This window comes from Streptomyces sp. NPDC048370 (assembly GCF_043200825.1).
GTDB lineage: Bacteria > Actinomycetota > Actinomycetes > Streptomycetales > Streptomycetaceae > Streptomyces.
The window spans coordinates 33,265-90,131 of the sequence record NZ_JBICYI010000004.1 but is presented as its reverse complement, the minus strand read 5'-3'; the positions used below and the strand labels follow the sequence as shown (position 1 = coordinate 90,131).

Below are 56,867 nucleotides of genomic sequence, written 5' to 3'. Positions count from 1 at the left end.
ACCATCTCGGGGAACGCGACCAGATGCGCGCCCTGCTCGGCGCAGTGCCGGGTCCAGTGGACGACCGCCTCGGCATTGCCGGAGAGATCGCCGACGGTCGAGTCGATCTGATTCAGAGCGAGGCGTAGTTGAGGCACCCGCCCAGTGTAATCGTCAGACCGACGCTATGTCCTGCGTACGGACGTTCAGGCGAGGGAGGCGCCGTCCTACTTCGTCGGGCCGATCCAGATCGCGTTCTCGTGGTCGAGGATCGTCGGGCTCAGCTCGACCTGCATCTCGCCGGCCGCGGCGGCGGGGAGCGAGAAGGCGAAGTCGCCCTTGGCCTGCTTGCCGGGGAGCACGTTGCCCCGGAACATCGTCGTCGCGTTGCTGCCGTCGAAGATCGCGTCGGCCTGCGCGCCCTGCGCGTCGCTGGCGTCCACCAGGGCGCCGGTGACGTCGAGGGTCTCCTTGCTGCCGTTGACGATCGTGACCGTCACCTGGAAGGCGCTGTTGCCCTTGGTGTGGCCGGCGGCGAACTGGTCGGGCTTGTAGGCGCGCGGCTGGGAGACGGTCACCTTGATCCCGTCCTCGTACGTGAAGGTCTGACCGAACTTCAGCGCCGCCGGGGTCGTCTCGGTGGGCTCGGGCTTCGCGTCGGGCTCGGTGGTGGCGCCGGGCGTGGCGGGGGCCGAGGAGGCCTTCTCCTGCTTGGCGATCTCCTTGTCGAGCTCGTTCTTGAACTCGTCCACGGCGACGACCAGGACGATGATCCAGGCGATGGAGGCGACGAGCGCGACCGCGCCGAGGATGAGGCCGGAGAGGGCCACGCCCTTGTTCGTCGCCTGCCCCTGGCGGGCGCGGCCGTGGCCGATGATGCCGAAGATCAGGGCGAGGATGCCCAGGATCGCGCCGAGCCAGAAGGTGAACGGGAAGACCCCGAAGAGCAGGCCCAGGATGCCTAGGACCAGGGCGGTCACCCCGAGCCCGTTGCGGGGCTGCTGGAACAGCGGCTGTGGCGGCATCCCGGGTATGCCGGGCATCCCGGTCGGAGGCATCCCCGGCATGCCGGGCGGAGTCGGGGCGGCCGTCGGTGCGCCGTCCGGCGTCGAGGACGGAGGACCCCAGGGGTTCTGGTCGGGGCTGTTCGTGGGCGTGGTCATGCGGGTGTCCTCCGGGTGGCGGTGCTCAGGGGCCTGACGTTAGGCCAGCTGATTATGGAGGAGCCACGGATTTTGTGATCAACCGGTGTCCGATGCGGCCGCCGGCGGGCTCGTCGGCAGCCCGCCGGAGGCCCGCCGACGGCCACCGACGACCCGGCCGAGTCGGCACGGACACACCCCGACCACCGGTACGACGCCGTGCCCGAATAGCATCAACTACCACTATGTCCCTTTCCCGGTCCGACGGTGCCGCCGGTGCCGCGCGAGCCATCGCCGCCCTGCTCGTCCTCGGCGCGCTCGCGTACAGCGCGTGGGTCCTCGAAGCCGTCCTCGGGACCGGGCTCGACCCGTTCAGGACGTACGTCTCCGAACTGGCCGCCGTCGACCAGCCCTTCGGCGGCTTCTTCCGCGCGAGCGACCTCACGGCCGGACTCCTGGTCCTCGCGGCGGCGGTCACCGCGCTGTGGGGGACCCGCCGGGCCACCGAGGGGCCCCGGCGTCTCGTGCTCGCCGGCTGGGGCGCCCTCGCGCTCTTCGGGGCCGCCACCGCCGTCGACTCGCGGCTTCCGCTCAGCTGCGCGCCCACCGACGACCCGGCGTGCGCCGCCCGCGAGGCCGCCGGACTGGTCCCGGCCACCCATACGGCCCACGCCGCCAGCTCCACCCTCGCCGTGGCGGCGGCCCTGGCCGCCATGCTCCTGCTGACCCTCGCCGCCCGCCGCCACCGCGCGTGGACCCCGATCGCCAGGACCGGACCCGCCCTCGTCGCCCTCGAACTGGCCGCCACCGTCTGGACCCTCGCCGCCGTCGCCGCGTTCGAGGCGGGCCGGGGCACCTGGGCCCTGGGGGCCGGGCAACGGCTCCAGGTCCTGCTCGTGGCAGTCTGGCTCGCAGTACTCGCCGTCTCCGTGGTCAGGGAGCGACCTTGAGCGTGTTCGTACGGGTCGGGGGCGTGGCCCACCACGTCGTCGTCGAGGGCGCCGGACCCGCCTGCGTGCTCAGCGTCGGCCTCGGGATGAGCTGGTTCGACTGGGACCCGGTCGTCCCGCTGCTCGCCCCCCACCGCACGGTCGTCCGCTTCGACCGCCCCGGCCACGGCCTCTCCGCCCCGGCCGCCGTCGCGCCCTCCGCCACGGGCGAGGCCCACCGCATCGCAGGCCTCCTCGACGCGCTGTCCCTGCCCGGCCCCGCCACCGTCGTCGGGCACTCCATCGCCGGGTTCCACGCGGAGGCCTTCGCCCGGCTGCACCCGGCCCGTACCGCCGGGCTCGTCCTCGTCGACGCGTCCGTCGAGGAGCACGCGCGTACACCCGCGGCCCCCGCCCTCCGCACCGCCGCCGCCCGCGGCCTCGGCGGCGTGCTGTCGGCCGCCGGAGCCCCGGCCGCCCTCGGACCGGCCGTCCGCCGCGCCACCGTACGGCTCTCCCGCTCCGGGGGCGGGGACCCGGCCCCCGGCGACCTCGTACGCCGCTGCTACCGCACCTCACGCGTGCTGCGGGGCGCGCTCCTGGAGAACACCCACTACCGCGCGGTCGCCGCCGAACTCCTCGCCCTGCGCGAGCGCGCGCCCCTGCCGGCCGGCGTCCCCGTCACCGTCCTCGCCGCCCCGGACGGCTCCACCCGCTGGGCGCGCCGGCAGCGGGAACTGGCCCGGCGGCTCGGCGCCCGCTACGAGGCGGTCGAGCCGTCGGGCCATCTTGTGATGCTGGACCGCCCGGACGCGGTGGCCCGGGCGGTACTGGCACCCCGATGAACCGCCTCAGGGTGCGGCGTAGACGCTCTCGCAGAACGACTTGATCTGCTCGTCCGACAGGTGCTGGGCGAGATCGGCCTCGCTGATCATGCCGACGAGCCGCTTGTTCTCGATGACGGGGAGGCGGCGGATCTGGTGGCTCTGCATCTCCTCCAGCACCGCGCCCACGTCCGAACCCGCGTCGATCCAGCGAGGGGTGCCCTGCGCCATCTCGCCGCAGGTGATCTTCGCCGGGTCGTGGCCCATGGCCACACAGCCGACCACGATGTCGCGGTCCGTGATGATCCCGCAGAGACGTTCGTTCTCGTCCGCGATCGGCAGCGCGCCGACGTTCAGGTTGCGCATCATCTGGGCCGCGCGGTCGAGCGTCTCGTGAACCGGGATCCACTGGGCCCCGGGGTGCATGATGTCCTTCGCCGTGGTCATGGGGTGCGTACCTCCGTAGCACGTCGTCGTACGTCCCCGAGCGTCAACCATTGTCCGCGTACGCGGCGGCCCCCGCGACCGCTGGGGTCACGGGGGCCGCGGCGAGGCCGTCGGCGCCGTCCGGCGGCTCAGGTGCGAGGCTTCGCGCCCCGCTCCTTCAGCAGCTGGGTCATCAGCCCGATCTCGGACTCCTGAGCCTCGACCATGCCCTGAGCGAGGTTCTTCTCGACCTCCACGGAGCACTTGTCCACACAACCCTGGGCCATGTGCACACCGCCCTTGTGGTGGTCGATCATCAGCTGGAGGTAGAGGACCTCCGCCTCCTTGCCGCTCGCCTTTCGCAGGCGGTCGAGCTCGGCGTCGGTCGCCATGCCGGGCATCAGCGCCCCGTCGGCCGGACCGGTGTCACCGTGCCCGCCCATGCCCATCCAGGCCATCGGCTCGGTGCCCGACTCGATCTTCGGCAGCCCCCACATGTCCAGCCAGCCCAGCATCATGCCGCGCTGGTTGGCCTGTGTGTTGGCGATGTCGTACGCGAGCCGGCGCACGTTCGCGTCCTCGGTGCGGTCCCGGACGATGAACGACATCTCGACGGCCTGCTGGTGATGGACCGACATGTCACGGGCGAAGCCCGCGTCCGCCGACACCGACGCGGGCGACCCCGACACCTCCTCCTTGTCGGCGGACGCGACCGTGACCGCACCCCCGGCGAAGAGCAGCGCGAGGACGACGGCGGCGATCGAGGCCCCGTGCGTACGGGTCAGCTTCACTGGGTGGCTCCGACGCCACCGGAGCAGGCCGCGCCCGGCTCGGGGGTCTGCGGACCCTGCACGTACTTGGTGAAGAAGGCGTCGATCCGCGGGTCGCTCGCGTTGTCCACGGTCACCTGCTTGCCCCAGGCGCTCAGCATGATCGCGCCGGCCTGGTCGTCGACCGGGCTCATCAGGGTGTACGGGGTCTTGCCGACCTTCTCGGCCAGCTTCTTCACATCGGCCTCGGGGGCCTTCTTGTTGTACGTGACCCAGACCGCGCCGTGCTCCAGCGAGTGCACGGCGTTCATCTCGGCGATCTTCGCCGTGTAGACGTCGCCGTCGCAGTTCTGCCAGACCTGGTCGTGGTCACCGCCGACCGGCGGCTTCATCTCGTACGCGACCGGGGTGGTCACGTGGCTGCGGCCGAGCTTCTTGGCGTCCCAGGACTTCTCGTCCTTGATGGGGGCCTTGGCGGCCGCCTCCTTCTCTTCCTTCTTCTCGGACTGCTGGTTGAGCACGTAGCCGCCGAAGCCTACGAGGCTCAGGACGACCACGGCGGAGACGCCGATGGTGATGAAGCGGTTGCGGCGCTCGCGGGCCTGCTCGGCGCGGCGCATCTCCTCTATTCGGGCGCGGCGGTCGGCGTTGGCGGAGCGGTTGGCGGCCATGGTGGTGTCGTCCTTCTCGGATGTGGGGTGGCGTCAGGCGTCGGGCGTGAGCCGGGGGCGGGGCGGGTGGATGCTGCCCGCCGGCTATGTCCGCAGGACTTGAAGGACGTGCAGGTCCGGCGCGCGCGGCTGCGCGGCGGAGCGGGGTGCCCGACCGGAGTCGTACGCCGGTACGGGACCCATGAGCCGGCCCTCCGCTTGCGGCGGGGGGTCGAGCGGCGGCGCGGTGAGCACCGCCGGGCTGAGCGAGGGGAAGAGGGAGCAGTCGCCGCGGTCGTACGGGCAGACGTACTCGTTCACGACGGCGGTGCCCGGGGCGGTGGGGCCGGCGGATGCGGCGGTGCGCCCGTGGTGCGCGGAACCGGACTCCCCATGGGCCACGGCGGCCGGCTCGCCGCCCCCCAGACAGACGAAGAGCGCGGCGAGGAGCGTCGCCACGGCACTCGCCAGTGCCATGGGACGCGCGCGCCGGGACCGGCGTACGAAAGGAGGGCCCCCCATGGGCGGAGATCGTAGTGGCCGGAGGGCCGCGTGGGGACACTCGGGGGCAACCGCAGAGCGAACAGACGCCCGGAACCGGCCCGTCCCCCGTTACCTGAGTCACACGCGAGCGGGCACTATGGGTGTGCAACGTGCGCGAAACCATGTGGTGGGATGCTCAGGTGCCCTCCGATGTGCCCGAGGCGGTGGGAACAGGCGGCCTGACCAGCAAAGATGGGTGTGGAAATGGACAAGCAGCAGGAATTCGTGCTCCGGACGCTCGAAGAGCGTGACATCCGGTTCGTGCGGCTGTGGTTCACCGACGTACTCGGCTTCCTGAAGTCGGTGGCCGTGGCGCCCGCCGAGCTTGAGCAGGCGTTCGACGAGGGCATCGGCTTCGACGGCTCCGCCATCGAGGGCTTCGCCCGCGTATACGAGTCGGACATGATCGCCAAGCCGGACCCGGGCACCTTCCAGATCCTGCCCTGGCGCGCGGAGGCCCCGGGCACGGCCCGGATGTTCTGCGACATCCTGATGCCGGACGGCTCCCCGTCCTTCGCGGACCCGCGCTACGTCCTCAAGCGCATCCTGGCCAAGACCTCGGACCTGGGCTTCACCTTCTACACCCACCCCGAGATCGAGTTCTTCCTCCTGAAGGACAAGCCGCTGGACGGCACCAAGCCGACCCCGGCCGACAACTCGGGCTACTTCGACCACACCCCGCAGAACGTGGGCATGGACTTCCGCCGCCAGGCGATCACCATGCTGGAGTCGATGGGCATCTCGGTCGAGTTCAGCCACCACGAGGGCGCCCCGGGCCAGCAGGAGATCGACCTCCGCTACGCGGACGCGCTGTCCACGGCCGACAACATCATGACCTTCCGCCTGGTCATGAAGCAGGTCGCCCTCGAACAGGGCGTGCAGGCCACCTTCATGCCCAAGCCGTTCTCGGAGTACCCGGGCTCGGGCATGCACACCCACCTCTCCCTCTTCGAGGGCGACCGGAACGCGTTCTACGAGTCGGGCGCGGAGTACCAGCTCTCCAAGGTGGGCCGCTCCTTCATCGCCGGCCTCCTGAAGCACGCCGCCGAGATCTCGGCCGTCACCAACCAGTGGGTCAACTCCTACAAGCGCATCTGGGGCGGCTCCTCCCGCGCGGCGGGCGCGGGCGGCGAGGCCCCCTCGTACATCTGCTGGGGCCACAACAACCGCTCGGCCCTGATCCGCGTCCCGATGTACAAGCCGGGCAAGACGGGCTCGTCCCGCGTCGAGGTCCGCTCGATCGACTCGGGCGCGAACCCCTACCTGACCTACGCGGTCCTCCTCGCGGCGGGCCTCAAGGGCATCGAGGAGGGCTACGAACTCCCGGCCGGCGCCGACGACGACGTCTGGGCCCTCTCGGACGCGGAACGCCGCGCGATGGGCATCGAGCCCCTGCCCCAGAACCTGGGCGAGGCGATCGCCCTGATGGAGAAGAGCGAACTGGTCGCGGAGACCCTGGGCGAGCACGTCTTCGACTTCTTCCTGCGCAACAAGAAGCAGGAGTGGGAGGAGTACCGCTCCGAGGTCACGGCCTTCGAACTCCGCAAGAACCTGCCGGTGTTGTAGCTGTCGGAAAATCGGCTGCAGGGTGGGTGCGGCGGGTGGTAGCCAGGTCTGATGGATGCGTTGTTGACCGAGCGGCTGGAGTTGCACCGGCTCACCCCCGGTGAGGCCGAGCGGATCGTCGGGAAGATGCCAGGGGCGGCGGACCGGTGGGCCGAGGGGTATCCCGGGGACGGGGACGTCGCCGGGGCGCGGGGGTTCCTCAGCGGGTGCGCCGCGCACGGGGACCCCGGGGTGTTCGGGGCGTACGAGATACGGCGGCGGGCCGACCGGGTCGCCGTCGGCGGGATCGGGTTCCACGGGCCGCCCGACGAGGGGCGGTTCGTGACCGTGGGGTACGGGCTCGTGCCCGGCGTACGGGGGCAGGGGTACGCCACCGAGGCCCTGCGCGCCCTGCTCCAACTGGCCCGCGCGCAGGGGATCGCCGGAGCCAAGGGCGACGCCGACCTCGGGAACGTCGCCTCGCAGCGCGTCATGGAGGCGGCCGGGATGCGGTACGCCGGGGAGGACGAGCACGTGCGGTACTACCAGCTGGAGTTCGCGGCGGGGAAGTGACGGGGGAGGGAGGGGCGACTGGGGCCGCGTGAGGGGGCGTGCGGGTTCTGTCCGTGCCCGTGGCTGTGGCCCGGTGCCCCGCCCGTGGCCGTGGCCCGTGCGCGGGCCCCTGCCCCGCCTCCCCCTCAGCGCTCCGACAGTTCCGACGGGGCCTCCTGGACCACCCAGCCGTTGCCGTCCGGGTCGGTGAAGGTGAGGAACGAGTTCCAGGTCTCGCCCTTGCCGTCCTCCCAGCCCGACGCGCCCACGCGGCGGACCGGGGAGACGTCCACGCCCCGTGCGAGCAGCTCCTCGCGTGCCGCCTCGATGTCGGTGACGCAGAGCTGGAGGCCCTGCAGGCTGCCCGGGGCCATCGGCTTCGTGCCGGGCATCGGGGGCATACCGCTCTCCATCGAGATCGAGCAGCGCGAGCCCGGCGGCGTCACCTGGATGATCCGGATGCCCGGCGCCACCTCGGTGTCGAGGTCGATCGTGAAGCCGCACCTCTCGCCGTAGAACTCCTTCGCCCGGTCCAGGTCGGTCACGGGGACGAGGACGACTTCGAGCGTCCAGTTCATGGAAGGTCTCCTCAGAAACGCCAGCGGGTCTGACCGAACGGCTCGCCCTTGGCGAAGCCGAAGACCGTGCGCGGCGCGACGGCGAACACCAGGGCGGTTCCACCGTCGCCCACGAACGCGCCGTCGCGCACGTCGAATCGCCAGTCCGAGCCGTACTTCTCGACGTACGCGTCGGCCAGCGCCCGCAGCCGCGCCTCATCCGTCACCCGGACGGCCTCGCCCTCCACCACCACGTCGAAGCCCTCGCCGAGGGCCGGCGTCCCCGTGGTGAGGACGACCTCCGCGTTCTCCGCCAGATTGCGCGCCTTGCGCTCGTCGGGGCCGGTGCAGAAGTGCAGCGCGCCCGCCGACCAGACCGCGATCAGCGGTGTGACGTGCGGGCGCCCGTCCGGGCGGACGGTGGTCAGCCAGAAGACCTCGGCCTCGGCCAGCCGGGCGGCCGCCGCCGACCACTCGGCGGGCCCGGCCTTCGGGTCACTGAAACGGGGATCCAGGGTCGCGTCCGGGACGGTCGTCATCGTCGTCGCCTCTCAAGGAAGAGTGCCTACGTACGTATGACCCTGGACCCCGCCCGAACTCATCGCACCGCGGGCGTCCAGTGCAGCCTGCCGTCCAGACCCATCACCGCAACCCCGTCCACGACCCCGCCCGGGGCGCCCGAGAAGAGGAAGTCCTGCAGGGTCCAGATCGGCTGCGTTCCCGTGCCCCCGTTGCCGGAGGTGGCGGGCGCCGTCGCCAGGAATCCCGTACGGGACCGGACCGCGAGCATGCCGGTCCCGGTGCCGCCGCCGATCGGGCCGGGGCCCAGGACCGAGCCCGCCAGCTCGACGGCCGGTCCGACGAAGCGGCCGCCCGAGCCCGGGAAGTCGGCCGTGCGGACGTCGCCCGAGTACGGCTTGCGGAACCAGAGCCGTACGCCGTCGCCCGTCGGCGAGGGGCTCGCGTTCAGGGCCAGCGTCGTCGCCGGCAGACCGGTCGTCCGGGGCCCGCTCAGCGGGGCGCCGGGGCGCGGCTGCGACCAGGTGAGGACGGTCTTCGCCGTGCCGGCGAAGACATGGATCCGGCCCGCCGCGTCCGTCGTCGCCACCGGGTCGCTGTACAGGGGGGAGGTGACCCCGTTGCCGGTCATGCTGGCGGCGCCGCCCACGCTGCCGGAGGCCGCGCGGCCATAGGTCACGGGTCCCGCGGCCGCGGCGTTCGCCGCGCTCGCGCCTGTCCCGGCCGGGGTGTTCGCCGTGCCCGCGACCGTCTCGCCCGCCGCCGGGCTGGGAGTGGCCGCCGCGCCCGCCGCCGTGCCGGCGGGAGCGGTCGTCTTGGCGGTCGTCGTTCCGGCGGGCGCGGGCGCCTTGCCCGCTGCCGTCGGCAGGTGCGGCGTCAGGTTCCGCCACGGGCCCCAGGCGCCGGTCGACTGCTGCTCGCGGGCCGTCAGCCGGTGGGCGCTGTCGCGTACGACCACCGTGATCCGGCCCGTACCGTCGACCGCAGCCGCCGGGCCACTGATGTTCGACATGCCCAGGGCGTCGTTCTGCTCGGGCGTGCCGAGCGAACGCCACGGCCCGAACGCGCCGCCCGGCGTCGACTGCTCGGCGGACACCACCTCACGGCGGTAGTTCCCCGCCGCCGAGCCGATCGTCGTCCGGGTGCCGAAGACGGCGATCCGCCCGTCCGGGAGCCGTACCGACGTCACCCCGCTGTCCAGGCCCGTGCCCGCGAGGAGCGTCGGCCCCTGCCACCCGGCGTGCGCGCCCGAGGACTTCGTCCACACCGCGAGGCGTCCGTCGAGCACCGAGAACGCGTACAGACCGCCGTCCGGGCCGCGCTGCACCCAGGAGGTGGAGTTGCCCCGGGCGTACCGGACGGTCTTCGTCCAGCCGGATCCGGCCGGCCGCGCGGCCACGTTGCGGTCACCACAGCCGACGGGGTCGCCGCAGTCGTTGACCCCGTCCGACCAGGCGTACGTCTTCATCGTGCTCAGCTTGCCCCCGGCCGTCTCCGGGTCGAGGGTGGACGGCAGTCCGCTCGTGGGGTAGCCGAGGTAGTTCTGCACACCGAAGTGTGGGCGGCCCGACTCGGTGGCACGGGCGGCGTACCGCTCCAGGGCGGCCTGTGCGAACCGGGCGCCGTAGAGGTGGTCCTGGTGGTCGGTGAGCGCCCCGGTCTTCAGGTTCCGGCCCGGCGTCGGGTCCTGGATCCGGACGAACGTCGGCCGCAGGCGCTCCAGGATCCCGGTGACGGCGTCGATCACCTGGTCCTTGCTGTACGTGAAGTCCGTGGTGACCGGGGTGCCGGTGGCGCGCTGGGAGGCGAGGGTCTGGACCCGGCCGTTCCAGAGGCCGTTCAGGCTGTTCGGCCGGTCGGCGTTGATCGCGCCCGCCTCGCGTATCTGCATCCAGATCAGGCTGACGTGGGGTGCGGCGCGCAGGACGTCCAGCTGGGCGGCCCCGCCGCCGACGGTGGGTATGGAGACGCGGTCCCAGGGGCTCGTACGGCTGCCGGTGGCCATCTCGGCGTACGCGGCACGTATGCCGTTCTGCCGGGCGGCCGCGTAGCCGGCCTTGTCGGGGACGCCACCGGCGCCGTTGACGCCGTTCGCCTCGCCTGCCGTCAGGTACACCGTGGTCAGCGACTTGCCGGAGCGTATGGACTGGACCAGGTCCGGGTTCATGAAGTACAGGTCGTCGTCCGGGTGGGCGACGATCTGGGCCACGGCGATGTCGGCGGTACGGACCGGCTCCACGGCCGTCCGCGTCGCGGCCGACGCTTCGGCCCTCGTGGCCCCTTCGACGGCCCCGGCGGCGGACGAGGCGTCCGTGCTGCCGGCGGGCTGCCCGCTCCGGCCGTCGGCCTTGGCGGCCTTGTCGGCGGTGGCGGCCCCGGCGCCCTTCGTGGCCTTGTCGGCCCTGCCGGCGGTCGCGCCGGCCGCGGGCACGTCCGCCGCGGCCAGGCTGCTGTCGGGCGCCTCGGTTCCGACCACGGTGCCGGAGGTCAGCTGGAGGATTCCCACGAAGGTACCGGCGGCCGCGACGGCGGTCGTACTCAGCACGGAGACAGAACGGAGGCGGTGGCGGCCAGGCATCGAGTGTGGGTGCGCTTTCGGACGTGGGTGACCAGGGCGAGGGCGAGCAGTGGTGTGGCGATCGGCGGGGAAACGATGGTGGTGCGGTGAACAGTGTGGTGATAGTCGAGGCTGTGATCAAGCTTTTGTGAGGAAGACGGACTTACAAGCAATACGGTTCATCGGCAGCGAATAGTGACGAATGTGCGAGGCATCACGTGTGATCTGTTACGAAACAAAGGTCCGGTCTGAGGTGGTTGGGTAGCCGACGCGCCCCGGGGCGACCCCACCCCGCCCTGCGGATAGGCTCGATCGCGGAGCTCGGAGGAGCCCCGACGGTGGTGGAGGGAGCGGCGGAATGACGGCGGTGCCGGGGCGCAGGAGCAGTACCTTCAGCCGCCTGCTGCGGCACGGCTTCACCGATCCGTCCGGCGCCGAGCGACTGCTCGACCTCCCCGAGCTCACCGCCCTGCGCGACGACTCCGTCCTCCTCGACGCGCTCGGCGCGACCGCCGACCCCGACCTCGCCCTGCGCGGCCTGGTCCGGCTCGTCGAGGCCCAGCCCGACGAGGAGCGCCAGACGCTCACCGCCACCCTGCTCTCCGCCAAGCCCTTCCGGGACCGGCTGCTCGGCGTCCTCGGCGCCTCCGAGGCGCTCGCCGACCACCTGGCCAGGCACCCCAAGGACTGGCAGGTCCTCGTCACCTACGAGGCCGCCGACCTGAACCCCGGGGTCGCCGAGTTCGAGCGCGGTCTCGCCGAGGCCACCGACCCGGTCTCGCTGCGGGTCGCCTACCGCCGCTGCCTCCTCGCCATCGCCGCGCGGGACGTCTGCGGCACCGCCGAGGTCGCCCAGACCGCCGCCGAACTGGCCGACCTCGCCACCGCGACGCTGCGCGCCGCCCTCGCCATCGCCCGGACCGCCGCCCCCGCCGACGCGGCCCACTGCCGGCTCGCCGTCATCGCGATGGGCAAGTGCGGCGGCCACGAGCTGAACTACGTCTCCGACGTCGACGTGATCTTCGTCGGAGAGCCCGTCGAAGGCGCCGACGAGGGCAAGGCGATGCAGGCCGCGACCCGGCTCGCCTCCCACCTCATGCGGATCTGCTCGGAGACGACCGTCGAGGGCACCATCTGGCCCGTCGACGCCAACCTCCGGCCCGAAGGCCGCAACGGCCCCCTCGTCCGCACCCTCTCCTCCCACCTCGCCTACTACCAGCGCTGGGCCAAGACCTGGGAGTTCCAGGCCCTCCTCAAGGCCCGGGCGGTGGCGGGCGATCCGGAGCTGGGCGCCGAGTACATCGAGGCCGTCTCCCCGCTGGTCTGGCAGGCCGCCGAGCGCGAGAACTTCGTCCCCGACGTGCAGAAGATGCGCCGCCGGGTCGTCGACAACATCCCCGCCGCCCAGGTCGAACGCGAGCTGAAGCTCGGCCCCGGCGGACTGCGCGACGTCGAATTCGCCGTCCAGCTCCTGCAGTTGGTGCACGGCAGGGGCGACGCGACCCTGCACAGCGGCACCACCCTCGATGCCCTGAAGGCGCTCGCCGCCGGCGGCTACGTCGGCCGAGCCGACGCGGCCCAGCTGGACGAGGCGTACCGCTTCCTGCGTGCCATGGAGCACTTCATCCAGCTCTACCGGCTCCGCCGCACCCACCTCGTCCCCGAGAGCGAGACCGACCTGCGTCGCCTCGGCCGCTCGCTCGGGCTGCGCACCGACCCGGTCGCCGAGCTGAACAAGGAGTGGAAGCGGCACGCCTCGGTGGTCCGCCGACTGCACGAGAAGCTCTTCTACCGGCCGCTGCTCGACGCCGTCGCCCAGCTCACCCCCGGCGAGACCCGACTCAGCCCGAAGGCGGCCGGTCAGCGGCTCGAAGCCCTCGGGTACGCCGATCCCGCCGCCGCCCTGCGCCACCTGGAGGCGCTCGCCTCCGGCGTCAGCCGCAAGGCCGCGATCCAGCGGACGCTGCTCCCGGTGCTGCTCGGCTGGTTCGCCGACTCCGCCGACCCGGACGCCGGACTGCTCGGCTTCCGCCGGGTCTCCGACGCGCTCGGCAAGACTCCCTGGTACCTGCGCCTGCTGCGGGACGAGGGCGCGGCGGCGGAGAACCTCGCCCGGGTCCTCTCGGCCGGGCGACTCGCCCCCGACCTGCTGCTGCGGGCGCCGGAGGCGGTCGCGATCCTCGGCGACCCGGAGGGCCTGAAGCCGCGCGGCCGCGACCACCTGGAGCAGGAGATCCTCGCGGCGGTCGGCCGCGCCGACGGCGCCGAGCAGGCGGTCACGGCGGCCCGTGGCGTACGGCGCCGTGAGCTGTTCCGTACCTCCGCGGCCGATCTCATCGGCTCGTACGGTACGGAGGACAGCCCCCGCGAACTCGACCCGGGCGCCCTGGTCGACGGGGTCGGGCGGGCGCTCACCGACCTCAACGCGGCGACGATCGCGGGCGCGCTGCGCGCCGCCGTCCGGGAGGGCTGGGGCGACACCCTGCCGACCCGGTTCGCCGTGATCGGGATGGGCCGCTTCGGCGGCCAGGAACTCGGTTACGGCTCCGACGCCGACGTCCTGTTCGTGCACGAGCCGCGCGAGGGCGTCGACGAGCAGGAGGCGGCCCAGGCCGCGAACCGGGTCGTCTCGGAGATCCGCCGACTCCTCGAAGTCCCCACCGCGGACCCGCCGTTGCTGATCGACGCGGATCTGCGGCCGGAGGGCAAGAGCGGCCCGATGGTCCGTACGCTCAAGTCGTACGAGGCCTACTACCGCCGCTGGTCCCTGGTCTGGGAGAGCCAGGCGCTGCTGCGTGCCGCGCCGATGGCGGGCGACATGGAGCTGGCGGAGCGGTTCATCGAGCTGGTCGACCCGCTGCGCTACCCGGCCGAGGGGCTCGGCGAGGAGGCGGTCCGCGAGATCCGGCGGCTGAAGGCCCGGATGGAGACCGAGCGGCTGCCGCGCGGCGCCGACCCGACGCTCCACACCAAGCTGGGCCGGGGCGGTCTGAGCGATGTCGAGTGGACGGTCCAGCTGCTCCAGATGCGGCACGGCTGGGTCGAGCCGGGGCTGCGCACGACCCGCACCCGCGAGGCCCTGGCCGCCGCCCACGCGGCGGGCCTCATCCCGACGGAGGAGGCCCAGACGCTGGACGAGGCCTGGGTGCTCGCGACCCGCGTCCGCAACGCGGTGATGCTGGTACGGGGCCGGCCCGGGGACACCTTCCCCTCGGACGGGCGCGAAGTGGCGGCGGTCGGACGGTACCTGGGGTACGGCCCCGGCCATGTGGGGGAGATGGTCGACGACTACCGCCGCATCACGCGCCGGGCCCGGGCGGTCGTGGAGGAGTTCTTCTACGGGGCGTAGGGAGTGGAGGGCAGGGGTGCGGCGCGGGGCCTCTCAGTCGTCCGCGTTCTCCAGGAGCGCCCGGCAGTGGACCAGGAACGCCTCCAGAGCCAGGTCGAACGCCGCGTCCGCGCGGGCGGGGCCCAGCGCCGCGAGGGCCTCGGCCAGGCGCGGGGTCGTGACCTCGTCGGGGAGCTCCCACATGGCGGCCGGGGCGGCGAGGTCGAGCGCCGAGCCCAGGACCAGGTTCTCCAGCGCGACGATCACCGTCATCACGTCGGCGTTGTCGAATCCGACGGCGAGCAGCAGGGTCACCGCCGCCTCGTACTGGGCGAGCACCTTCGGTGCGCGGACCGGTGAGGTCATCAGCATCGGGATCGCGCGGGGGTGGGCGGCGAAGGCCGAGCGGTAGGAGCGGGCCCAGGCCGCCAGCGCCGCGTCCCAGGGCTCCGCGTCCAGCGTGGAGCCGTCGATCCTCTCGTTGACCCGCTCGCGCAGCAGCTCCACGATCCCGTCCCGGCCGTCCACGTGGTGATACACCGAGGCGGTCTGCACCCCGAGCCGCTTGGCGATCTGCGGGACGCTGAACTCGCCCCGCTCATCGACGAGTTCGAGCGCCACCGTGGTGATCCGCTCGCGATCGAGGAGAGGCTTGCGCGGCCGGCCCATGAATGATTTCCCCCTGGTCAGGTCTTCCCGAATCGTTGAGCGCGAGGCTACATTGCGCGAACCGAAAGCCTTTAGGTTTCCTGCCTCGGAAGGGCTTCCCGTTCCATGTCCTCACAGACCACCACCGCTCCCAAGGGGCTGAGAACCGGCACGCTCTCCACCGCCGACGTCTCCTTCTTCGTCGTCTCCGCCGCAGCCCCGCTCACCGTCATGGCCGGCGTCGCGCCCATCGCCGTCGTCCTCGGCGGCATCGGCGCCCCCGCCGGCTACCTCCTGGCCGGCATCACCCTCGCGGTCTTCGCCGTCGGCTTCACCGCCATGAGCCGGCACGTCCGCAACGGCGGCGCCTTCTACGCGTACATCACCCGCGGCCTCGGCAAGCCCGTCGGCATCGCCGCCGCCCTGCTCGCCATGCTCGGCTACAACGGCATGGAGATCGGCGTCTACGGACTGCTCGGCACCGCCACCGCCGACACCGGCCACGCCCTGTGGGGCGTCGACATCCCCTGGCTCCCCGTCTCCCTCGCCGGGCTGCTGCTCATCTGGTACGGCGGCTTCCGCTCCATCGACTTCGGCGCCAAGCTCCTCGGCGTCCTGCTCGTCGCCGAGACCGGCATCCTCGTCCTCCTCGCGGGCGGCGTCCTGATCGACGGCGGCGCCGACGGGCTCTCCCTGACCTCCTTCGCCCCCGGCAACGTGCTCGTCCCCGGCACCGCCGCCGTCCTGGCCTTCGCCTTCGCCGCCTTCACCGGCTTCGAGTCGACGGTCATCTACCGCCGCGAGGCCCGGAACCCCGAGCGCACCATCCCCCGCGCCACCTACATCGCCGTCGGCTTCCTCGGCCTCTTCTACGCCTTCGTCGTGTGGACCGTCATCCAGGCCTTCGGCCAGGACAAGGTCGTCCAGGCCGCCACCGCCGACCCCGGCGGGCTCTTCTTCGCCGCCATCACCACCTATGTGGGGGCGTGGGCCGCCGACCTGATGCACATCCTGATCGTCACCAGCGTCCTCGCCTCGCTCCTCGCCTTCCACAACGCGATCAACCGCTACGGCCTCGCGCTCGCCGAGGAGGGCGTCCTGCCCGCCGCCTTCGGCCGCGTCCACCCGCGCCACCGCTCCCCGTACGTCTCCGGCATCCTCCAGACCGTCCTCGGAGCCGTCGTCGTCCTCGGCTTCGCGGCCGCCGGAGCCGACCCGTACCAGCAGCTCCTGCTCTGGGTGAACACCCCGGGCATGATCGGCCTGATGGTCCTGCAACTGCTCGCGGCGCTCGCCGTACCGCTCTTCTTCCGCCGGATCAGCCACGACGAGGGCAGGCTGCGCACGGTGGTCGCGCCCGTCACCGCCTTCGTCCTGCTCGCCGGGGCCATCGGTCTCGTCGTCACCCACGTCGACCTCTTCACCGGCGCCTCCACCACCGTCAACACCGTCCTGATCTCCCTCGTCCCCGCCGTCTTCGCCCTCGGGCTCCTCCTCGCGTACCGGCTCCGCCGCACCCGCCCCGAGGTCTACGCGAACTTCGCCGCAGAGCCCGCAGAGCCCGCCGAGCCCGCAGAAGGAGAAATCTCGTGCCCGCCCCCGACCTCGTCCTCGTCAACGCCCGCGTCCGCACACCCGAGCTCTCCGCGCACACCGCTGTCGCCGTCCACGACGGACTGATCACCGCCGTCGGCGACGCCACCGACGCCCGCGACTGGCGCGGACCCGGCACCGAGACCGTCGACCTCGCCGGCGCCACCCTCACCCCCGGCCTCACCGACTCCCACAGCCACCCGGTCTGGGGCCTGGAGATGTTCACCGGCACCGACCTCTCCGCCGTACGCGACCTCGACCAGCTCCGCTCGGTCCTCGCCGGCGCCGAGCGCCGCGACGGCTGGATCCTCGGGTTCGGCCTCGACCACAACGTCTTCGGCGGCCGGCCGATCCACCGCGAGCTGATCGAGGACGTCCTCGGCGACGCCCCCGCCTTCCTGCGCCTCTACGACGGACACTCCGCCCTCGCGAGCGGGACGGCCCTGAAGGCCGCCGGGATCGTAGGCCCCCGTGCCTTCGCCCAGCGCTCCGAGATCGTCTGCGACCAGGAGGGACGGCCCACCGGCCATCTGATCGAGCACGCGGCGATGGAGCTGATGACGCCCGTCCTGCCCGCCAAGACCTATGCCGAGCGGCGCGACCGGCTCGTCGAGCTGCTCACCGCCATGGCCGCCACCGGACTGACCGGCGCGCACGTCATGGACCTCGGCGGCCACGACGTACCCGGGCTGCTCGCCGCCGTGGAGGCCGACGGCGACCTGCCGCTCCGGCTCCGGCTCGCGCCCTGGTGCATGCCGGGCGCGAGCGCCGACGAGCTGGACGAGCTGGTACGGCTCCAGGCGCGGTCCGGGCGGCTGTGGCGGATCGGCGGCGTGAAGTTCTTCATCGACGGCACCGTCGAGGGCGGCACGGCCTGGCTGGAGCACGCCGACTGCCACGGCCAGGGCACCGACGCCTTCTGGCCCGACCCGGCCGCCTACTCGGCCGCCGTACGTCACCTCCACGAGGCCGGCGTCGGCACGGCCACGCACGCCATCGGCGATGCGGCGGTCCGGCACGTCCTGGACACCGTGCAGTCACTGGGCGCGGGCGGCCCCCGGCACCGGATCGAGCACATCGAGACGGTCCCCGACGATCAGCTCGGCCGGTTCGCGGCCCTCGGTGTCGTCGCCTCGATGCAGCCCCCGCACACCGCGTACACCCGCGCCGACCACACCGACGAGTGGTCCAAGCGGCTCGGCGACGAACGGGCGGACCGCGCCTGGCGCTGCCGGGACCTGCGGGACGCGGGCGCCCGTCTGGCGCTCGGCTCGGACTGGCCCATCGCCCACCACGACGCCCGCCAGGTCCTCGCCACCGCCCAGGCCCCGCGCGGCGCGGCCTCCGCCCGGCACGGCCTGACCGGCCTGATGGCCCTGGAGGGCCTGACCACGCACGCGGCCTTCGCGGCGGGCGAGGAACACCTCGGCGGCCGGATCGCCCCGGGTCTGCGGGCCGATCTGACCGCGTTCACCGTCGACCCGGTGACGGCCCCCGCCGACGAGACGGAAAAGGCCCCGATCCGCCTCACGATCGCGGGCGGCCGCATCACGCACCGGGGCTGCTGAAGAGCCGCTAGCGGCTCAGGCGCTCCTTCTCCTGCTCCTTCTCGCGCTCCTTCTCCTCGGCCGCCGTGGGCCGGGAGGAGGGGCCGCCCCGGGCCACCGGGGCCGATTCGACCAGCTCGGGCAGGCCCTTCGGGAGCGAGCCGTACCAGAAGTAGGAGACGGCGAAGCCGAAGGCGAGGCAGATCATGCCGCCCACCGCGTCCAGCCAGAAGTGGTTGGCGGTGGCCACGATCACGACCAGCGTGGCGGCCGGGTAGAGCAGGCCGAGGATGCGCGCCCAGGGCGCAGAGGCCAGGGCGAAGATGGTCAGACCGCACCAGAGGGACCAGCCGATGTGCATCGACGGCATCGCCGCGTACTGGTTCGACATGTGCTTGAGGTTGCCCGAGGCCATCGAGCCCCAGGTGTGGTGGACCAGGACCGTGTCGATGAAGGACTGGCCGTTCATCAGCCGCGGCGGCGCGAGCGGATACAGGTAGTAACCGACCAGGGCCACACCGGTGGTGGCGAAGAGGACCGTGCGGGACGCCGCGTAACGGCCCGGCTGCCATCGGTACAGCCACACGAGCACACCGATCGTCACGACGAAGTGCAGTGTGGCGTAGTAGTAGTTCATCGACACGATCAGCCATGTCACCGAGTTCACGGCGTGGTTGACGGTCTGCTCGAATGCGAGCCCGAGAGATTTCTCGACGTCCCAGATCCAGTCGGCGTTCTTCAGCGCCTGGGACTTCTGCTCCGGTACCGCGTTGCGGATGAGCGAGTACGTCCAGTAGCTGACGCCGATGAGCAGGATCTCGAACCAGATCCTGGGTCGTCGTGGCATGCGGAGGCGGGCCCGCACTCCGCCACCGTCCAGCATGGGTGACGGGCTGGCCGCCGTCCGGCCTTCCAAACTCTTCACGGTCGCTTCACCCATAGGAGGAGAGTCTGCCAGATCCATTCCCCTCGTCCGATCATCCCTCCGACGGGTTCGGGGCGCACATGCTCCGTCTTGAGACGGAGGCACCTACGGGGACCTTCAGGGATTTCCCTGACTGGGGGCGGAAGCGGTTGAACCGCGAACGACCAGCTCAGGCATGAAGACGAACTCGCTGTGCGGCGCCGGGGTGCCCCCGACCTCTTCGAGCAGCGCCCGGACCGCCGCCTGCCCCATCGCCTGCACGGGCTGGCGGATCGTGGTCAGCGGCGGGTCGGTGAACGCTATGAGCGGGGAGTCGTCGAAACCGACCACGGAGACGTCCCTGGGGACCTGGAGCCCCTGCTGCCGGGCCGCCCGGATGGCACCGAGCGCCATCATGTCGCTCGCGCAGACGACGGCCGTGCAGCCGGCCGAGATCAGCGCGCCCGCGGCGGCCTGCCCGCCCTCCAGCGTGTACAGAGAGTGCTGGATCAGCTGCTCGGACTCCTCCGGGGAGAGCCCCAGGCGCTCCCGCATCCCGCGCTGGAACCCCTCGATCTTGCGGAGCACCGGCACGAACCGCTTCGGGCCGACCGCGAGACCGATCCGGGTGTGGCCGAGCGCGGCGAGATGGGTCACCGCCAGCTGCATCGCGGCCCGGTCGTCGGGCGAGACGAAGGGGGCCTGCACCTTGGGGGAGAAGCCGTTGATCAGGACGTACGGGACGCCCTTGCCGCGCAGCTGGTCGTAGCGCGTCATGTCGGCGGTGGTGTCGGCGTGCAGCCCGGAGACGAAGATGATCCCGGAGACACCCCGCTCGACGAGCATGTCCGTCAGCTCGTCCTCGGTGGACCCGCCGGGGGTCTGCGTGGCGAGCACGGGGGTGTAGCCCTGCCGGGTCAGGGCCTGCCCGATGACCTGCGCGAGCGCGGGGAAGATCGGGTTGTCCAGTTCGGGGGTTATCAGCCCGACGAGCCCGGCGCTGCGCTGACGCAGCCGTACCGGACGCTCGTATCCGAGGACGTCGAGTGCGGCAAGCACGGATTCACGGGTGGCCGAGGCCACGCCGGGCTTGCCGTTGAGCACGCGGCTGACTGTGGCTTCACTGACCCCCGCCTGGGCTGCGATGTCGGCAAGCCGCGCGGTCATGGGATTGGACTGTACCGGTCGCACGTCAGATTGCCCACCAAACGCAGGAGTCGGCGGGAACCCGGACGTTGTGCGCATGCGCGGCGCGGTCGGCGAACTCCCCGGCGGGGGAGGGGAGTACGGGATCGCCCGCCTCGCCGTCGGCGACCCGCGCGCTGCTCAGCAGCGCCGAGCCGGTGAGCGGCAGAGCCACCTCCCGCGCCGTCGTGTTCAGGGTGACGAGCACCTCGCCGCCCTCGGACCTCCGGCGGAAGGCGAGTACCCCCTCCGACAGTCCGTCCAGCCACTCCACCCCGTCCCCCGCGCCGAGGGCCGGGTGCTCGCGGCGGAGCCGCAACGCCCGGCGGTAGAGCTCCAGGGTGGAGGACGTGTCGGCGCTCTGCGCCTCGACGCTCAGGCCCGACCACTCAGGCGGCTGCGGGAGCCAGGAACCGCCGGGCCCGAAGCCGTACGACGGACCGTCCGACGTCCACGGCAGCGGGACCCGGCAGCCGTCGCGCAGCCCGTCCTGCCCGTCCCCGCGCAGGAACGCCGGGTCCTGCCGGGCCGCGTCCGGGAGGTCCACGACCTCCGGCAGGCCCAGCTCCTCGCCCTGGTAGACGTAGGCCGAACCCGGCAGCGCCAGCATCAGCAGCGCCCCCGCACGCGCGCGTGCCGCGCTGCCGTACCGCGTGGAGTGCCGTACGACATCGTGGTTGGAGAGCACCCAGGTCGTCGGGGCGCCCACCGAGGCCGTGGCGCGCAGCGAGTCGTCGACGACCGACCGCAGCGCCGCCGCGTCCCACGGACAGTTCAGGAACTGGAAGTTGAAGGCCTGGTGCAGTTCGTCGGGGCGTACGTACAGGGCGAGCCGTTCCGGCGTCGGCGCCCAGGCCTCCGCGACCCCGATCCGGTCGGGGCCGTACGACTCCAGGAGCCGGCGCCAGGCCCGGTGGATCTCGTGCACCCCGTCCTGGTCGAAGAAGGGCAGCCGCTGGGTGCCGATCAGCTTCGCCTGCTGCCCGTGGCCGATGTCCGGCAGGCCCTCCGCCTTGACCATGCCGTGGGCGACGTCGATCCGGAAGCCGTCCACCCCGAGGTCCAGCCAGAACCGGAGCACGGAGTCGAACTCCGCCCGCACCTCGGCGTTCGTCCAGTCCAGGTCCGGCTGCTGCGGCGCGAAGAGATGGAGGTACCAGGAGCCGTCCGCGACCCGGGTCCACGCGGGGCCGCCGAAGACCGACTCCCAGTCGTTGGGGGGCTCGGCGCCGGCAGGGCCCCGCCCCGGCCGGAAGACGTACCGGTCCCGGCCGACCCCCGCGAGCGCCTGCAGGAACCAGGGGTGCCGGTCGGAGGTGTGGTTGGGGACGATGTCCACGATCACCTTCAGGCCGAGCCCGTGCGCCGCGCGCACCAGGTCGTCGGCGTCCGCCAGGTCCCCGAAGACCGGGTCCACCGCGCGGTAGTCCGCCACGTCGTAGCCGCCGTCCGCCTGGGGGGAGGCGTAGAAGGGCGTCAGCCAGACCGCGTCCGCGCCCAGTCCTGCGATGTGCGGCAGCCGCTCCCGTGCGCCGCGCAGGTCCCCGATGCCGTCGCCGTCGCTGTCCGCGAAGGAGCGGACGTACACCTGGTAGATCACGGCGTCCCGCCACCAGCCGGGGCGGGAGGGGCTCTCGCAAGAGCTTGCGGAGTCCGACAACGACGGTGAGGTGAGCTCGTGGGCCATGTGCGGTGTCCCTCTCGGGTGTTCCGGGGGCGGGCTTCGTACTGACAACGAGGTCGGAGCGGCCGTGAAACGGTCCTGCAAGAGATGATGCAAAGACTTGCAGGGCCTGAGAGTGGCCGCAAGAGGGCTTGGAGAGGGGCGGAGCCCGCTGTCAAGCGACTCGTCGGCAACCTTCAGGACACGCCGATGTAACGATCCCCGGTCCTTGCAGAAAGTTCTCGCAAGGTCTTTCGGCTCGTTTTCATCCCTGTTACGTTCCTGGCAACCCGGCGCGCCGCGAGGGAGCGGTCGCATGAGGCAGGTTCCAGCCCCTCGTCACCCCGGGATCAGTTGAAGGAGTTCACATGCGGCGTGGCATAGCGGCCACCGCGCTGGTCGCGGCCCTGGGCGTGACCCTGGCGGCGTGCGGAAGTGACGACGGTTCGGCGAACGGCGGCGGCTCGAAGGGCTCCGGCGAGCTCTCCGGCACCGTCACCTGGTGGGACACCTCCACGGTCGGCTCCGAGGACAAGGTCTTCAAGAAGATCGCCGAGGACTTCACCAAGAAGCACCCCAAGGTCACCGTCAAGTACGTGAACGTGCCGTTCGGCGAGGCGCAGAACAAGTTCAAGAACGCCGCGCAGTCCGGCTCCGGCGCCCCGGACGTCATCCGCTCCGAGGTCGCCTGGACCCCGGACTTCGCCAGCCTCGGCTACCTCCAGCCGCTCGACGGCACCCCGGCCCTGAAGGAGGAGGGCGACTTCCTCAAGCAGGCCGCCGCCTCGACCAAGTTCGACGGCAAGACCTACGCCGTGCCGCAGGTCATCGACTCCATGGGCATCTTCTACAACAAGAAGATCCTCAAGGACGCCGGCGTCGACGTCCCCAAGAGCATCGCCGAGCTGAAGACGGCCTCCGCCACCATCAAGCAGAAGACCGGCAAGACCGGCATGTACCTGCGCGGTGACGACCCGTACTGGTTCCTCTCCTTCCTCTACGGCGAGGGCGGCGACCTGGTCGACGCCGAGTCCAAGACCGTCACCGTCGACGACGCCCACGGCGTCAAGGCGCTGGCCACCGTGAAGGACCTGGTCGACTCCAAGGCCGCGATCACCGACGCGACCAACGGCTGGGACAACATGCAGGCCGCCTTCAAGGACGGCAAGGTCGCGATGATCATCAACGGCCCGTGGGCCGTCACCGACACCTTCGCCGGCAAGGAGTTCGCCGACAAGGCGAACCTGGGCATCGCCCCCGTCCCGGCCGGCTCGGCCGGTCAGGGCGCTCCGCAGGGCGGCCACAATCTGGCGATCTACGCGGGCTCCAAGAACATGGACGCCTCGTACGCCTTCACCGAGTACATGACCTCGGTCGAGACCCAGACGCAGATCGCCAAGGAGCTCAGCCTGCTCCCGACCCGTGAGTCCGTCTACGTCAAGCCGGACGTCGCGAGCAACCAGATGATCGGCTTCTTCAAGCCGGTCGTCGACAAGGCCGTCGAGCGCCCCTGGATCCCCGAGGGCGGCAGCCTCTTCGAGCCGGTCAAGGTCGAGTACGCCAAGGTCCTCACCGGCCAGACCACCCCGGAGGCCGGGGCCAAGGCCATCGGCGAGTCCTACCGCAAGCTCCTGAAGGACTGGAAGTAGAAGGAAGGCAGGCCGGCTGATGGCTGTGGACACCAGCAGCCAGTCGGTGGCGAAGGCCGCGGGCGACAATGTCGCCCGCGGCCGGCGCCGCGGTACTGGTACGTCCCGGGGCCCGTTGAGGCGCTCCCTCTCCACCCACTGGTACGCCTGGGCGATGGTCGCCCCGGTGGTGGTCGTGATCGGCGTGATCATCGGCTACCCGCTGATCCGCGGCGTCTACCTCTCGCTGACCGACGCGAACGAGCGGAACGTCGCGCGTTCCATCGGCGTCAACGAGATCCCCGCGACGTACGAGTTCGTCGGCCTGGACAACTATGTCGAGGCGCTCACCGGCGACCAGTTCCTCTCCACCCTCGGGTGGACGCTGGTGTGGACCGTCGCCTGCGTCTCCGTCACCTTCGGCCTGGGCCTGGCCCTCGCCAACGTGCTCAACCGGAAGATCGCGGGACGCTCGCTCTACCGGATGCTGCTGATCCTGCCGTGGGCCGTGCCCGGCTTCGTCTCGGTCTTCGCCTGGCGCTTCCTCTACGACGAGCGCCGCGGCCTGCTCAACCAGATCCTCACCGGCGGCGGCCTCGACGCCCTGCCGTGGCTCAACGACCCCACCTGGGCCAAGTTCTCGGTCATCGCCGTCAACGTCTGGCTCGGCATCCCGTTCATGATGGTCGCCCTCCTCGGCGGGCTGCAGTCCATCCCCGGCGAGCTCTACGAGGCCGCCGAGATGGACGGCGCGAACGCCTGGCAGCGCTTCCGGCACATCACGATGCCCGGCCTGCGCTCGGTCTCCACGACCGTGATCCTGCTGAGCACCATCTGGACCTTCAACATGTTCCCGGTGATCTTCCTGCTCACCCGCGGCGGTCCCGGTGAGGCCACCCAGATCCTGGTCACCCAGGCGTACAAGTTCTCCTTCGAGATCAGCCCCCGCGACTTCGCCCAGTCGTCCACCTGGGGCGTCATGATCCTCGTCCTCCTGATGGTCTTCGCCGCGGTCTACCGGCGCGTCCTCCGCAAGCAGGGAGAAGTCTGGTGACCACCACGACCCCACAGACCGTGACCAACACCCCGATGCGCGACCGCCGTTCGCCGCTCGCCTCGGTCGGGCTGCACGCCACCCTGATCGTGGCCTCCGTGATCGCCGTCTTCCCGGTCCTGTGGGTCTTCCTGACCTCGATCAAGCCGGCCAAGTACGCGAGCACGACGGACTTCGTCAAGGAGACGACGTTCGAGAACTACACGAACCTGCTGAAGGACACCCCGTTCCTCACCTGGTTCGGCAACTCGCTGCTCGTCGCCGGTCTCACCACGGTCCTCGGCGTCTTCATCGCCTCCACCACCGGCTACGCCGTCAGCCGCTTCCGCTTCCCCGGCAAGCGCGGACTGATGTGGACGCTGCTGATCACCCAGATGTTCCCGGTCGCCGTCCTCATCGTGCCGATCTACAACATCATGTCCTCGATGGGGCTGCTCAACGAGCCCGCCGGCCTGGTCATCACGTACCTCACCATCGCCGTGCCGTTCTGCGCCTGGATGATGAAGGGCTTCTTCGACACCATCCCGCGCGAGATCGACGAGTCCGGCCAGGTCGACGGCCTCACCCCGTTCGGCACCTTCTGGCGGCTGATCCTGCCGCTGGCCAAGCCCGGCATCGCGGTGACGGCGTTCTACTCCTTCATCACCGCCTGGGGCGAGGTCGCCTACGCCTCCGCCTTCATGGTCGGCGACGAGAACCTCACCCTGGCCGGCGGACTGCAGAAGTTCGTCAACCAGTACGGCGCCCAATGGGGGCCGATGTCCGCGGCCTCCGTCCTCATCGCCCTCCCGGCCGCGCTGGTGTTCCTCTTCGTCCAGCGGCACCTGGTGACCGGCATGTCCGCCGGCGCCGTCAAGGGCTAGCAGCCGAGCACCCCGCCGTACGTACGCCATCTCCTTACCGATCAAGGAAGACATGACCCAGCATCTCGCTGCCCCCGCCGCCGCCCCGACCACCGGCACGCACACGGGCTGGTGGAGAGACGCGGTGATCTATCAGGTCTACCCACGCAGCTTCGCCGACGGAAACGGCGACGGCATGGGCGACCTGGAGGGCATCCGCAGCCGGCTGCCGTACCTGAAGGACCTGGGCGTCGACGCCGTCTGGCTCAGCCCGTTCTACGCCTCCCCGCAGGCCGACGCCGGCTACGACGTCGCCGACTACCGGGCCATCGACCCGATGTTCGGCAACCTGCTCGACGCCGACGCGCTCATCCGCGAGGCGCACGAGCTGGACTTGCGGATCATCGTCGACCTGGTGCCCAACCACTCCTCCGACCAGCACGAGTGGTTCCAGCGCGCGCTGCGCGAGGGCCCCGGCTCCCCGCTGCGCGAGCGCTACCACTTCCGTCCAGGCAAGGGCGAGAACGGTGAACTGCCGCCCAACGACTGGGAGTCCATCTTCGGCGGCCCCGCCTGGACGCGCGTGGCGGACGGCGACTGGTACCTCCACCTCTTCGCGCCCGAGCAGCCCGACTTCAACTGGGAACACCCCGCCGTACGCGACGAGTTCCGCTCCATCCTGCGCTTCTGGCTCGACATGGGCGTCGACGGCTTCCGCGTCGACGTCGCCCACGGTCTGGTGAAGGCCGAGGGACTGCCCGACATCGGCGCCCACGACCAGCTCAAGCTGCTCGGCAACGACGTCATGCCCTTCTTCGACCAGGACGGCGTCCACGAGATCTACCGCTCCTGGCGCCAGGTCCTGACCGAGTACGACGGGGAGCGCGTCCTCGTCGCCGAGGCGTGGACCCCGACCGTCGAGCGCACCGCGCACTACGTGCGCCCCGACGAGATGCACCAGGCCTTCAACTTCCAGTACCTGGGCACCCATTGGGACGCCGAGGAGCTGCGCCGGGTCATCGACGCCTCGCTCGCCGCGATGCGCCCGGTCGGCGCGCCCACCACCTGGGTGCTCTCCAACCACGACGTCACGCGCCACGCCACCCGCTTCGCCAACCCGCCTGGCCTCGGCACCCAGTTGCGCGAGCCCGGCGACCGCGCGCTCGGCCTGCGCCGGGCCAGGGCGGCGACGCTGCTCATGCTGGCGCTGCCCGGCTCCGCGTACGTCTACCAGGGCGAGGAGCTCGGCCTGCCGGACGTCACCGACCTGCCCGACGAGGTCCGCCAGGACCCGTCGTTCTTCCGGGCCACCGGCCAGGACGGCTTCCGCGACGGCTGCCGAGTGCCCATCCCGTGGACCGTCGAGGGTTCGTCGTACGGCTTCGGCGGCGGTGGCAGCTGGCTGCCGCAGCCGGCGACCTGGGGCGGGCTCAGCGTCGAGGCGCAGGCCGGCGACCCCGGTTCCACCCTGGAGCTGTACCGCAGTGCGCTCGCGGTGCGCCGCGAGCGACCCGAACTCGGTGCGGGCGAAGGCGTCGAGTGGCTGGAGGCACCCGAGGGTGTGCTCTCCTTCCGCCGCGACGGCTTCGTCTGCACCGCCAACACCACCGGCCGGGCCATCTCCGTCCCGCTGCCCGGCCGGTTCCTCCTCTCCAACGAGCCGATCTCCCACGGGGAAGGCGTCGTGGAGCTGCCCGCCGACACCACCGTCTGGTGGGCGGTGTGACCGTTCCCCTGCCGCGGGGGGGGGGGGGGGGGGGCCCCCCCCCGGCGGGGCCCCCCCCCCCCGGGGGGGGGGGGGGGGGGCCCGGGCCCCCGGGGGGGGGGCCCCCCCCCCCCCCCCCCGCGGCTCGCGGACATCGCGGCCCAGTCGGGCGTCAGCGAGGCCACGGTCAGCCGCGTCCTCAACGGCAAGGCGGGCGTGGCCGGCGGGACCAGGCACCGCGTCCTGGCCGCGCTCGACGTGCTCGGCTACGAACGTCCCGTACGGCTGAAACGGCGCAGCGCGGGCCTGGTCGGCCTGGTCGTGCCCGAGCTGACCAACCCGATCTTCCCGGCGTTCGCCCAGGTCATCGAGCAGGTCCTGGCCGGACACGGCTACACCCCGGTGCTCTGCACCCAGATGCCGGGCGGGGCCACCGAGGACGAGCTGGTCGAGCAGCTGGAGGAGCGCGGGGTCACCGGCATCGTCTTCCTCTCCGGACTGCACGCGGACGCCTCCGCCGACCCGGAGCGGTACGTCCGACTGGCCGCGCGGGGCGTCCCGTTCGTCCTCATCAACGGCTACAACGAGCGCGTCGACGCCAACTTCGTCTCGCCCGACGACCGGGCGGCGGCGCGGATGGCCGTACGGCACCTGGTCGAGCTGGGTCACGAACGGATCGGCCTGGCGATCGGCCCGACGCGCTACGTCCCCTCGCGCCGCAAGGCCGAGGGCTTCACGGCCGAGCTGTACGCGGCGCTCGGCCTGGAGCGGGCGGAGGCCGAACGGTACATCCGGCCCACGCTGTTCGGCGTCGAGGGTGGGCACGCGGCGGCCGACATCCTGCTCGACCAGGGCTGCACCGGGATCGTGTGCGGCTCCGACCTGATGGCGCTCGGCGCGATCCGCGCGGTGCGCGCCCGTGGCCTCGACGTGCCCGGTGACGTGTCGGTGGTCGGCTTCGACGACTCGCCGCTGATCGCCTTCACCGACCCGCCGCTGACCACCGTGCGCCAGCCCGTGCAGGCGATGGCTACGGCGGCGGTGGGCGCGCTCCTTGAGGAGGTGGAGGGCAACCCCGTGCAGCGCACGGAGTTCGTCTTCCAGCCGGAGCTGGTGGTACGCGGCTCCACGGCGCAGCCCCCGGCCGGGCGCTCGCTGCAACTCCTTGCGTAATCGCTTGCGTTGAGGGGTCCAAAGGGTTGACCCGGCCTCGGGGCGCTCGTACGGTCACGGCTGAAAACAGTTGCTGTCAATTTCGGCAACTTCTTGCGACAGGGACGTCGTCAGGAGGAATCATGGCCAGAAGGACCGTGGCCGCTGCACTCGCCTTGGTGGCGGGAGCCGCTGTGGCCGTCACGGCGCCGCCCGCTCCGGCGCAGGCGGCAGCACCCGGCCCGAAGGACGTCACCGCGGTGATGTTCGAGTGGAAGTTCGCCTCGGTGGCCAAGGCCTGTACGGACCAGCTCGGTCCGGCCGGCTACGGCTACGTACAGGTCTCGCCGCCCCAGGAACGGATCCAGGGCACGACCTGGTGGACCGCCTACCAGCCCGTCAGCTACAAGATCGCCGGACCGCTCGGCGACCGCACCGCCTTCAAGGCCATGGTCGACACCTGTCACGCGGCGGGCGTGAAGGTCGTCGCGGACACCGTCATCAACCACATGGCGAACGCCTCGGGCACGGGGACGGGCGGGACCTCGTTCTCCAAGTACGACTACCCGGGCCTGTACTCGGGCGCCGACATGGACGACTGCCGGGCCACGATCTCGAACTACCAGGACCGGGCCAACGTCCAGAACTGCGAGCTCGTCGGCCTCCCGGACCTCGACACCGGCGAGGACTGGGTGCGCGGCCGGATCGCCGCGTACATGAACGACCTGCTCTCGCTCGGCGTGGACGGCTTCCGCGTCGACGCCGCCAAGCACATGCCGGCCGCGGACCTCGCGAACATCAAGTCGCGGCTGAGCAACCCGGGCGTCTACTGGAAGCAGGAGGCGATATTCGGGGCGGGCGAGGCGGTCTCGCCGAGTGAGTACCTGGGCAACGGGGACGTGCAGGAGTTCCGCTACGCGCGGGACCTCAAGCGGATCTTCGGCTCGGAGAAGCTCGCGTACCTGAACAACTTCGGCGAGTCGTGGGGCTACATGAGCTCGGGCTCGGCGGGCGTCTTCGTGGACAACCACGACACGGAGCGCGGCGGGGACACGCTCAACTACAAGTGGGGCGCGACGTACACGCTGGCCTCGGTCTTCATGCTGGCCTGGCCGTACGGCTCCCCGGACGTCCACTCCGGCTACGAGTGGTCGGACAAGGACGCGGGCGCGCCGGGCGCCGGCCAGGTGAACGCCTGCTACGCCGACGGCTGGAAGTGCCAGCACGCGTGGCGCGAGATCGCCTCGATGGTGGGCTTCCGCAACGCGACGCGGGGCACGGCGGTCGGCAACTGGTGGGACAACGGCAACAACGCGATCGCGTTCGGGCGGGGCGACAAGGGGTACGTGGCGATCAACCACGAGGGTTCCTCGCTGACGCGGACGTACCAGACGGGTCTTGCGGCGGGAACGTACTGCGACGTGCAGACGGGGACGCCGGTGACGGTGAACGGCTCGGGCCAGTTCACGGCGACGCTGGGCGCGAACACGGCGCTCGCGCTGCACGTGAACGCGCGCTCGTGCGCGCCGTCGTCGTCGGTGACGGGAGCGTCCTTCGCCGTCACGGCGACGACGACGTCCGGCCAGAACATCTACGTGACGGGCAACCGCGCGGAGCTGGGCAACTGGGCCCCGTCGGCGGCGCTCCAGCTGGACCCGGCGTCGTACCCGACGTGGAAGCTCACGGTCCCGCTGCCGGGGGGCACGACGTTCGAGTACAAGTACGTCCGCAAGGACGCGGCGGGCAACGTGACGTGGGAATCGGGCACGAACCGCGTGGCGACGGTCCCGTCGTCGGGCGGCGGCCCGGTCACCCTGACGGACACGTTCCGCACGTGATGTGACGGTGCGCGTCTGAGGGGGCTTGGGCCGGGGGCGTGCCTTGGGGCCTCGGGCCCGGGTCCGGCGCGAGGCCTTGCGCTTGGGGCCGGCACGGACGGGCCTCGGGCTCGGTGCCGGTGCGATGGGACTCGCGCCGGGGGCCGGGTGCGATGGGACTCGCGCCGGGGGCCGGTGCCGAACGCCCCTGTGCCAGGGGCCCGGCTGAACGGCCTTGTCCCGAGCCCCGCCCCCGTGGGTCGTGCCCACCCGTTCCGCCCTGCGGAACGTATGCCCACAACGGGGGTCGCGATCCTGCGGCGCCCGGCCCGCCAACTGGCGGCGCGAAGCTGCCGCCTCGGCGGCGCGGGGCTCGTGCTGAACGGCCCTGTTCCGGGCGCCGCCCCCGTAGGCACAACGGATGCGGCGCGAAGCTGCCGCCCCCGCGTTGCGGGGCCCGTGCCGCACGGTCCCGTTTCGGGCACCGCCCTCGTGGGTTGTGCCCACCCGTTCCGCCCCTGCGGAACGTATGCCCACAACGGGGGTCGCGATCCTGCGGCGCCCCGCCCGCCAACTCGCGGCGCGAAGCTGCCGCTTCACCCGCCCCGCCCCGGGAGCCCCCGGCAACCCGCCCCGCCCCCCCCACCAGACCCCGGCAACCCGCCCCGCCCCCCCCACCAGACCCCGGCAACCCGCCCGCCCCCCACCAGCCCCCGGCAGGGTTTCGGGGAGGGGTGGGGTGGGGGGCGAACTCGTTAAGGAGAACGTACTTGTTCCGCATCGGACGACCGCGCGCCCTCGGCGTCGCCCTCGCCGCGAGTCTGGCGGTCGGGCTCAGCCCCGCCCTCCCCGCAGCCGCCGCGCCGCCACCCCCACCCCCGCCCTCCGACCGGGCCCTCGCCGCCCAGCCCGCGCGGCACGACCTCACCCGGGAGCAGTTCTACTTCGTCCTGCCCGACCGGTTCGCCAACGGCACCCCCGCCAACGACCGCGGCGGCCTCACCGGCACCCGCCTCCAGACCGGGTTCGACCCCGCCGACAAGGGGTTCTATCAGGGTGGCGACCTCAAGGGGTTGACCAAGAAGCTCGACTACATCAAGGGGCTCGGCACCACCGCCATCTGGCTCGCGCCGATCTTCAAGAACCAGCCCGTCCAAGGCACCGGCAAGGACGCCAGCGCCGGCTACCACGGCTACTGGATCACCGACTTCACCCAGGTCGACCCCCACTTCGGCACCAACGCCGACCTGGAGAAGCTCATCGACCAGGCCCACTCCAAGGGCATGAAGGTCTTCTTCGACGTCATCACCAACCACACCGCCGACGTCGTCGACTACGAGGAGAAGAGCTACGGCTACCTCTCCAAGGGCGCCTTCCCCTATCTCACCAAGGACGGCGTCCCGTTCGACGACCGAGACCTGGACGGTTCCTTCCCGCGCGTCGACTCCGACTCCTTCCCCCGTACCCCCGTCGTCCCCGCCGCCAAGAAGAACCTCAAGGTTCCCTCCTGGCTCAATGACCCGACGATGTACCACAACCGCGGCGACTCCACCTTCGCCGGTGAGTCCTCCCAGTACGGCGACTTCGTCGGTCTCGACGACCTCTGGACCGAACGTCCCGAGGTCGTCGAGGGGATGGAGAAGATCTACCAGCGCTGGGTCCGCGATTTCGACATCGACGGCTTCCGCATCGACACCGTCAAGCACGTCGACACAGCGTTCTGGACCCAGTGGGCCACCGCCCTCGACGAGTACGCCGCGAAGCGCGGCCGCGACGACTTCTTCATGTTCGGCGAGGTCTACTCCGCCGACCCGGCGATCACCGCCCCGTACGTCACCGAGGGCCGCCTCGACGCCACCCTCGACTTCCCCTTCCAGGACGCCGCCCGCGCCTTCGCCTCCCAGGGCGGCTCCGCGGACAAGCTGGCGAACCTCTTCGGCCAGGACTACCGCTACACCACCGACAAGGCCAACGCCTACGAGTCGGTCCCCTTCCTCGGCAACCACGACATGGGCCGCTTCGGCACCTTCCTCAAGCAGGACAACCCGAAGGCCGACGACGCCGAACTCCTCGCGCGCTACCGGCTCGCCAACGAGCTGATGTTCCTCACCCGGGGCAACCCCGTCGTCTACTACGGCGACGAGCAGGGCTACACCGGCGCCGGCGGCGACAAGGACGCCCGCCAGACCCTCTTCGCCTCGAAGACCGCCGACTACCTGGACGACGACCAGCTCGGCACCGACCGCACCCACGCCACCGACGCCTACGACACCGGTCACCCGCTCTACCGGCAGATCGCCGCGCTCTCCGCGCTCACCAAGAAGCACCCCGCGCTGCGCGACGGCATCCAGGAGCAGCGGTACGCCGAGGGCTCCGTCTACGCCTTCTCCCGTACCGACGCCCGCACGAAGAGCGGGTCCGCCGAGTATGTCGTCGCGGTCAACAGCTCCACCGAGGCGAAGACCGTCGAGATCCCGACCGGCTCCGTCGGCACGGACTTCACCGCGATCCACGGCGGTGACGCCCGCGTCACCAGCGCCGGTGACACCAAGGTCAAGGTGACCGTCCCCGCCCTCGGCTCCCTCGTGCTCAAGGCCGAGAAGCCGCTCCCCGCGCCCGCCGCCACGCCCACGATCACCCTCAAGGCGCCCGCCGCCGGAGCCACCGGCACCGTCGAGATCACCGCCGACGTCGACGGCGGACAGCTCAACCGCGTCGTCTTCGCCGCCCAGACCGGCACCGGAAAGTGGCAGGTCCTCGGCTCCGCCGACCACGCCCCGTACAAGGTCACCCAGAAGATCACCGCGCCCGCCGGAACGGCCCTGCGCTACAAGGCCGTCGTCGTCGACAGCGCGGGCCGTACCGCGAGCGCGACCGCCGCGACCACCAGCGGCGCCCCGGTCGTCGAGCAGCCGCCGACCGCCACCCAGCGCGACTACGCGATCGTCCACTACAAGCGCCCCGCCGGGGACTACGACGACTGGGGCCTCTACACCTGGGGCGACATCGCCGACGGCGAAGGCACCACCTGGCCCGCCGGAAAGCCGTTCACCGGCCGTGACGCGTACGGCGCCTTCGCCTACGTCAAGCTCAAGCCCGGCGCCTCCTCGGTCGGCTTCATCGCCGTGAACAAGGACGGCGTCAAGGACACCGACGCCGACCGCGCCATCGACCTCTCCAAGACCGGCGAGGTCTGGATCGAGCAGGGCAGGTCCGAGGTCCTGAACGCCGCGCCCGAGGGCGCGTACCCGCCCCAGGACACGACGAAGGCCGTCCTGCACTACAAGCGCGCCGACGGCCGGTACGACGGCTGGGGACTGCACACCTGGACCGGCGCCGCCAGCCCCACCGACTGGAGCCGCCCGCTGGAGCCGGTGCGCGTCGACTCCTACGGAGCCGTCTACGAGGTGCCGCTCGCGGCCGGCGCCACCTCCCTCTCGTACATCCTGCACAAGGGCGACGAGAAGGACCTGCCCACCGACCAGTCCCTCGACCTCAAGGCCAACGGCCACGAGGTGTGGCTGCTCGGCGGCCAGGAGAAGTACCTGCTGCCGCAGCCCAAGGGCAGCGGCGCCGCGCTCGACCTGACCAAGGCCCATGCCGTCTGGATCGACGGGACGACCCTCGCCTGGAACGGCAGCGACGCCGCCGCGTCCGCCGTGCTCCTCTCCTCCCGCGACGGCTCGATCAAGGCCGAGAACGGGACGCTCACCGGGAACCGGCAGGTGCTGCGCCTCGCCAGGACCGAGCTCACCGACGCCCAGAAGGCCGCCTTCCCGCACCTGAAGTCGTACGGCGCCTTCACCGTCGACCCGCGCGACCGCGACCGGATCCGCGAGGCCCTCAAGGGCCAGCTCGTCGCTGCCCAGTACGCGGCGAACGGCGCCGTCCTGACCGCCACCGGCGTCCAGCTCGCCGGGGTCCTCGACGACCTGTACGCGCCGAAGGCGACCGGCGCCGGCCTCGGCCCGGTCTTCCGCAACGGCCGCCCCACGCTGTCGCTCTGGGCCCCCACCGCCCAGTCCGTCGCGCTCGAACTCGACGGCAGGACCGTCCCCATGCGCCGCGACGACGCCTCCGGCGTCTGGTCGGTCACGGGCACGCGCGCGTGGACCGGAAAGCCGTACCGGTACGTGGTGAAGGTCTGGGCGCCCAGCGTCCGGCAGATCGTCACCAACAAGGTCACCGACCCCTACGCCACCGCCCTGACCACCGACTCGGCCCAGAGCCTCGTCGTCGACCTCGCGGACCCGAAGCTCGCGCCGAAGGGGTGGACGGGCCTCAAGAAGCCCGCCGCCGTACCCCTGCGCGACGCCCAGATCCAGGAACTCCACATCCGCGACTTCTCGATCGCGGACCCCACCGCCCCGGCCGACCACCGCGGCACCTACCTCGCCTTCACCGACGCCGGCAGCAAGGGCTCACAGCACCTGAAGGCGCTCGCCGCCTCCGGCACCTCCTACGTCCACCTGCTCCCTGCCTTCGACATCGGCACCATCCCCGAGAAGAAGTCCGACCAGACCGAACCCGCCTGCGACCTGAAGGTCTACGCCCCCGACTCCGAGGAGCAGCAGGCCTGCGTGGCCGCCGCCGCTGCCAAGGACGCCTACAACTGGGGCTACGACCCGCTGCACTACACCGTCCCCGAGGGCTCCTACGCCACCGACCCCGAAGGCACCCGCCGCACGGTCGAGTTCCGGCAGATGGTCCAGTCGCTGAACGGCGCCGGCCTGCGCACGGTCATGGACGTGGTCTACAACCACACCGTGGCCGGCGGCCAGGCCGACAAGTCCGTCCTCGACAAGATCGTGCCCGGCTACTACCAGCGCCTCCAGGCCGACGGCTCCGTCGCCACCTCCACCTGCTGCGCCAACACCGCGCCCGAGAACGCCATGATGGGCAAGCTCGTCGTGGACTCGGTCGTCACCTGGGCCAAGCAGTACAAGGTGGACGGCTTCCGCTTCGACCTCATGGGACACCACCCGAAGGAGAACATCCTCGCCGTCCGCAAGGCCCTGGACGCGCTGACCCTCGCCAAGGACGGCGTCGACGGCAAGGCGATCGTCCTCTACGGCGAGGGCTGGAACTTCGGCGAGATCGCCGACGACTCCCGCTTCGTCCAGGCCACCCAGAAGAACATGGCCGGCACCGGCATCGCGACCTTCTCCGACCGGGCCCGTGACGCCGTGCGCGGCGGCGGCCCCTTCGACGAGGACCCCGGCGTCCAGGGCTTCGCCTCCGGCCTCTTCACCGACCCCAACTCCTCGACCGCCAACGGCACTCCTGAGCAGCAGAAGGCCCGGCTGCTCCACTACCAGGACCTGATCAAGGTCGGTCTGACCGGCAACCTCGCCGACTACACCTTCACCGACACCTCCGGCCGTACGGTCAAGGGCAGCCAGGTCGACTACAACGGCTCCCCGGCCGGCTACGCGGCGGCCCCCGGCGACGCCCTCGCCTACGCCGACGCGCACGACAACGAGACCCTGTACGACGCGCTCGCCTTCAAGCTCCCGGCGACCACATCGGCCGCCGACCGGGCCAGGGCGCAGGTCCTCGCCATGGCGACGGCGACCCTCTCGCAGGGCCCCGCGCTCTCCCAGGCGGGCTCGGACCTGCTGCGCTCCAAGTCGCTCGACCGCAACTCGTACGACAGCGGCGACTGGTTCAACGCGATCCACTGGGACTGCCGGGACGGCAACGGCTTCGGGCGCGGTCTGCCTCCGGCGGCCGACAACAAGCCCAAGTGGTCCTTCGGGAAGCCGCTGCTCACCGCCCCGGCCCTGACCGTCGGCTGTGCGCAGATCGACGGCGCCTCCGCCGCCTACCGGGACCTGCAGAAGATCCGTACGACCGAGCCCGCCTTCTCCCTCGCCACCGCCGGGCAGGTCCAGGACGCCCTGTCCTTCCCGCTGTCGGGCAGCGGCGAGACCCCTGGCGTGATCACCATGCGCCTGGGCGACCTGGTCGTGGTCTTCAACGCGAGCCCGGAGCAGCAGACCCAGCGGCTCGCCGCCCTGGCAGGGAAGGACTACGCCCTCCACCCGGTCCAGGCGGCGGGCACGGACGCCACGGTGAAGTCGTCCTCCTACGAGCCGACGTCCGGCACCTTCACGGTCCCGGCCCGCACGGTGGCCGTCTTCAAGGCCGGGTGAGCGCCTTCTCCAACAGCGTGACCCCGTAGCGCGTGCCGTCGGCGGCGAGCTTTCCCGGCTCCTCGCCGACGACCCCGTAGCCCGCGGCTTCGTAGTACGTACGGAGTCGCGGGTTGCTCGTCACACAGTCCAGCCGGGCCACCGCCCGCCCACCGGCCGCGATCCGCTCCTCGGCATGCGCCAGGAGCGCGCGGCCGGCGCCGGCGGGGGCGGCCTCCCGGTCGGTCATCAAGCGGTGGACGTAGCCCGCGACCGGGGGCTGCGGGCCCCACGCCTGCTCGTCGTCCCACCACAGCTCGTACGCCCCGACGGCCCGGTCTCCGCAGGACGCCAGCCACACCTCGCCCGTGGAGATCCGCGCCCGGAAGTGCTCCGCGCTCTTGTCGCCCGGCTTCCACTGGTCGATCCCGTGGTGGACCATCCACCGCGCGGCCCCGTCGAACAGGCCGACCAGAAGATCGAGATCGCGGTCGTCGGCCTGCCGGAAGGTCACCTGTGCGTCGTTCATGGCGATCACCGTACGACGCCCTCTAGCGGGCCGTCCGGCCGCCCTGGGCCGGTACCCGCGGTACCAGTGTCATCAGGCGGTCGACCAGCTCGCCGAACGGGCCGTCCACCGGCTCGTCGGCGAGGATCCGGATCAGGATGTCCGCCATCTCCGTGTCGTACGCCGCGCTCACCGCCGACAGCGCCGCGAAGTCGTGCACGAGCTGCAGCTCCAGCTCCGCGCGCGGCACCCGGCGCCCGTCGAGCCAGATCAGCGCCGTCGACTCGGCGAGCGACACCCAGGAGCGGACGACCAGTTCGAGCCGGGCCGAGGGGGTCTCCACCTCCAGGTGCGCCAGGATCTGCTCGTAGGCCGCCTGCCGCACCTCGTCGATCATCGCGTTGGTGGTGGAGGAACCCACCGCGGGGCCGCCCCGCATCAGCGCGGCGAAACCCGGGCCGTGGTCGTCGACGAAGTCGAAGAACCGGCCCATCACCCGCAGCAGCCGCGCGCCCAGCGGGCCCTGCGGCGGCTCCACGAACCGGGCGGCCAGCTCGTCCGCCGCCCGCCGCAGCGCCGCCTCGTACAGGCTCTGCTTGCCGGGGAAGTAGTGGTAGACCAGCGGCCGCGAGATCCCCGCGGCCGCGGCGATCTCGTCGATGGAGACCTCGTCGGGAGAGCGGTGGCTGAACAGCTCCAGAGCCACCCCGATCAGCTGCTGCTTGCGCTCCTCGACGCCCATCCTGCGGCGCACTCCGGTCGTCATGCGAACAGCCTAACGGGCGTCCGTTACGCTCCTTCGACATGAGCACATCCGGTTTGAGCCCGAAGCAGGCACGCCAACTGCGGATAGCGGCGGCCTCCGTTCTGCTGGTCGCCATGGCCGTGGTCCTGGCGATCCGGCTCGCCAGCCGTACGTCCGTCCTCGTCGTCGGCGTGTACGGGCTCGCGATGATCCTCTGCGGCGTCGTGATCGAGCTCTCCCGCAACGGACGCACCCGACTGGGCACCTGGCTCCTGGTGGGCGGCCTCGCGGCCGCGCTCGCCTTCGACTGGCTGATCCTGCCGTGACCTGACGACGACCTCTAGAGGTCCAGGACCAGCCGCTCCCCGGCACACCGCGAGACGCAGATCAGCATCGACCCGGTCCGTTCGGCGTCCGTGAGGAGCTCGTCCCTGTGGTCGATCTCGCCCTCCAGGACGCGCTGTTGACAGGTCCCGCAGAAGCCCTGCTCGCAGGAGTACGCGACACCGGGCACCTGACCCCGGACGGCGGCGAGCACCGACTGGTCGGGCGCCACCGTCAACGTACGCCCGGAGCGGCGCAGTTCGACCTCGAACGGGCCGCCGCCTGCCGTGGCGGCGGGGGAGAAGCGCTCCAGGTGCGGGGTCCTGCCCTCGGGCAGCGCGGCGGTGACCGCGTCCATCAGCCCCTCGGGACCGCAGCAGTACACCATCGTCTCCTCGGGGACCCCGGTGAGGAAGCCGAGGTCGGGGCGGCCCGACGCGTCCTCGGTGACCACCGTCACCCGGCCGCCACCGCCGAGCTTCTCGATCTCGTCGACGTACGGCAGGGTGGCGCGGCTGCGCCCGCAGTACAGCAGCCGCCAGTCGGCGCCCGCCGCCTCCGCCGCGCGCAGCATCGGAAGCACGGGCGTGATCCCGATGCCTCCCGCCACGAAGACGTACGCGGGCGCGTCGACGAGCGGGAAGCGGTTGCGCGGCCCCCGGATCTCGATCTCCGTGCCCACGTGGAGCTGTTCGTGCACCTCGCGCGAGCCGCCCCTGCCGTCCTCGATCAGGCGGGTCGCCACGGTGTACGTGTCGGTCTCGGCCGGGTCGCCGCACAGCGAGTACTGGCGTACGAGCCCGGACGGCAGCACCAGGTCGACGTGGGCGCCGGGCTGCCAGGCGGGCAGGCCGGTGCCTTCGAGTCGGAGCCTGACCACGCCCTCGGCGGGCTCGGTGCGCTCGGTGACCAGGACCCTCCGGGTCACGGTCGCGAGCCGGCCCCGGCCCGAGACCGGCTCGTCGAGGGTGGGCATCGGCCAGAGCGGGGCGGCGGTGATCCGGCGGCGCATGGCCCGCTTGGCGAGGACCGCGGCCCCGGCGATCAGGACGACGGTACGCAGTCGGGGCATGGTCAGCGACCTCCGTTGGCGCCGGGGGAGTTGGCCAGGTACGCGACGGCCTGGGCCGTGTTCCCCTCCTGGGAGGGGTGGTAGGCGCGGCTCAGGTAGCGGGGGATCGCCCGGAGCAGGTCGGGGGTGGACGGCAGCACGCCCTCCCGGCCCTTGCGGACGAGCTGGCCGACGGAGGCCCTGCCGTCGACGAGGGTGGGGTCGTTCTCCATGAAGAAGCGGGTGCCCCGCTGCCAGAGGAAGACCATCGCGGTGAAGGCGGTGGCCCAGGTGCGGGCGCGGCGCCGGTAGCCGCCGTCGAGGTGCATGAACAGCTCGAAGGCGACCGAGCGGTGCTCGACCTCCTCGGCGCCGTGCCAGCGCAGCAGGTCCAGCATGGTCGGGTCGGCGCCCCGGCGGTCCAACTCCTCCGCGTTCAGCACCCAGTTGCCGAGGAAGGCGGTGTAGTGCTCGATGGCGGCGATGAGCGCCACCCGCTCCATCAGCCACCAGCGCCGCGCCCGGCCGGGCGGCAGGGTCCGGTCGCCGAGCAGCTTCTCGAAGAACCAGTCGACCTGGGCGGTGTACGGAGTGGGGTCGAGGCCGAGTTTCTTGAGGTGCGGGAGCACGTCGTCGTGTGCCTGGGAGTGGACGGCCTCCTGGCCGATGAAGCCGATGACGTCGGTACGCAGCCGGTCGTCGGTGATGAACGGGAGCACCTGCTTGTAGACGTGCACGAACCAGCGCTCTCCGGCCGGGAGCAGCAGGTGCAGCACGTTGATGGTGTGGGTCGTGAACGGGTCGCCGGGAACCCAGTGGAGCGGGGTCTCCTCCCAGTCGAAGGAGACCTTGCGGGCCTTGAGTTCGATGTGCTCCGACGCCACCGGTGCAGGCTGCGTATTAGACATGCCGTCAATGTACTGAGGGGTAAGCAGTTGGCAACAGGGTCGTGCACGAGAAATCCCCGCTGCGGCAGCGGGCCCGCCTCCGCCCGCAACCGCAGCGCCCCCAGCGCCCGTCCTCGCCGCCCCGCTACCGCAGCGCTTCTACTTTTACTCCGTTCCTCAGCGTGCCGTCGAGGTCCGCACGCGCGCCCGCCTTCGCGCGCACCGCGAGCAGACGGCCCTCGGCCTCGCCCTTCACCCCGCCCGTGGTCCGCAGCGACGTGAACTCCCCGCTGCCCGCCGCCAGGACGTACCAGTGGCCGCTCTTCGCCTGCCACAACACCCCCGCGAGGACCCTGGGTTCACGAACCCCGCACGCCGGGGACTCCTCGGCCTGCGCCACCACGGCCGCCGCCACCCCCGGCGCCGGGACCTGGAACTGGGCGAGGACCCGGCTCCCGGTGCCCCGCCAGGTCTCCGCCCGCGCGCACACCCAGGCCGCCCGGCCCCCGTCCTCCGGCAGCCGCTGCTCGGCGAACGGCCAGGCGTTCACCGACCGCACCCCGTGCGAGCGGACCGCCGTCAGCCGGCAGGCCGCCCGCGCCCACAGCTCCCGCGCCGCCTTCCCCGTCACGTCCTTCGGCGCCGACGGCGGCCCCGAGGTCAGCCGGGCCGGGGCCAGCTCGCCCAGGTCGGCAAGGAGCCGCACGCCCGTCGCGTCCCGCACCTGGAGCGTGTTCCACGCCGTGCACCCGCGCGCCTGCGCCGGGCTGAGCAGCGGCTCGGTCACCCCGTGCGCGTCCCGTGCGAGCTGCCAGGGCTCCTTGGTCGGCGCCATCAGGTCCCGTACGGCCGTGTCCCGTACCCAAGGCGCCGTCAGATAGCGCACGTTGGCCGTCGTGCGGGAGAGCACGAGCGCCGCCGAGCCCACCGCGTCCGCCCCGTCCGTCCGCGCGAAGTCCAGCGCGGCGCCCGCCGTCCCCGCCATCGGCTCCGCGTACCGCACCGCCCGCAGCCCGTCGTGGAACAGCACCACCCGCGAGCCGTCGACCACGCCCGCGTACAGCAGCTGTGCCGCGCCCATCGGCGGGCCCACCGGCGTCCCCGGAGTCGCCGAGGACCGTACGGACACCCCGGGCCGGGCCCACACCGCGAGCGCCCGCCGCAGCAGCCCCCGGTCGTCCACCAGGGCGCCCCTGGCCGGCCACACCGAGAAGTCCGTCCGCGCCGAGGCCTGCCAGAACCCGGCAGGGATGCGGCGCAGCGTCCCCGGGTCGAGCGCCGCCTCCGCCGCCGGGTTGCGCGCGTACGACGGCGCGGCGGCGCCGCCCGGCCCCCAGCCGTCGCCGGGCAGCCCGAGCAGCGTCCCGCACATCAGGGCGGCCGCCACCGCGGCGAGCGCCGCCCGGCCGTGCTGACGGCGGCGCATCAGATCCGGCGGCCGGACCTGGAGCGAGCACGGATCGAACTCGGGCGAGTCAAGGAGGCCGGCCGTGCCGACCCCGAGCGCCACCTCCACCGCGTCCGCCTCCACCAGGGCCGCCCGCGCCTCCGCCGCCGCGACCCCGGCGGCCGCGAGCACCCGCAGCACCTCCGGATCCCCCTGCCGCTCAAGGCCCCGCAGCACGAACACCGCGCGGGCGGGACCGGAGAGGGCGGAGAGCCGCTGGTCCAGGGCCAGTTCGTCGGCGCCGCCCGCGCGCGGGAAGACCCGCAGCCCCCACACCTGCGGCAGCAGCGGCGGGAACTGCGCCCGCCGGGGCAGCGCCCGGCGCAGCAGCGGCAGCCCCGCGATCAGCGCCTGCCGCAGCACCTCGCCCCGGACGTACGCGTACCCGGGGTCGACGGCGTCCTCGGCGCGGCGCGGGCCGGGGACCCCGGCTCCGGCGGCGGAGATCCTTCGGCGCGGCAGCGAGCCCTGGACCAGCGCGTGCGCCGTCAGCACCCGCCGGTTGCGGCCGAGCGAGGGCGGCAGCACGAGGTACGCGATCCGGACCAGCCGCTGGTAGTGCTCGACGAGCGCGGCCTCGGCCTGTTCGACATCGACCGGATCGAGGGCGTCGGGGTCGAGCGTGGCGGAGCCGTGGGGGGAGGGGTCGAGTTCCTGGGTGCTCACATTCAGCAGAACGAGCGAATGGTGCGATGGTCACCACGGAGGCGTGACCCCGACGGGTCAGGCCTCGTACACCGTCAGCCGCTCACGGATCACGTCCGTCACCCGGTCGGGGACGCCGAGCCCGTCCCGTACGTACGCCTCCATCGAGCCGTGCAGGACCGCCACCTCGTCGAGCGCCGCCGCCAGGTACTCCGGGACGACCCCGATCAGGGCGAGCGCGAGCTCCGGGTCGCCGCCCTGCGCCGTGAACCCCTCGATCATCGGAGCGAACGCCTGCCGCACCGCCGGATTGACCGACAGGTACTCCGTCATGACCGTCTCCTCGTCCGCGCCGAGCAGCGTCAGCACGATCGTCGTCGCCCAGCCGGTGCGGTCCTTGCCGGCCGTGCAGTGGAAGAGCAGCGGGCCGCCGCGCGGATCGCCCAGCTCGGTGAGGAACGCGCCGTAGGCGAGGCGGGCGGAGTCGGTCGACACGAAGGCCCGGTAGGTGCGGGTGAAGGCCTCGTGGGCCCGGCCCCCGCCGAGGGCCTGCTCGGCCCGCATCGGATCGGTGAGCAGGGACTTCAGCTGGGCGGCGGGCGGCAGGCCGCTGGCGGCCAGATGGTCGGCGAGCACGTCCGCGACGAGCAGCCGCCCGCCCACCGGCACGTGGTCGGGCCGTTCCGCGCGTTCGTGCGCGGTGCGGAAGTCGACGACGGTACGGATGCCGAGCGCGGCCACGGGGGGCTCGCTGGGATCGAGCCGGTCGAGCTGGGCGGAGCGGAAGATCCGGCCCGAGCGGACACTGCGGCCGGGGCCGAGGGGGAGGGCGCCCAGGTCACGGAGGTTGGCGACGGTGGCGGCGGGGATGGCGGGCAAGGCGTCGACTCCTCCGGATCGGTACGACATCGGGGCATGACCCACCAAACCGTAACCGATCGGATTCCGCTCACCCTGGCGCGACCGGACGGGCAGGATGGGCGGATGCTGATGCGTACGCGACGAACGGCAGCGGTGGCCGCGATCCTGCTCGCACTCACGGCGTGCGAGTCGGCGCCTGAGGACACGTCCGGGAAGGCGCCGGAGGAAGCGAGCGGCACCCTGGAGCAGATCGCTGAGCGGGCCGGCTGCGCCCCCGACATCCAGACGGACGCGGCCGAGCTGCGCCAGGCGAAGTGCGCGACGGGCGCGGGCGAGGGGACGTACGTCCTGACCACCTTCGCGACCGACCGCGGGCAGCGCGAGTGGCTCAACCAGGCCAAGGACTACGGCGGTTCGTATCTCGTCGGCCGCAGGTGGGCGGTGTCGGGCGAGGCGGGCACGGTGGAGCGGGTACGCGAACGGCTCGGCGGTCGCATCGAGACCACCGAGCCGCACGGGACGCATTCCTCGGGCGCCGGACACCACTAGGGGGAGGGAGGCGGGGCGGGGGCGCGGTGGTGCCTAGGTGCACCGCCGCCCGCTGTTGACGCAGTCCACCACCCTCCGCATCAGCCGTTGGTCGAAGACGTTGATGAAGTCGCCGTGGTCGGTGATCGGCTTGTGCAGCTGCTCGGGGAACGAGTCGACGGCGAAACCGGGCCCGGGCGGCACGTCGTAGACGATCCGCTGCACGAGCTGCGGGATCGCGCGGAAGCCCCTGCCGCACCGGCCGCTCGCCGGGTCGGCGAAGGCCACGTGGGTGCGGTGGTTGGCGCTGTCGGTGTTCCGTCCGTCCCAGCAGCTCTGGAAGCGGAACGTCCGTACGACCTTGCTGCCCTGCGGACAGATCGGGTACTTGTCCTTGAGCTGCCGGTTCTCGAAGCCGGTGCAGGACCACGAGGCGTTGGCGTTCGCGTCGCCGTTGGTGAAGGCCTTGGCGTCGCCCGTGATGATCCGCAGGAAGCGGGGCATCGCGGTGACCTTGGAGACCGGACTGCCGACGAAGTTCAGGGTGACCTGCGCGGGCGTCTGGATCTCGCCGACGTTCTGGTCCTTGCCGCCGCCGTCCGCGTCGGCGTCGGCCTCGGCCTGCCCGTTCTGGAGCCGGAGCACGGGCCAGTAGTACGTCGAACGGTCGCCCTGGTTGCGGCAGGTGGTGCGGCCCCTGGCGAGGTCGTTGTCGCTCGCGAAGGCGTCGTTGGCCTGGTTGCCGACGTAGTCGTGCATGTGGTGGGCGCCGTTGCTCACGCCCGGCGCGACGATGACGTTGTCCGGGTTGAACTTGCCGTTCTGGTTCCGGCCGCAGTCGGTGGCGAACGAGCCGCGCGAGGCGCCCCGGCGCTGCTGGGGGAGTTTCACGTTCGGCTGCACGGTACGGATGTCGACGAAGTCGGAGGCCTCGGGCCCGTTCCCGGACTGCCCCTCCTCGGTCTCCCCGCGGCCGCCGCCGCTCGGCTCGTCGTCGGCGCGCAGGGTGCAGGGCGCGAGACCGTCGAGCGGCTCGCCCACGGACTGCCCGATCCGCTGCAGTACGGGGAGCCGCTCCTCCTGGAGCGGGGCCAGGATCTCCTGCTCGGCGAAGTCCGGGTCGCTCTCCACCCGCTCCCTGTCGTCGGCGAGCCGCTGGTACGCGTCGGTGATCTGGCTGTCCAGGGTGGCGAGTTCACGGTCCACGGAGTCCCGCGCGGACTCCGGTACGTCGGTCAGCTCCTCGGCGGCGTCGGGGCAGTCGATCGTCGAGACCGCGTTCTGCCGGTCGGGCGGCCGGTCGCCCCGGCTCTCGCCCGCCGAGGCGTAGACATTGGCGGCGACCAGACCGCCCGCACCCAGAATCAGGGCGACGGAGGCGGCCACCGCTCGTTTCGCGCGTGTCGAACGTTTTCGTGTGCGTCGCATGGGCCTCCATACGCACGCCACGCCCCATGCGTTCAGCGAACCGGGTGCGTACATTCGTTCGACGCGCTGACCTGGGAGGCGGTCTCCCGCTCTCGGCGACGGGATGTCACCATGGCCGAATCATGACCGATGCCCGCTCGCCGATACGCGCCCTGCGAGCCGCTCTTTTCGCGGCGGTGTGCGTGGTATTGGCCGCAGTGGGGCATTCGTCCATGTCTGCGCACGAGATACCGGCGGAGTCGCTCTACGTGGCGTTCGCCGTCACGGGCGGCCTGGCGTGGCTGGCCGGCGGCCGCAGGCGGGGCGCGTACGCGATCGCCGGCGGACTGGCCGCCGTACAGACGGCGCTGCACCTGATCTTCTCGACGGGCCAGTCGCACGCGGCGACGGCGGGCGGCCACGGAGCGATGGCCGGCGGGGCGATGGACGGCGGGGCGATGGGCCACGGGTCCATGGGCCGCGCCGCCATGGACCACGCCTCCATGGATCCGGCCATGGAGACGGCGGCCACGATGGCCGGCTACTCCACCCTCGGCATGCTCGCCGCCCACCTCCTCGCCGCCCTCGTCTGCGGCCTCTGGCTGGCCAAGGGCGAGGCCGCGCTCTTCGCGCTCGCCCGGACCGTCGGAGCGCTCGCCTTCACACCGCTCCGCCTGCTGCTCGCCGTCGTCCGCGTGCCCGAACCGCCGCAGGCCGTACGCCCCCGCCCGCGCACCCGCCGACTCCACGGCGTCGTCCTCGCGCACACCCTCTCCCGGCGCGGCCCGCCCCGGCTGTCCGTACCCCGCGCCACCGCCCCCGGAGCACCCGTCTGAGCTGACCCGGGGGCCGAACTCCGACCCCTAGGGCAGTCATATGACCATCGACGATCTCGCGCGCCCGGACACCCCCGAGGCGCCACCCGAGAGAACCGCCAACACCACCGGGACCTGGAGCGCGCTCCGCCCGCTCGTCCTGCGCCTGCACTTCTACGCCGGCGTGCTCATAGCCCCCTTCCTGCTCGTCGCCGCGGCCAGCGGCCTGCTCTACGCGCTCTCCTTCCAGGCCGAGAAGGTCGTCTACGCGCACGAGCTGGAAGTCCCGGTCGGCGACAAGGTCCTGCCGCTCTCCGAGCAGGTCCACGCCGCGACCAAGGTGAACCCGAACGGCACGGTCACCGCCGTCTGGCCCTCCGCCGAGGACGGCGCCACCACCCGCGTCCTCATGGCCGACCCCGACGTGGAGGAGGGCAAGTCCCTCGCCGTCTTCGTCGACCCGTACACCGCGGAGGTCCGGGGCCAGCTCCCCAGCTACGGCAGCTCCGGCGCGCTCCCGCTGCGCGCCTGGATCGACGAACTCCACCGCGATCTGCACCTGGGCGACCTCGGCCGCAACTACAGCGAGCTGGCAGCCAGCTGGCTGTGGGTGATCGCGCTCGGGGGCCTGCTGCTGTGGCTCGGCCGGCGCCGCAAGAACCGCCGCGCCCTCTTCGTACCGGAGCGCGGCCCCAAGTCCCGCCGTCGCACGCTGTCCTGGCACGGCACGGTCGGCCTGTGGGCGGTGGCCGGTCTGGTCCTGCTCTCCGCCACCGGTCTGACCTGGTCGCGGTACGCGGGTGAGAACATCGGCGCGGTCCAGGACCAGCTGGGCGGCGCGACGCCGGCCGTCTCCGCGACCCTCGACGGCGGTGCCGGCGGCTCCTCGGAGCACGAGGGCCACGACATGGGCGGCCACACGGCCGCTCCGCAGGGCGCGGACGTCGGTATCGACAAGGTGGTCGAGGCGGCCCGGGCGAAGGGCATCGAGGGCAAGCTGTCCGTCGTCCTGCCCTCTGAGGGCAAGGGGTACGTCGTCAAGGAGACCGACACCCAGTTCCCGGTGCACCTGGACTCGGTGGCGGTGAACCCGGCCGACGGCACGGTCATGGACGAGCTCCGGTTCACCGACTACCCGGTGCTCGCCCAGCTGACCCGCTTCGGCATCGACATCCACATGGGCGTGACCTTCGGCCTGGTCAACCAGCTGGCCCTCGCCGCGCTCGCCCTCGCGCTCATCCTGCTGATCGTCTGGGGCTACCGCATGTGGTGGCTCCGCCGCCCCGGCCGTCCGGTCGCGCGCGGAACGTGGCGGAAGGTTCCGCCGACGATGATGCTGCCGCTGCTCGCGGCGACGGCGCTCGTGGGCTGGTTCGTCCCGATGCTGGGGCTCAGCCTGGTGGCGTTCCTCGTCGTGGACCTCGCCCTCGGCCTGGTGGCGCGGGTGAAGGCGAGGTCACGGGCGGCCTGATCAGGGCGCGTACTTGTAGCCGACCCGCCGCACGGTCTGGATCGTGTGGCGGTGCTCGGCGCCCAGCTTGCGGCGCAGCCGCGCCACATGGACGTCGACGGTCCGCCCGTCGCCCACGTGCCCGTACCCCCAGACCGTCGTGACCAACTGGTCGCGGGTGTGGACCCGGTGGGGATGGGCGACGAGGTGGGCGAGCAGCTCGAACTCCAGGTACGTGAGGTCCATCTCGGCCCCGTCGACATGGGCGACGCGCCGGGCGGAGTCGATGGTGACGGGCCCCTGCTCCTCCTCCGGGGGGACGGGGGCCGCGGCCGTCTGCCGGTCGGCGGGCAGCAGCACGAGATACCCGACCATCGGCGGCCGCCCGGGCAGCGTCGGCAACGCGTGCGGCGGCGCGGGCAGCAGGGTGGCGCCGGGCGGCAGGAACTCGGCGACCTGGGAGAGGTCGACGACCTCGTTGGGATCGACGGCGCGGAGTCGGTGCCGGCCGGGGCGCAGCGGCGTGAGGGAAGCGGTCTGGGCGGTCTGGGTGTGGGCCATGGAAAGCTCAGCTCTTTCGCGCGAGTCGGAGACGTACTACGTCGATCGCGCGTCGGCCGAAGGCCGCAGGGCCGGGTTCGGATCCCGGTCGGGGCGTTAGAGGGCCGACGCGTTCCTCACGCGCCGACAGCACCGGTCGAAGTCGTGGTGCTGCCGGGAAGGCCAGAACGGCTCGAGGTCGAAGCGACCTGTCGCGGTGTCGTTCTGGGTGATGGCCATATCCCTACTCTACTACTCGGGAATGCACGCGACGACCCCCTTACCGGCCTCGACCGGCACCGATCGGTGTGCGTTCGGCCTCATGCGCCGGACGGCCGGGAGGGCGACGAGGACCGCGACGAGCAGCGTCAACGCCGAAAGGGCGCCCCACCGTTCGACGGTGGGGCGCCCCTACGGGACAGCGGGTGCGGATCAGACCTGGCCGGCCTTCTCCAGGGCCTCGCAGCAGGTGTCCACCAGGAGGCGGGTCACCACGTACGGGTCCACGTTCGCGTTCGGGCGGCGGTCCTCGATGTAGCCCTTCTGGTCCTGCTCGACCTGCCACGGGATGCGGACCGAGGCGCCGCGGTCGGAGACGCCGTAGGAGTACTGGTCCCACGGGGCGGTCTCGTGCAGACCGGTCAGACGGTCGTCGATGCCGGCGCCGTAGTTCTTGACGTGGTCGAGCGGCTTCGAGCCCTCGCCCAGCGACTCGGCGGCGGTGATGATCGCCTCGTAGCCCTCGCGCATCGCCTTGGTCGAGAAGTTGGTGTGCGCGCCCGCGCCGTTCCAGTCGCCCTTCACCGGCTTCGGGTCCAGCGTCGCCGAGACCTTGAAGTCCTCGGCCGTGCGGTAGAGCAGCCAGCGCGCGACCCACAGCTGGTCCGCGACCTCGAGCGGCGCCAGCGGGCCGACCTGGAACTCCCACTGGCCCGGCATGACCTCGGCGTTGATGCCGGAGATGCCCAGACCCGCCTGCAGGCAGTTCTCCAGGTGCGCCTCGACGATGTCACGGCCGAAGATCTCGTCGGCGCCGACACCGCAGTAGTAGCCGCCCTGCGGGGCCGGGAAGCCGCCGACCGGGAAGCCGAGCGGGCGCTCGCCGTCGAAGAAGGTGTACTCCTGCTCGATGCCGAAGATCGGCTCCTGGGCGGCGTACTTCGCGTAGACCTCGGCCAGCGCGGCACGCGTGTTGGACTCGTGCGGCGTCATGTCCGTGTTGAGGACCTCGCACATCACCAGGATGTCGGCGCCGCCGCGGATCGGGTCGGGGCAGACGAAGACCGGCTTGAGGACGCGGTCCGAGGCGTGGCCCTTGGCCTGGTTCGTGCTGGATCCGTCGAAGCCCCAGATGGGGAGCTCCTCCAGGGTGGCGCCCGTGCCCGGCAGAATCTTCGTCTTCGAGCGAAGCTTCGCGGTCGGCTCGGTGCCGTCGATCCAGATGTACTCAGCCTTGAAGGTCACGGGCCTCATCCTTTGGCGTGCTGCTGCTGCGGGGAGCGTGCTGCGGCTCGCGACGCTGCGAGAGCTGCGGTGTGTGTGTCTGCGCGCAGCTTGGCAACACGGGATTTCCCGGTCGTTGCCCGAATGTGAACCCCGTGTTACTCAGCCTCCCTGTGTTTCCCGCACCCTCCGCCCGACCTCGTGGGCGTGGAGCAGCGACCCGAAGCCGGCGTTCTCGACCCGCCGTGCGAGCTCGGCGTACGTCGTCCCCAACGCCTCGGCCGTACGCCCCGGATGCCAGTCGCACTCCGCGAGCCGGCGCAGCAGATGGCCGCGCCTGATCTGGTTCTCGGAGAGCCGGAAGGTCTTCAGATAGAGCGTCCGCCCCTTGTGGTCGGCGATCAGCTCGCCGATGTGCTGCTCCTGCCCGCCCCGCAGGAACGGCGGGAGGAAACGGTACAGATCGTACGAATCCATCCGGTACACCCGCTCGAAGGTGTACGACGTCTCCCTCAGGTCCCGCGCCATGAGCCCGTCGTGCGCCTCCGCCCACGACCGCTCCTGCGCCCGGGCCGCCGCCCGCAGGTCCGCGAGCGTACGGACCGAGCCCGCCCCGTCCCGGATGCGGGCCGTGAACTCCGGCACCTCGGCGCCGTAGAACGCGTACTGGTGGATCAGCTCCCCGTACAGGTCCTCGATCAGGGTGGGGTGCAGCGCGCGGTAGTCCTCCGGGTGCGGCACGACGAACGCGGCGGCCAGGGCATCGGCGACGTACAGCATCAGTCCGCACTGCCCCGGGTGGATCTCGAAGATCCGCAGCGCCTCCGCGAGCCCCGGCACGCTCCACCCCGCGTACGCCGCCTCGGCGCGCGGCGAGAGCCCCTGGCGCACCGCCTGCTGGGACCACTCGTCCCAGACGACGGACGGACCGCCGAAGTGGAGCGCCAGATACCCCTCCAGGGCGAGGTGCAGGGGCAGGAACCGCAGCCGCTGCTCCGGCTTCCCGTCCTTGCGCCGGCGCTTGGCGAGGCGGTGGTGGTTGCGGCGCACGGGAACGGCGGGCGGCCCGGCGTCCCCCAGCCGGGTGCCGTACGCCGCCGCCTCGCGCTCCTCGCCGGACCAGTCCGCGACGAAGCCGTGCGGGATGTACGAGGTGTACGTCGTACGGTCCCCGAGGTCGACGGAGCCGTGGGCGGCCCCGTACGCCTCGCGGTGGAGCCGCAGCCCCTCCACCGGCTCGGCGCGGACCAGCGGCACGAGCCGGACACCGCCCCACACCTGCGCCGGCCGGACCTCCAGACCGGTCAGATCGATCCGGGTCACCCTCGCCCCTCCTTCAGGAACAGCTCCACCCTCCGGTCCAGATAGGCCAGAAGCTCCGCGAGCCCCGTCCGCCCCTCCGCGAACTGGGCGATCTCCACGAGCGCCGCCAGATCCTCCGCGTCCCGGATCCCGGCCGTCGGCACGCTCGGCGCGAGACGGCGCACGTCGAATCCGTTCGCGTCGTATACGGGGTTCATGTGGACGGCGCTCGTCCGGCGCTCCGGGTCGAGCCGGGTCCGCCAGACGCGCAGCACCTCGCCCGCGAGACCCGGCGGCGCGTTGTCCCAGCCGTCCGAGACGATCACGAGCCGGTCGAGGGCGCCCGAGGGGCCGGGGCCCTCCAGGGCGTCGAGGATCCGGGTCCCGAGCGGGGTCGGCCCCCAGGGCCGTACGAGAAGCGGATCGGTGGTGCCCGAGGTCCAGTACGCGGTGTACGCCCCCGGCGCGGCGAGCGCGTCGAGGAGGAAGTGGCAGCCCAGGGCCACGGCCAGCGGCCGGCGCCGCTTCACGGCCGAACCGGAGGCGGAGTAGCTGTCGTCGAGCACCGCCGCGACCCGCCCCCAGCTCCCGGCGTACGGCCCCGCCACCCGGCGGGCCGCGGCCCGCAGCGCGCCTGTCAGCTCGGCGCGCCGCGCCACCCTCTCCCCGAAGGGGAGGGAGAGGACGTAGAGCGCGAGCCGGGTCAGCGGCATCACGGTCAGATCGCGCGCCCGCTCCGTCCGCAGCCGCTCGAGCCGGGTCATCCGAGGGGCGATCCGCTCCAGGAACACCTCGCGCGGTACGCCGTGGCGGGCCGCGAACCCCTCGGCGACGGTGAACGGCAGCTCGTACAGCGCCCCCTGCTCGTAGTGGGCACGGCGGTACGCGTCCAGGTACGGATGCTCGTAACGGACCCGGCGGCCGGGCGCGAAGAGGAAGTCGCCCGATTCGGCGCAGGGGAGGGGGAGATGGGTGTGCCGGGCGACGGCCTTCAGGCCCGTGCGGTACTTCACGGCGTCGTGGCCGAGGTCGGCGCGGCCGGCCAGCCAGTCGCGGACGATCGCGCGCGTACGGCGGTTGTTGACCTTGGCGGCCCGCAGGGCGCGGAAGAGGCGGTAGACCCGCTGCGGGGGCAGTGCGGCGAGCCGGGCGGCGATCAGCCGGCCCTCGGCCCGCTTCTCGTCCGCCCCACCGGCCTCGTCGGCGGTGCGCAGCAACTGTTCGACGATCAGGGCCGCGTTGTGGTCGTTGATGTCGAGCGCGAGCGTGGCGGCGTACACGGGACGGTAGTTGACCCGGACGTACTCGTGCAGGAACGCGAGGGACAGCCGCTGCTCCCCGGCGGAGGAGCGGAACTCCCGCTGGCCGGTGGCGGTGACGGCCGCGTTGACGAAGAGCAGGACGTCCTCGGCGGCGATGAGATCGGAGAGCGTGTCCGGCGCCTGCGGCGTCTTCGGCGTCGTCGTCATGGGGTCCTCGCATCGGCAGGGGTGCCGGCCGGGGAATGGGGGCGCGAACAGCGAAAACGTTGCTTCAAAGGCAGGTCCCGGAAGTCGCACCGGAGTCCCGCGGCCGGCCAGGGAAACGTAGCACCGGGGGAGGGCGGGGCCGCCAGTGGATTTCCGGGCCGGCGGGCGTTGTCGGCGGGAGACGGCAGACTGGATCCATGACGATGCGTATCGGCCTCCTCGGCACCGGCCCCTGGGCCGCGCGGACCCACGCGCCCGCGCTCGCCGCCCATCCCGATGTGGAGTTCGCCGGGGTGTGGGGCAGACGGCCCGAGGCCGCGGCCGAACTGGCCGCCGCCTTCGGCACGACCGCGTACGGGGACGAGGAGGAGCTCTTCGAGACCTGCGACGCGATCGCCTTCGCCCTGCCCCCGGACGTCCAGTCCACGCTGGCGCTCCGGGCGGCGGCCATGGGCTGCCATCTGCTCCTGGACAAGCCGGTGGCGACGACGGTCGGGGCGGCGCGGGACGTCGCCGACTTCGCCGACGTGGGCGGGGTCGCCTCCGTCGTCTTCTGCACGCTCCGCTTCGCGGAGCCGACGGCCCGCTGGATCGACGAGCAGGCGGCGGCCGGCGGCTGGTTCCTGGGCGAGGCGCACTGGCTCGGCTCGCTCTTCGCACCCGGCTCGACGAGCACGTACGCGGCCTCGCCGTGGCGGCGCGAGAAGGGCGGCCTGTGGGACGTGGGCCCGCACGTCCTCTCGGCCTACCTCCCGATCCTCGGTGACGTCACCGACGTGACCGCCGTCCGGGGCCCGGCGGACACCCACCACCTGGTCCTGCGCCACACCTCGGGCGCGAGCAGCACGGCGACGCTCACCCTCTCCGCACCCCAGGAGGCGTCGGAGGCCGCCCTGACGCTGTACGGCGAGCGGGGCAGGGTCGCGCTGCCCCGCTGGGACGGCGCGCTGGACGCGTACACGCGGGCGATCGACGCCCTGATCGAGTCGGCCCGCACGGAGGCCCCCCACCCCTGCGACGCCCGCTTCGGCGCCCGGCTCACGGAGATCCTCGCCGAGGCGGAGGCGCAGGTGACGGCTGCGACCGTCCCCGACGAGTAGGACGCGACCACACTTTTCCCTACCCCTGCTGCCCCGGCTCGTCCCCGGTCGCCATGATCTGACGGTCAGCGGGACAGCGCGTCCCGCACGGCCTCGTCGGTCCGCCCCACCACGGCCGTACCGTCGTCGGCGGTGATGATCGGCCGCTGGATGAGCTTGGGGTGCGCGGCCAGGGCCTCGATCCAGCGCTCACGGCTCGCCTCGTCGCGCGCCCAGTCCTTGACGCCCAGCTCCTTCGCGACCGCCTCCTGCGTCCGCGTGATGTCCCACGGTTCGAGCCCGAGCCGCTCCAGCACGTCCTTGATCTCGGCCGGGCTCGGTACGTCCTCCAGATAGCGCCGCACGGTGTACTCGGCGCCCTCCTCGTCGAGCAGATGCAGCGCGCCACGGCACTTCGAACAGGCGGGATTGATCCAGATCTCCATGGCGCCAACGGTACCCGGCGCACGCCCCTCCACCACCCCTCAAAGCCGGTCTGAACAGGGGCGATTGTCAGTGGTGGCGCCTAAAATAGGGGGTGAAGGTGAGGGTCCCGGGGAGGGCCCGCACCCCGCATTCGCCAGGAGGTCGCCCATGGCACTCGCCGTGATCCGGACACCGTCCCTCGAACCCTGGAAGCCCCTCCAGAAGCAGCCGCTCCCCGCGGGCCGCCCCCGCGAGTGGTACGTGAGTCACAACCGCCGCCTGAAGGCCATGCGCCTCGCGATCGTCCTGCTCGACGCGGGTATCCACGACCCGGAGCGGGCGAGCAACGCCAAGATACGGACGACGGCGGAGCTCCTCGGCATCCACCCGCCCTCGGACACCACCTGCCGCATGGTCCGCGCCCTGATCCGCTACGGCCGCTGACCCCGACGCCCGAGAACGGCCCGAGGCCCCGGAGAGCACTCGCTCTCCGGGGCCTCACCGTCACTCGCAGCCGACGCCGTCCCCGTCGCGGTCGAGGTGACGTCCGTAGCCCGGCTGTCCCCGGCGGATCGGATCGGCACCGGCGGCCCGCACGGCGGTGCAGTTCTCGTAGTACACATTGTCCGGCTCGTCCCTGGTGGGAGTGGGAGCCGGGGTCGTGCGGACCGGCTTCGGCTTGGGCTGCGCGGTCGGCGTCGGCGTCGGGCTCGGCGTGGGCGTCTTCGAGGGCGCAGGGCGCAGCTTCGTACCCGTTCCGGCGGGGCACTTCGTGCCCGGCGCCACGAGGTGGACGTTCGCGTCCGCGTCCGCCGGCACGAGCCTGCCGCCTGCCGCCGGGCCCTGGAAGCAGACGATCCAGGTCGCGTGGTTCGCGGGCAGGCTGACGTCCGTGTACGCGCCGGCCGCCCGCAACTCCCCGTCGATCAGCGCCTCCACGGCGGCCTCCGCTTCCGAGAACGCCTTGCCGACGACGTCCGGCATGACGACATCCGCGCTCGGCGTCGACGAAGGGCTCGCCGAGGCAGAGGCCGAAGCAGAGGCCGAGGCAGAGACAGAGGGGGAGGCGGACGCCGCTGCCTTCGCCTTGGCGTCGTCCTTCTCCTCCGCCGGCGGATCGCTGAGGAACGCGAGCAGGAACCACACCCCCGAGAGCACGGTCGCCACGATCTTCTTCGTCCCGCTCCACGGGCTCAGCCAGGCCAGCGCTATCCCGGCGGGCGGCAGCAGGACCAGGGCCGCGATGATCAAGGCCGGATGCTGCCACCAGCGCCGCCGCACCGGCGGGGGCGCCTGGAATCCGTAGGGGTTCGGGTACGGCTGAGCGGGCTGGTTCTGGTACATGGGGCTCCTGGCGGCAGGGACGTTCGACGAGCGGCGAGGAAATGCGGGGGAATCGTAAACTCCATGTGAAGGCCGCCGTACAGGACTTGCACAAACCGAGACCAGGAAAACGCCGAGGCCCCGCCGCTCCGGAAGGAGCAGGCGGGGCCTCGGTCGAGCGGCCGACGGGTCGGGGCGGGCCCGACCGTGCGGTCTAGATGTCGAAGTAGAGCTCGAACTCGTGCGGGTGCGGGCGCAGCTGGATCGGGGCGATCTCGTTCGTGCGCTTGTAGTCGATCCAGGTCTCGATCAGGTCGGAGGTGAAGACACCGCCGGCCTGCAGGTACTCGTTGTCCGCCTCCAGGGCGTCGAGGACCGCCGGGAGCGAGGTCGGGACCTGCTGGACGTTCGCGTGCTCCTCGGGAGCCAGCTCGTAGAGGTCCTTGTCGATCGGCTCGGCCGGCTCGATCTTGTTCTTGACGCCGTCGAGGCCCGCGAGCAGCAGCGCCGAGAAGGCGAGGTACGGGTTCGAGGACGGGTCCGGCGCGCGGAACTCGACGCGCTTGGCCTTCGGGTTCGAGCCCGTGATCGGGATGCGCATGGCGGCGGAGCGGTTGCGCTGCGAGTACACCATGTTGACCGGGGCCTCGAAGCCGGGCACCAGGCGGTGGTACGAGTTCACCGTCGGGTTGGTGAAGGCGAGCAGCGACGGGGCGTGCTTCAGGATGCCGCCGATGTAGTAGCGGGCGGTGTCCGACAGGCCCGCGTAGCCGGTCTCGTCGTAGAACAGCGGGTCGCCGTTGGCCCACAGCGACTGGTGGACGTGCATGCCCGAGCCGTTGTCGCCGAAGATCGGCTTCGGCATGAAGGTCGCGGTCTTGCCGTTGCGCCAGGCGACGTTCTTCACGATGTACTTGAAGAGCATCAGGTCGTCGGCCGCGGCGAGCAGCGTGTTGAACTTGTAGTTGATCTCGGCCTGGCCGGCGGTGCCGACCTCGTGGTGCTGGCGCTCGACCTGGAGGCCGACGTTCTCCAGCTCCAGGGAGATCTCCGCGCGCAGGTCGGCGAAGTGGTCGACGGGCGGGGCCGGGAAGTAGCCGCCCTTGTAGCGGACCTTGTAGCCGCGGTTGTCCTCGACCGCACCGGTGTTCCAGGCGCCGGCCTCGGAGTCGATGTGGTAGAAGCCCTCGTTGGCCGTGGTGTTGAAGCGCACGGAGTCGAAGACGTAGAACTCGGCCTCGGGGCCGAAGTACGCGGTGTCGGCGATGCCGGTGGAGGCGAGGTACGCCTCGGCCTTCTTCGCGATGTTGCGCGGGTCACGGCTGTACTGCTCGCCCGTGATCGGGTCGTGGATGAAGAAGTTGATGTTCAGCGTCTTGTCGCGGCGGAACGGGTCCAGGCGGGCCGTCGACAGGTCGGCGCGCAGCGCCATGTCGGACTCGTGGATGGCCTGGAAGCCGCGGATCGACGAGCCGTCGAAGGCGAGCTCCTCGGACGGGTCGAACGCCGTCGCCGGGATCGTGAAGTGCTGCATCACTCCCGGAAGGTCACAGAAACGGACGTCGACCATCTTGACGTCATTGTCCTTGATGAACTTCTTGGCCTCGTCGGCGTTCTGGAACATCCAACTCCTCCTACTCCCGGCCCGGGGAGGGGCGGGGTTGCAGCTCGTTCGTGCGGCCAGTGCGGGGGCACACGCTGGACCCGACCATAGGCAGACGGGATTTCTCAAGCGTGACCCATTTGTTTCGCCCAAGTTAACCGGCCCGGGTGTGCCCGGCAGCTCGGGATCGCGAGACGGACCCGGGCCGAAGTGATCAAAAACGGGCGCAGTACCGTGGACGCGTGGACAACAGGGAAGCACTCGGATCATGGCTGTCCGGCCCCCGCGCGGCGGCCGAGAACGCAGGCGTCGACTTCGGTTACCGCGGTCAGCAGCTCGGGCTTCCCGAGGAGGGGCCCGGTTCGATCGCCCGCCCCGGCCGCCGGATCGGCGCCCTCGTCGTCGACTGGGCCCTCTGCATGGTGATCGCATACGGCCTCGTCACGGACGGCTACAGCCAGGCGACCGGCAACTGGGCGCTCGTCATCCTGCTCGTCCTGAGCGTGCTGACGGTCGGCACCATCGGCTCCACCCCGGGCAAGCGGATCTTCGGCCTCCGTGTCGCCTCGGTCGCCGGCGGCCGCCTCGGCATCCTGCGCGTGCTCGTCCGCAGCGTCCTCGTCTGCCTCGCCGTCCCGGCCCTCATCTGGGACCGCGACGGCCGCGGCCTCCACGACCGCCTCTCCGGCGCCGTCCAGGTCCGCATCTGAGAAGCCTGCACGCCGGACAACGCGGAAGGGGGGGGGGGGGGGGGGGGGGGGGGGGGGGGGGGGGGGGGGGGGCCGGGGGGGGGGGGGGCGCGGGGGTCTGGGAGGGACGGG

48 protein-coding genes (1 of these 48 running past the window's edge) are annotated in these 56,867 nt (G+C 71.9%); 21 read left to right on the top strand and 27 right to left on the bottom strand.

The features are described 5' to 3' along the window. Positions 1-137 carry the beginning of an NAD+ synthase gene (locus tag ACGFYP_RS11205; RefSeq protein WP_393489567.1) on the bottom strand. It extends 1,624 nt beyond the left edge of the window, so only the first 137 of its 1,761 coding nucleotides appear in the window; the start codon lies at positions 135-137; its stop codon lies off the left edge, out of view. A 69-nt stretch (positions 138-206) separates the two neighbouring features. Further along, positions 207-1,142: a DUF4190 domain-containing protein gene (locus ACGFYP_RS11200; protein WP_393489560.1), complete on the bottom strand. Its 936-nt coding sequence runs from the start codon at positions 1,140-1,142 to the stop codon at positions 207-209. Positions 1,143-1,366: 224 nt separating this feature from the next. Here ACGFYP_RS11200 and ACGFYP_RS11195 point away from each other — a divergent pair, with 224 nt between their 5' ends. After that, on the top strand, positions 1,367-2,071 hold the full coding sequence (locus ACGFYP_RS11195) for a DUF998 domain-containing protein (protein WP_393489553.1): 705 nt from the start codon (positions 1,367-1,369) through the stop codon (positions 2,069-2,071). Then, entirely contained in the window at positions 2,068-2,895 is an 828-nt protein-coding gene (locus ACGFYP_RS11190; RefSeq protein ID WP_393489545.1) for an alpha/beta fold hydrolase, read from the top strand. Before ACGFYP_RS11195 ends, ACGFYP_RS11190 begins: the two co-directional genes overlap by 4 nt. Before the next feature lie 6 nt (positions 2,896-2,901). On the opposite strand, the gene ACGFYP_RS11185 is transcribed toward ACGFYP_RS11190, so the two are convergent. From ACGFYP_RS11185 to ACGFYP_RS11170, 4 genes are all read right to left on the bottom strand, one after another. Next, on the bottom strand, positions 2,902-3,321 hold the full coding sequence (locus ACGFYP_RS11185; RefSeq protein ID WP_361968177.1) for a CBS domain-containing protein: 420 nt from the start codon (positions 3,319-3,321) through the stop codon (positions 2,902-2,904). Positions 3,322-3,449: 128 nt separating this feature from the next. Beyond that, complete coding sequence (locus tag ACGFYP_RS11180) at positions 3,450-4,085, bottom strand: DUF305 domain-containing protein (RefSeq protein ID WP_393490906.1); 636 nt, start codon at positions 4,083-4,085, stop codon at positions 3,450-3,452. A gap of 2 nt (positions 4,086-4,087) precedes the next feature. Further along, positions 4,088-4,741, bottom strand: a complete 654-nt coding sequence (locus tag ACGFYP_RS11175) for a DUF3105 domain-containing protein (RefSeq protein ID WP_393489537.1) — start codon at positions 4,739-4,741, stop codon at positions 4,088-4,090. 84 nt (positions 4,742-4,825) lie between these two features. Beyond that, positions 4,826-5,197, bottom strand: a complete 372-nt coding sequence (locus ACGFYP_RS11170; protein ID WP_393489532.1) for a hypothetical protein — start codon at positions 5,195-5,197, stop codon at positions 4,826-4,828. A 270-nt stretch (positions 5,198-5,467) separates the two neighbouring features. Between ACGFYP_RS11170 and ACGFYP_RS11165 the strand changes: the two genes are divergently transcribed. Further along, positions 5,468-6,829, top strand: a complete 1,362-nt coding sequence (locus ACGFYP_RS11165) for a glutamine synthetase family protein (RefSeq protein WP_361968183.1) — start codon at positions 5,468-5,470, stop codon at positions 6,827-6,829. Between the two features lie 51 nt (positions 6,830-6,880). Continuing rightward, entirely contained in the window at positions 6,881-7,381 is a 501-nt protein-coding gene (locus ACGFYP_RS11160) for a GNAT family N-acetyltransferase (protein WP_393489525.1), read from the top strand. Positions 7,382-7,506: 125 nt separating this feature from the next. Here the strand turns inward: ACGFYP_RS11160 and ACGFYP_RS11155 are convergent, their stop codons facing one another. From ACGFYP_RS11155 to ACGFYP_RS11145, 3 genes are read right to left on the bottom strand one after another with little or no spacing between them, the layout of a single operon-like run. Continuing rightward, positions 7,507-7,938, bottom strand: coding sequence for a VOC family protein (locus ACGFYP_RS11155; protein ID WP_361968187.1), 432 nt, complete (start codon positions 7,936-7,938; stop codon positions 7,507-7,509). Between the two features lie 11 nt (positions 7,939-7,949). Then, the gene (locus tag ACGFYP_RS11150; protein WP_393489521.1) at positions 7,950-8,456 is read right to left on the bottom strand and encodes a pyridoxamine 5'-phosphate oxidase family protein; all 507 of its coding nucleotides are present in this window, start codon (positions 8,454-8,456) and stop codon (positions 7,950-7,952) included. 59 nt (positions 8,457-8,515) lie between these two features. Beyond that, entirely contained in the window at positions 8,516-10,981 is a 2,466-nt protein-coding gene (locus ACGFYP_RS11145; RefSeq protein WP_393489518.1) for a PIG-L family deacetylase, read from the bottom strand. 370 nt (positions 10,982-11,351) lie between these two features. On the opposite strand from ACGFYP_RS11145, the gene ACGFYP_RS11140 reads away from it, so the two are divergent. After that, a complete protein-coding gene (locus tag ACGFYP_RS11140) occupies positions 11,352-14,342 on the top strand; it encodes a bifunctional [glutamine synthetase] adenylyltransferase/[glutamine synthetase]-adenylyl-L-tyrosine phosphorylase (protein ID WP_393489515.1) in 2,991 nt (996 codons plus the stop codon). A 33-nt stretch (positions 14,343-14,375) separates the two neighbouring features. On the opposite strand, the gene ACGFYP_RS11135 is transcribed toward ACGFYP_RS11140, so the two are convergent. Next, complete coding sequence (locus ACGFYP_RS11135) at positions 14,376-14,990, bottom strand: TetR/AcrR family transcriptional regulator (protein WP_393489512.1); 615 nt, start codon at positions 14,988-14,990, stop codon at positions 14,376-14,378. Positions 14,991-15,095: 105 nt separating this feature from the next. Here ACGFYP_RS11135 and ACGFYP_RS11130 point away from each other — a divergent pair, with 105 nt between their 5' ends. Both ACGFYP_RS11130 and ACGFYP_RS11125 read left to right on the top strand, forming a co-directional pair. Next, entirely contained in the window at positions 15,096-16,649 is a 1,554-nt protein-coding gene (locus ACGFYP_RS11130; RefSeq protein WP_393489509.1) for an APC family permease, read from the top strand. Further along, complete coding sequence (locus ACGFYP_RS11125) at positions 16,559-18,130, top strand: amidohydrolase (protein ID WP_393489506.1); 1,572 nt, start codon at positions 16,559-16,561, stop codon at positions 18,128-18,130. Before ACGFYP_RS11130 ends, ACGFYP_RS11125 begins: the two co-directional genes overlap by 91 nt. Before the next feature lie 7 nt (positions 18,131-18,137). Here the strand turns inward: ACGFYP_RS11125 and ACGFYP_RS11120 are convergent, their stop codons facing one another. The 3 genes from ACGFYP_RS11120 to ACGFYP_RS11110 all read right to left on the bottom strand — a co-directional run bounded on the left by ACGFYP_RS11120 (position 18,138) and on the right by ACGFYP_RS11110 (position 21,885). Then, the gene (locus ACGFYP_RS11120; RefSeq protein WP_393489503.1) at positions 18,138-19,049 is read right to left on the bottom strand and encodes a phosphatase PAP2 family protein; all 912 of its coding nucleotides are present in this window, start codon (positions 19,047-19,049) and stop codon (positions 18,138-18,140) included. A gap of 102 nt (positions 19,050-19,151) precedes the next feature. Further along, positions 19,152-20,180, bottom strand: coding sequence for a LacI family DNA-binding transcriptional regulator (locus ACGFYP_RS11115; protein WP_361968201.1), 1,029 nt, complete (start codon positions 20,178-20,180; stop codon positions 19,152-19,154). 25 nt (positions 20,181-20,205) lie between these two features. Further along, the gene (locus ACGFYP_RS11110) at positions 20,206-21,885 is read right to left on the bottom strand and encodes a glycoside hydrolase family 13 protein (RefSeq protein ID WP_393489498.1); all 1,680 of its coding nucleotides are present in this window, start codon (positions 21,883-21,885) and stop codon (positions 20,206-20,208) included. Between the two features lie 344 nt (positions 21,886-22,229). On the opposite strand from ACGFYP_RS11110, the gene ACGFYP_RS11105 reads away from it, so the two are divergent. From ACGFYP_RS11105 to pulA, 7 genes are all read left to right on the top strand, one after another. Then, a complete protein-coding gene (locus tag ACGFYP_RS11105) occupies positions 22,230-23,510 on the top strand; it encodes an extracellular solute-binding protein (RefSeq protein WP_393489495.1) in 1,281 nt (426 codons plus the stop codon). A 19-nt stretch (positions 23,511-23,529) separates the two neighbouring features. Next, on the top strand, positions 23,530-24,543 hold the full coding sequence (locus ACGFYP_RS11100; RefSeq protein WP_393489490.1) for a carbohydrate ABC transporter permease: 1,014 nt from the start codon (positions 23,530-23,532) through the stop codon (positions 24,541-24,543). 35 nt (positions 24,544-24,578) lie between these two features. Further along, entirely contained in the window at positions 24,579-25,406 is an 828-nt protein-coding gene (locus ACGFYP_RS11095) for a carbohydrate ABC transporter permease (RefSeq protein WP_361968225.1), read from the top strand. Between the two features lie 52 nt (positions 25,407-25,458). Continuing rightward, positions 25,459-27,111, top strand: coding sequence for a glycoside hydrolase family 13 protein (locus tag ACGFYP_RS11090; protein WP_393489486.1), 1,653 nt, complete (start codon positions 25,459-25,461; stop codon positions 27,109-27,111). A gap of 132 nt (positions 27,112-27,243) precedes the next feature. Further along, positions 27,244-28,263, top strand: a complete 1,020-nt coding sequence (locus ACGFYP_RS11085; RefSeq protein ID WP_393490901.1) for a LacI family DNA-binding transcriptional regulator — start codon at positions 27,244-27,246, stop codon at positions 28,261-28,263. A gap of 122 nt (positions 28,264-28,385) precedes the next feature. Beyond that, complete coding sequence (locus ACGFYP_RS11080) at positions 28,386-30,080, top strand: carbohydrate-binding module family 20 domain-containing protein (protein ID WP_393489483.1); 1,695 nt, start codon at positions 28,386-28,388, stop codon at positions 30,078-30,080. Positions 30,081-30,829: 749 nt separating this feature from the next. After that, a complete protein-coding gene (gene pulA, locus ACGFYP_RS11075; protein WP_393489477.1) occupies positions 30,830-36,214 on the top strand; it encodes a pullulanase-type alpha-1,6-glucosidase in 5,385 nt (1,794 codons plus the stop codon). Here the strand turns inward: pulA and ACGFYP_RS11070 are convergent. Together ACGFYP_RS11070 and ACGFYP_RS11065 are read right to left on the bottom strand one after the other, a co-directional pair. Continuing rightward, complete coding sequence (locus ACGFYP_RS11070; protein ID WP_393489468.1) at positions 36,201-36,722, bottom strand: GNAT family N-acetyltransferase; 522 nt, start codon at positions 36,720-36,722, stop codon at positions 36,201-36,203. The genes pulA and ACGFYP_RS11070 overlap by 14 nt on opposite strands. Positions 36,723-36,744: 22 nt before the next feature. Further along, positions 36,745-37,467: a TetR/AcrR family transcriptional regulator gene (locus ACGFYP_RS11065; RefSeq protein WP_393489459.1), complete on the bottom strand. Its 723-nt coding sequence runs from the start codon at positions 37,465-37,467 to the stop codon at positions 36,745-36,747. 38 nt (positions 37,468-37,505) lie between these two features. Here ACGFYP_RS11065 and ACGFYP_RS11060 point away from each other — a divergent pair, with 38 nt between their 5' ends. Next, entirely contained in the window at positions 37,506-37,772 is a 267-nt protein-coding gene (locus ACGFYP_RS11060) for a hypothetical protein (RefSeq protein WP_362013524.1), read from the top strand. A 14-nt stretch (positions 37,773-37,786) separates the two neighbouring features. On the opposite strand, the gene ACGFYP_RS11055 is transcribed toward ACGFYP_RS11060, so the two are convergent. The 4 genes from ACGFYP_RS11055 to ACGFYP_RS11040 form a co-directional block, all read right to left on the bottom strand. After that, the gene (locus ACGFYP_RS11055; protein WP_393490898.1) at positions 37,787-38,848 is read right to left on the bottom strand and encodes a PDR/VanB family oxidoreductase; all 1,062 of its coding nucleotides are present in this window, start codon (positions 38,846-38,848) and stop codon (positions 37,787-37,789) included. Then, a complete protein-coding gene (locus ACGFYP_RS11050) occupies positions 38,845-39,729 on the bottom strand; it encodes a metal-dependent hydrolase (protein ID WP_361968221.1) in 885 nt (294 codons plus the stop codon). The genes ACGFYP_RS11055 and ACGFYP_RS11050 overlap by 4 nt, the downstream gene beginning before the upstream one ends. A gap of 124 nt (positions 39,730-39,853) precedes the next feature. Next, on the bottom strand, positions 39,854-41,830 hold the full coding sequence (locus ACGFYP_RS11045; protein ID WP_393490895.1) for a hypothetical protein: 1,977 nt from the start codon (positions 41,828-41,830) through the stop codon (positions 39,854-39,856). A gap of 48 nt (positions 41,831-41,878) precedes the next feature. Then, positions 41,879-42,679, bottom strand: coding sequence for a tyrosine-protein phosphatase (locus ACGFYP_RS11040; protein ID WP_393489442.1), 801 nt, complete (start codon positions 42,677-42,679; stop codon positions 41,879-41,881). A 111-nt stretch (positions 42,680-42,790) separates the two neighbouring features. On the opposite strand from ACGFYP_RS11040, the gene ACGFYP_RS11035 reads away from it, so the two are divergent. After that, complete coding sequence (locus ACGFYP_RS11035; RefSeq protein WP_393489436.1) at positions 42,791-43,210, top strand: hypothetical protein; 420 nt, start codon at positions 42,791-42,793, stop codon at positions 43,208-43,210. Positions 43,211-43,243: 33 nt separating this feature from the next. Here ACGFYP_RS11035 and ACGFYP_RS11030 read toward each other — a convergent pair whose 3' ends face one another. Next, positions 43,244-44,617 (bottom strand): DUF1996 domain-containing protein, encoded by a 1,374-nt coding sequence (locus tag ACGFYP_RS11030; protein WP_393489431.1) that lies wholly within the window; start codon positions 44,615-44,617, stop codon positions 43,244-43,246. 212 nt (positions 44,618-44,829) lie between these two features. On the opposite strand from ACGFYP_RS11030, the gene ACGFYP_RS11025 reads away from it, so the two are divergent. Continuing rightward, a complete protein-coding gene (locus tag ACGFYP_RS11025; protein WP_393489426.1) occupies positions 44,830-45,432 on the top strand; it encodes a hypothetical protein in 603 nt (200 codons plus the stop codon). Positions 45,433-45,472: 40 nt separating this feature from the next. Beyond that, positions 45,473-46,882, top strand: coding sequence for a PepSY-associated TM helix domain-containing protein (locus ACGFYP_RS11020; RefSeq protein ID WP_393489423.1), 1,410 nt, complete (start codon positions 45,473-45,475; stop codon positions 46,880-46,882). Here ACGFYP_RS11020 and ACGFYP_RS11015 read toward each other — a convergent pair whose 3' ends face one another. The 4 genes from ACGFYP_RS11015 to ACGFYP_RS11000 form a co-directional block, all read right to left on the bottom strand. Continuing rightward, positions 46,883-47,422, bottom strand: coding sequence for a winged helix-turn-helix domain-containing protein (locus ACGFYP_RS11015; protein ID WP_393489418.1), 540 nt, complete (start codon positions 47,420-47,422; stop codon positions 46,883-46,885). Between the two features lie 411 nt (positions 47,423-47,833). Beyond that, positions 47,834-48,865: a glutamine synthetase gene (gene glnII / locus ACGFYP_RS11010; protein WP_393489412.1), complete on the bottom strand. Its 1,032-nt coding sequence runs from the start codon at positions 48,863-48,865 to the stop codon at positions 47,834-47,836. 141 nt (positions 48,866-49,006) lie between these two features. After that, complete coding sequence (locus tag ACGFYP_RS11005; RefSeq protein ID WP_393489407.1) at positions 49,007-50,167, bottom strand: hypothetical protein; 1,161 nt, start codon at positions 50,165-50,167, stop codon at positions 49,007-49,009. Continuing rightward, positions 50,164-51,615 carry a hypothetical protein gene (locus ACGFYP_RS11000; RefSeq protein WP_393489401.1) on the bottom strand — a complete coding sequence of 484 codons (1,452 nt, stop codon included), beginning with the start codon at positions 51,613-51,615 and terminating at the stop codon, positions 50,164-50,166. Before ACGFYP_RS11000 ends, ACGFYP_RS11005 begins: the two co-directional genes overlap by 4 nt. A gap of 197 nt (positions 51,616-51,812) precedes the next feature. Between ACGFYP_RS11000 and ACGFYP_RS10995 the strand changes: the two genes are divergently transcribed. Next, complete coding sequence (locus ACGFYP_RS10995) at positions 51,813-52,715, top strand: Gfo/Idh/MocA family protein (protein WP_393489396.1); 903 nt, start codon at positions 51,813-51,815, stop codon at positions 52,713-52,715. Positions 52,716-52,780: 65 nt separating this feature from the next. On the opposite strand, the gene ACGFYP_RS10990 is transcribed toward ACGFYP_RS10995, so the two are convergent. After that, entirely contained in the window at positions 52,781-53,140 is a 360-nt protein-coding gene (locus ACGFYP_RS10990; RefSeq protein ID WP_393489391.1) for an arsenate reductase family protein, read from the bottom strand. Between the two features lie 148 nt (positions 53,141-53,288). Between ACGFYP_RS10990 and ACGFYP_RS10985 the strand changes: the two genes are divergently transcribed. Further along, positions 53,289-53,564, top strand: a complete 276-nt coding sequence (locus ACGFYP_RS10985; RefSeq protein ID WP_361961855.1) for a hypothetical protein — start codon at positions 53,289-53,291, stop codon at positions 53,562-53,564. Between the two features lie 60 nt (positions 53,565-53,624). On the opposite strand, the gene ACGFYP_RS10980 is transcribed toward ACGFYP_RS10985, so the two are convergent. Both ACGFYP_RS10980 and glnA read right to left on the bottom strand, forming a co-directional pair. Next, a complete protein-coding gene (locus ACGFYP_RS10980; RefSeq protein ID WP_393489383.1) occupies positions 53,625-54,464 on the bottom strand; it encodes an excalibur calcium-binding domain-containing protein in 840 nt (279 codons plus the stop codon). Between the two features lie 193 nt (positions 54,465-54,657). Then, positions 54,658-56,067: a type I glutamate--ammonia ligase gene (glnA, locus tag ACGFYP_RS10975; protein ID WP_361961851.1), complete on the bottom strand. Its 1,410-nt coding sequence runs from the start codon at positions 56,065-56,067 to the stop codon at positions 54,658-54,660. A 221-nt stretch (positions 56,068-56,288) separates the two neighbouring features. Between glnA and ACGFYP_RS10970 the strand changes: the two genes are divergently transcribed. Next, positions 56,289-56,756 (top strand): RDD family protein, encoded by a 468-nt coding sequence (locus tag ACGFYP_RS10970; RefSeq protein WP_393489373.1) that lies wholly within the window; start codon positions 56,289-56,291, stop codon positions 56,754-56,756. Positions 56,757-56,867 lie beyond the last annotated feature (111 nt).

Bases quoted from the DNA above. Each gene is read 5' to 3' on its own strand.
- glnA (WP_361961851.1), bottom strand. From the start codon at position 56,067: ATGTTCCAGAACGCCGACGAGGCCAAGAAGTTCATCAAGGACAATGAC.
- ACGFYP_RS11065 (WP_393489459.1), bottom strand. From the start codon at position 37,467: ATGACGACCGGAGTGCGCCGCAGGATGGGCGTCGAGGAGCGCAAGCAG.
- ACGFYP_RS11105 (WP_393489495.1), top strand. From the start codon at position 22,230: ATGCGGCGTGGCATAGCGGCCACCGCGCTGGTCGCGGCCCTGGGCGTG.
- ACGFYP_RS11060 (WP_362013524.1), top strand. From the start codon at position 37,506: ATGAGCACATCCGGTTTGAGCCCGAAGCAGGCACGCCAACTGCGGATA.
- ACGFYP_RS11120 (WP_393489503.1), bottom strand. From the start codon at position 19,049: ATGGGTGAAGCGACCGTGAAGAGTTTGGAAGGCCGGACGGCGGCCAGC.
- ACGFYP_RS11130 (WP_393489509.1), top strand. From the start codon at position 15,096: ATGTCCTCACAGACCACCACCGCTCCCAAGGGGCTGAGAACCGGCACG.
- ACGFYP_RS10985 (WP_361961855.1), top strand. From the start codon at position 53,289: ATGGCACTCGCCGTGATCCGGACACCGTCCCTCGAACCCTGGAAGCCC.
- ACGFYP_RS11025 (WP_393489426.1), top strand. From the start codon at position 44,830: ATGTCTGCGCACGAGATACCGGCGGAGTCGCTCTACGTGGCGTTCGCC.
- ACGFYP_RS11200 (WP_393489560.1), bottom strand. From the start codon at position 1,142: ATGACCACGCCCACGAACAGCCCCGACCAGAACCCCTGGGGTCCTCCG.
- ACGFYP_RS11000 (WP_393489401.1), bottom strand. From the start codon at position 51,615: ATGACGACGACGCCGAAGACGCCGCAGGCGCCGGACACGCTCTCCGAT.
- ACGFYP_RS10990 (WP_393489391.1), bottom strand. From the start codon at position 53,140: ATGGAGATCTGGATCAATCCCGCCTGTTCGAAGTGCCGTGGCGCGCTG.
- ACGFYP_RS11030 (WP_393489431.1), bottom strand. From the start codon at position 44,617: ATGCGACGCACACGAAAACGTTCGACACGCGCGAAACGAGCGGTGGCC.
- ACGFYP_RS11170 (WP_393489532.1), bottom strand. From the start codon at position 5,197: ATGGCACTGGCGAGTGCCGTGGCGACGCTCCTCGCCGCGCTCTTCGTC.
- ACGFYP_RS11070 (WP_393489468.1), bottom strand. From the start codon at position 36,722: ATGAACGACGCACAGGTGACCTTCCGGCAGGCCGACGACCGCGATCTC.
- ACGFYP_RS11115 (WP_361968201.1), bottom strand. From the start codon at position 20,180: ATGACCGCGCGGCTTGCCGACATCGCAGCCCAGGCGGGGGTCAGTGAA.
- ACGFYP_RS10980 (WP_393489383.1), bottom strand. From the start codon at position 54,464: ATGTACCAGAACCAGCCCGCTCAGCCGTACCCGAACCCCTACGGATTC.
- ACGFYP_RS11080 (WP_393489483.1), top strand. From the start codon at position 28,386: ATGGCCAGAAGGACCGTGGCCGCTGCACTCGCCTTGGTGGCGGGAGCC.
- ACGFYP_RS11090 (WP_393489486.1), top strand. From the start codon at position 25,459: ATGACCCAGCATCTCGCTGCCCCCGCCGCCGCCCCGACCACCGGCACG.
- ACGFYP_RS11195 (WP_393489553.1), top strand. From the start codon at position 1,367: ATGTCCCTTTCCCGGTCCGACGGTGCCGCCGGTGCCGCGCGAGCCATC.
- ACGFYP_RS11155 (WP_361968187.1), bottom strand. From the start codon at position 7,938: ATGAACTGGACGCTCGAAGTCGTCCTCGTCCCCGTGACCGACCTGGAC.
- ACGFYP_RS11135 (WP_393489512.1), bottom strand. From the start codon at position 14,990: ATGGGCCGGCCGCGCAAGCCTCTCCTCGATCGCGAGCGGATCACCACG.
- ACGFYP_RS11185 (WP_361968177.1), bottom strand. From the start codon at position 3,321: ATGACCACGGCGAAGGACATCATGCACCCCGGGGCCCAGTGGATCCCG.
- ACGFYP_RS11095 (WP_361968225.1), top strand. From the start codon at position 24,579: ATGCGCGACCGCCGTTCGCCGCTCGCCTCGGTCGGGCTGCACGCCACC.
- ACGFYP_RS11140 (WP_393489515.1), top strand. From the start codon at position 11,352: ATGACGGCGGTGCCGGGGCGCAGGAGCAGTACCTTCAGCCGCCTGCTG.
- ACGFYP_RS11035 (WP_393489436.1), top strand. From the start codon at position 42,791: ATGCGTACGCGACGAACGGCAGCGGTGGCCGCGATCCTGCTCGCACTC.
- ACGFYP_RS11110 (WP_393489498.1), bottom strand. From the start codon at position 21,885: ATGGCCCACGAGCTCACCTCACCGTCGTTGTCGGACTCCGCAAGCTCT.
- ACGFYP_RS11100 (WP_393489490.1), top strand. From the start codon at position 23,530: ATGGCTGTGGACACCAGCAGCCAGTCGGTGGCGAAGGCCGCGGGCGAC.
- ACGFYP_RS11175 (WP_393489537.1), bottom strand. From the start codon at position 4,741: ATGGCCGCCAACCGCTCCGCCAACGCCGACCGCCGCGCCCGAATAGAG.
- ACGFYP_RS11050 (WP_361968221.1), bottom strand. From the start codon at position 39,729: ATGTCTAATACGCAGCCTGCACCGGTGGCGTCGGAGCACATCGAACTC.
- ACGFYP_RS11150 (WP_393489521.1), bottom strand. From the start codon at position 8,456: ATGACGACCGTCCCGGACGCGACCCTGGATCCCCGTTTCAGTGACCCG.
- ACGFYP_RS10995 (WP_393489396.1), top strand. From the start codon at position 51,813: ATGACGATGCGTATCGGCCTCCTCGGCACCGGCCCCTGGGCCGCGCGG.
- ACGFYP_RS11165 (WP_361968183.1), top strand. From the start codon at position 5,468: ATGGACAAGCAGCAGGAATTCGTGCTCCGGACGCTCGAAGAGCGTGAC.
- ACGFYP_RS11160 (WP_393489525.1), top strand. From the start codon at position 6,881: ATGGATGCGTTGTTGACCGAGCGGCTGGAGTTGCACCGGCTCACCCCC.
- ACGFYP_RS11020 (WP_393489423.1), top strand. From the start codon at position 45,473: ATGACCATCGACGATCTCGCGCGCCCGGACACCCCCGAGGCGCCACCC.
- ACGFYP_RS11015 (WP_393489418.1), bottom strand. From the start codon at position 47,422: ATGGCCCACACCCAGACCGCCCAGACCGCTTCCCTCACGCCGCTGCGC.